The 56,033-nt window shown below is 69.7% G+C and carries 52 protein-coding genes and 1 pseudogene (1 of these 53 running past the window's edge); 28 read left to right on the top strand and 25 right to left on the bottom strand.

The features are described from left to right. Positions 1–603, bottom strand: the 5' portion of a protein-coding gene (locus ACWCOV_RS03410) for a response regulator transcription factor (RefSeq protein WP_449827614.1). 90 nt of this gene lie to the left of the window's left edge; only the first 603 of its 693 coding nucleotides appear in the window; it begins with the start codon at positions 601–603; its stop codon lies beyond the left edge, outside the window. Between the two features lie 126 nt (positions 604–729). On the opposite strand from ACWCOV_RS03410, the gene ACWCOV_RS03405 reads away from it, so the two are divergent. The 5 genes from ACWCOV_RS03405 to ACWCOV_RS03385 all read left to right on the top strand — a co-directional run bounded on the left by ACWCOV_RS03405 (position 730) and on the right by ACWCOV_RS03385 (position 4,992). Further along, positions 730–1,017 carry a hypothetical protein gene (locus tag ACWCOV_RS03405; RefSeq protein ID WP_449827613.1) on the top strand — a complete coding sequence of 96 codons (288 nt, stop codon included), beginning with the start codon at positions 730–732 and terminating at the stop codon, positions 1,015–1,017. A 137-nt stretch (positions 1,018–1,154) separates the two neighbouring features. Next, a complete protein-coding gene (locus ACWCOV_RS03400) occupies positions 1,155–2,165 on the top strand; it encodes an AAA family ATPase (protein ID WP_449827612.1) in 1,011 nt (336 codons plus the stop codon). Then, positions 2,162–3,106, top strand: coding sequence for a DUF58 domain-containing protein (locus ACWCOV_RS03395; protein ID WP_449827611.1), 945 nt, complete (start codon positions 2,162–2,164; stop codon positions 3,104–3,106). The genes ACWCOV_RS03400 and ACWCOV_RS03395 overlap by 4 nt, the downstream gene beginning before the upstream one ends. Beyond that, positions 3,103–4,041, top strand: a complete 939-nt coding sequence (locus tag ACWCOV_RS03390; RefSeq protein ID WP_449827610.1) for a VWA domain-containing protein — start codon at positions 3,103–3,105, stop codon at positions 4,039–4,041. Before ACWCOV_RS03395 ends, ACWCOV_RS03390 begins: the two co-directional genes overlap by 4 nt. An 18-nt stretch (positions 4,042–4,059) precedes the next feature. Then, positions 4,060–4,992, top strand: coding sequence for a S1C family serine protease (locus ACWCOV_RS03385; protein ID WP_449827609.1), 933 nt, complete (start codon positions 4,060–4,062; stop codon positions 4,990–4,992). Here ACWCOV_RS03385 and ACWCOV_RS03380 read toward each other — a convergent pair. Continuing rightward, positions 4,985–6,022 carry a DUF5937 family protein gene (locus tag ACWCOV_RS03380; protein ID WP_449827608.1) on the bottom strand — a complete coding sequence of 346 codons (1,038 nt, stop codon included), beginning with the start codon at positions 6,020–6,022 and terminating at the stop codon, positions 4,985–4,987. The genes ACWCOV_RS03385 and ACWCOV_RS03380 overlap by 8 nt on opposite strands. 55 nt (positions 6,023–6,077) lie before the next feature. Between ACWCOV_RS03380 and ACWCOV_RS03375 the strand changes: the two genes are divergently transcribed. From ACWCOV_RS03375 to ACWCOV_RS03350, 6 genes and pseudogenes are all read left to right on the top strand, one after another. Further along, positions 6,078–6,902, top strand: coding sequence for an aldo/keto reductase (locus ACWCOV_RS03375; RefSeq protein WP_449827607.1), 825 nt, complete (start codon positions 6,078–6,080; stop codon positions 6,900–6,902). Positions 6,903–6,938: 36 nt separating this feature from the next. Beyond that, the gene (locus tag ACWCOV_RS03370; protein ID WP_449827606.1) at positions 6,939–7,406 is read left to right on the top strand and encodes a YkvA family protein; all 468 of its coding nucleotides are present in this window, start codon (positions 6,939–6,941) and stop codon (positions 7,404–7,406) included. Between the two features lie 424 nt (positions 7,407–7,830). Then, the gene (locus ACWCOV_RS03365) at positions 7,831–8,706 is read left to right on the top strand and encodes a LysR family transcriptional regulator (protein WP_449827605.1); all 876 of its coding nucleotides are present in this window, start codon (positions 7,831–7,833) and stop codon (positions 8,704–8,706) included. Positions 8,707–8,715: 9 nt separating this feature from the next. Continuing rightward, on the top strand, positions 8,716–9,198 hold the full coding sequence (locus ACWCOV_RS03360; protein WP_449827604.1) for a hypothetical protein: 483 nt from the start codon (positions 8,716–8,718) through the stop codon (positions 9,196–9,198). 9 nt (positions 9,199–9,207) lie between these two features. Continuing rightward, a complete protein-coding gene (gene pepN, locus ACWCOV_RS03355) occupies positions 9,208–11,643 on the top strand; it encodes an aminopeptidase N (RefSeq protein ID WP_449827603.1) in 2,436 nt (811 codons plus the stop codon). A 43-nt stretch (positions 11,644–11,686) separates the two neighbouring features. Continuing rightward, positions 11,687–12,970, top strand: a pseudogene (locus ACWCOV_RS03350) (S28 family serine protease); the annotation flags it as partial. A 9-nt stretch (positions 12,971–12,979) separates the two neighbouring features. Here the strand turns inward: ACWCOV_RS03350 and ACWCOV_RS03345 are convergent. Then, entirely contained in the window at positions 12,980–13,519 is a 540-nt protein-coding gene (locus ACWCOV_RS03345; protein ID WP_449827602.1) for an RNA polymerase sigma factor, read from the bottom strand. A gap of 55 nt (positions 13,520–13,574) precedes the next feature. On the opposite strand from ACWCOV_RS03345, the gene ACWCOV_RS03340 reads away from it, so the two are divergent. From ACWCOV_RS03340 to ACWCOV_RS03330, 3 genes are read left to right on the top strand one after another with little or no spacing between them, the layout of a single operon-like run. After that, a complete protein-coding gene (locus ACWCOV_RS03340) occupies positions 13,575–14,597 on the top strand; it encodes a serine/threonine-protein kinase (protein WP_449827601.1) in 1,023 nt (340 codons plus the stop codon). A gap of 44 nt (positions 14,598–14,641) precedes the next feature. Further along, positions 14,642–15,262: a hypothetical protein gene (locus ACWCOV_RS03335; RefSeq protein ID WP_449827600.1), complete on the top strand. Its 621-nt coding sequence runs from the start codon at positions 14,642–14,644 to the stop codon at positions 15,260–15,262. A gap of 54 nt (positions 15,263–15,316) precedes the next feature. Further along, on the top strand, positions 15,317–16,222 hold the full coding sequence (locus ACWCOV_RS03330; RefSeq protein WP_449827599.1) for a hypothetical protein: 906 nt from the start codon (positions 15,317–15,319) through the stop codon (positions 16,220–16,222). Here ACWCOV_RS03330 and ACWCOV_RS03325 read toward each other — a convergent pair. Genes ACWCOV_RS03325 through deoC form a run of 4 tightly spaced genes read right to left on the bottom strand, consistent with a single transcriptional unit; the run spans position 16,219 to position 20,491 of the window. Continuing rightward, positions 16,219–17,229, bottom strand: coding sequence for a S66 family peptidase (locus ACWCOV_RS03325; RefSeq protein WP_449827598.1), 1,011 nt, complete (start codon positions 17,227–17,229; stop codon positions 16,219–16,221). The genes ACWCOV_RS03330 and ACWCOV_RS03325 overlap by 4 nt on opposite strands. Next, positions 17,230–18,105, bottom strand: a complete 876-nt coding sequence (locus tag ACWCOV_RS03320) for an aldehyde dehydrogenase family protein (RefSeq protein WP_449827597.1) — start codon at positions 18,103–18,105, stop codon at positions 17,230–17,232. It abuts the gene before it with no gap. Further along, complete coding sequence (locus ACWCOV_RS03315; protein ID WP_449827596.1) at positions 18,095–19,531, bottom strand: aldehyde dehydrogenase family protein; 1,437 nt, start codon at positions 19,529–19,531, stop codon at positions 18,095–18,097. The genes ACWCOV_RS03320 and ACWCOV_RS03315 overlap by 11 nt, the downstream gene beginning before the upstream one ends. A gap of 3 nt (positions 19,532–19,534) precedes the next feature. Next, positions 19,535–20,491 carry a deoxyribose-phosphate aldolase gene (gene deoC / locus ACWCOV_RS03310; RefSeq protein WP_449827595.1) on the bottom strand — a complete coding sequence of 319 codons (957 nt, stop codon included), beginning with the start codon at positions 20,489–20,491 and terminating at the stop codon, positions 19,535–19,537. Positions 20,492–20,570: 79 nt separating this feature from the next. On the opposite strand from deoC, the gene ACWCOV_RS03305 reads away from it, so the two are divergent. The 4 genes from ACWCOV_RS03305 to ACWCOV_RS03290 all read left to right on the top strand — a co-directional run bounded on the left by ACWCOV_RS03305 (position 20,571) and on the right by ACWCOV_RS03290 (position 23,715). After that, positions 20,571–21,131: a PH domain-containing protein gene (locus ACWCOV_RS03305; protein ID WP_449827594.1), complete on the top strand. Its 561-nt coding sequence runs from the start codon at positions 20,571–20,573 to the stop codon at positions 21,129–21,131. A gap of 17 nt (positions 21,132–21,148) precedes the next feature. Then, a complete protein-coding gene (locus tag ACWCOV_RS03300; protein WP_449827593.1) occupies positions 21,149–22,051 on the top strand; it encodes an alpha/beta hydrolase in 903 nt (300 codons plus the stop codon). Positions 22,052–22,161: 110 nt separating this feature from the next. Next, positions 22,162–23,097 carry a neutral zinc metallopeptidase gene (locus tag ACWCOV_RS03295; protein WP_449827592.1) on the top strand — a complete coding sequence of 312 codons (936 nt, stop codon included), beginning with the start codon at positions 22,162–22,164 and terminating at the stop codon, positions 23,095–23,097. Between the two features lie 168 nt (positions 23,098–23,265). Then, positions 23,266–23,715: a hypothetical protein gene (locus ACWCOV_RS03290; RefSeq protein ID WP_449827591.1), complete on the top strand. Its 450-nt coding sequence runs from the start codon at positions 23,266–23,268 to the stop codon at positions 23,713–23,715. 94 nt (positions 23,716–23,809) lie between these two features. On the opposite strand, the gene ACWCOV_RS03285 is transcribed toward ACWCOV_RS03290, so the two are convergent. Both ACWCOV_RS03285 and ACWCOV_RS03280 read right to left on the bottom strand, forming a co-directional pair. Next, positions 23,810–25,384, bottom strand: a complete 1,575-nt coding sequence (locus tag ACWCOV_RS03285) for a phospho-sugar mutase (RefSeq protein ID WP_449827785.1) — start codon at positions 25,382–25,384, stop codon at positions 23,810–23,812. Positions 25,385–25,477: 93 nt separating this feature from the next. Then, positions 25,478–25,939: a gamma-glutamylcyclotransferase gene (locus tag ACWCOV_RS03280; protein ID WP_396356301.1), complete on the bottom strand. Its 462-nt coding sequence runs from the start codon at positions 25,937–25,939 to the stop codon at positions 25,478–25,480. Positions 25,940–25,970: 31 nt separating this feature from the next. On the opposite strand from ACWCOV_RS03280, the gene ACWCOV_RS03275 reads away from it, so the two are divergent. Continuing rightward, positions 25,971–27,350: an NAD(P)H-quinone dehydrogenase gene (locus tag ACWCOV_RS03275; RefSeq protein WP_449827590.1), complete on the top strand. Its 1,380-nt coding sequence runs from the start codon at positions 25,971–25,973 to the stop codon at positions 27,348–27,350. Positions 27,351–27,392: 42 nt separating this feature from the next. Here the strand turns inward: ACWCOV_RS03275 and ACWCOV_RS03270 are convergent, their stop codons facing one another. From ACWCOV_RS03270 to ACWCOV_RS03260, 3 genes are read right to left on the bottom strand one after another with little or no spacing between them, the layout of a single operon-like run. Next, positions 27,393–28,295, bottom strand: coding sequence for a hypothetical protein (locus ACWCOV_RS03270; protein WP_449827589.1), 903 nt, complete (start codon positions 28,293–28,295; stop codon positions 27,393–27,395). Between the two features lie 10 nt (positions 28,296–28,305). After that, positions 28,306–29,178: a hypothetical protein gene (locus ACWCOV_RS03265; RefSeq protein ID WP_449827588.1), complete on the bottom strand. Its 873-nt coding sequence runs from the start codon at positions 29,176–29,178 to the stop codon at positions 28,306–28,308. 11 nt (positions 29,179–29,189) lie between these two features. Continuing rightward, a complete protein-coding gene (locus ACWCOV_RS03260) occupies positions 29,190–30,089 on the bottom strand; it encodes a hypothetical protein (protein ID WP_449827587.1) in 900 nt (299 codons plus the stop codon). 288 nt (positions 30,090–30,377) lie between these two features. Between ACWCOV_RS03260 and ACWCOV_RS03255 the strand changes: the two genes are divergently transcribed. After that, positions 30,378–34,481 (top strand): S8 family serine peptidase, encoded by a 4,104-nt coding sequence (locus ACWCOV_RS03255; RefSeq protein WP_449827586.1) that lies wholly within the window; start codon positions 30,378–30,380, stop codon positions 34,479–34,481. 57 nt (positions 34,482–34,538) lie between these two features. Next, positions 34,539–35,465, top strand: coding sequence for a hypothetical protein (locus ACWCOV_RS03250; RefSeq protein WP_449827585.1), 927 nt, complete (start codon positions 34,539–34,541; stop codon positions 35,463–35,465). A 58-nt stretch (positions 35,466–35,523) separates the two neighbouring features. Here the strand turns inward: ACWCOV_RS03250 and ACWCOV_RS03245 are convergent, their stop codons facing one another. Next, positions 35,524–36,363 (bottom strand): hypothetical protein, encoded by an 840-nt coding sequence (locus ACWCOV_RS03245; RefSeq protein WP_449827584.1) that lies wholly within the window; start codon positions 36,361–36,363, stop codon positions 35,524–35,526. Positions 36,364–36,538: 175 nt separating this feature from the next. On the opposite strand from ACWCOV_RS03245, the gene ACWCOV_RS03240 reads away from it, so the two are divergent. From ACWCOV_RS03240 to ACWCOV_RS03230, 3 genes are all read left to right on the top strand, one after another. After that, entirely contained in the window at positions 36,539–38,116 is a 1,578-nt protein-coding gene (locus tag ACWCOV_RS03240; protein WP_449827583.1) for an N-acetylmuramoyl-L-alanine amidase, read from the top strand. Beyond that, positions 38,113–39,333 carry a SpoIID/LytB domain-containing protein gene (locus ACWCOV_RS03235; protein ID WP_449827582.1) on the top strand — a complete coding sequence of 407 codons (1,221 nt, stop codon included), beginning with the start codon at positions 38,113–38,115 and terminating at the stop codon, positions 39,331–39,333. Before ACWCOV_RS03240 ends, ACWCOV_RS03235 begins: the two co-directional genes overlap by 4 nt. Positions 39,334–39,410: 77 nt before the next feature. After that, the gene (locus ACWCOV_RS03230; RefSeq protein ID WP_449827581.1) at positions 39,411–40,562 is read left to right on the top strand and encodes a glycoside hydrolase family 76 protein; all 1,152 of its coding nucleotides are present in this window, start codon (positions 39,411–39,413) and stop codon (positions 40,560–40,562) included. Positions 40,563–40,760: 198 nt separating this feature from the next. Here ACWCOV_RS03230 and ACWCOV_RS03225 read toward each other — a convergent pair whose 3' ends face one another. Together ACWCOV_RS03225 and ACWCOV_RS03220 are read right to left on the bottom strand one after the other, a co-directional pair. Continuing rightward, a complete protein-coding gene (locus tag ACWCOV_RS03225) occupies positions 40,761–41,606 on the bottom strand; it encodes a peptidylprolyl isomerase (protein ID WP_449827580.1) in 846 nt (281 codons plus the stop codon). Between the two features lie 404 nt (positions 41,607–42,010). Further along, positions 42,011–42,664: an SMI1/KNR4 family protein gene (locus ACWCOV_RS03220; protein ID WP_449827579.1), complete on the bottom strand. Its 654-nt coding sequence runs from the start codon at positions 42,662–42,664 to the stop codon at positions 42,011–42,013. Between the two features lie 122 nt (positions 42,665–42,786). Between ACWCOV_RS03220 and ACWCOV_RS03215 the strand changes: the two genes are divergently transcribed. After that, the gene (locus ACWCOV_RS03215) at positions 42,787–43,707 is read left to right on the top strand and encodes an alpha/beta fold hydrolase (protein ID WP_449827578.1); all 921 of its coding nucleotides are present in this window, start codon (positions 42,787–42,789) and stop codon (positions 43,705–43,707) included. A 195-nt stretch (positions 43,708–43,902) separates the two neighbouring features. Here the strand turns inward: ACWCOV_RS03215 and ACWCOV_RS03210 are convergent, their stop codons facing one another. The 4 genes from ACWCOV_RS03210 to ACWCOV_RS03195 all read right to left on the bottom strand — a co-directional run bounded on the left by ACWCOV_RS03210 (position 43,903) and on the right by ACWCOV_RS03195 (position 48,383). Further along, positions 43,903–44,130 (bottom strand): hypothetical protein, encoded by a 228-nt coding sequence (locus ACWCOV_RS03210; RefSeq protein WP_449827577.1) that lies wholly within the window; start codon positions 44,128–44,130, stop codon positions 43,903–43,905. A gap of 2 nt (positions 44,131–44,132) precedes the next feature. Further along, entirely contained in the window at positions 44,133–44,879 is a 747-nt protein-coding gene (locus ACWCOV_RS03205) for a DUF2306 domain-containing protein (RefSeq protein WP_449827576.1), read from the bottom strand. Next, positions 44,876–45,544, bottom strand: a complete 669-nt coding sequence (locus ACWCOV_RS03200; protein ID WP_449827575.1) for a hypothetical protein — start codon at positions 45,542–45,544, stop codon at positions 44,876–44,878. Before ACWCOV_RS03200 ends, ACWCOV_RS03205 begins: the two co-directional genes overlap by 4 nt. A 100-nt stretch (positions 45,545–45,644) precedes the next feature. Further along, positions 45,645–48,383 (bottom strand): LuxR C-terminal-related transcriptional regulator, encoded by a 2,739-nt coding sequence (locus ACWCOV_RS03195; protein ID WP_449827574.1) that lies wholly within the window; start codon positions 48,381–48,383, stop codon positions 45,645–45,647. A gap of 53 nt (positions 48,384–48,436) precedes the next feature. Here ACWCOV_RS03195 and ACWCOV_RS03190 point away from each other — a divergent pair, with 53 nt between their 5' ends. Both ACWCOV_RS03190 and ACWCOV_RS03185 read left to right on the top strand, forming a co-directional pair. Continuing rightward, complete coding sequence (locus tag ACWCOV_RS03190; RefSeq protein ID WP_449827573.1) at positions 48,437–49,108, top strand: TetR/AcrR family transcriptional regulator C-terminal domain-containing protein; 672 nt, start codon at positions 48,437–48,439, stop codon at positions 49,106–49,108. Positions 49,109–49,141: 33 nt separating this feature from the next. Further along, complete coding sequence (locus ACWCOV_RS03185) at positions 49,142–49,909, top strand: META domain-containing protein (RefSeq protein ID WP_449827572.1); 768 nt, start codon at positions 49,142–49,144, stop codon at positions 49,907–49,909. Positions 49,910–49,918: 9 nt separating this feature from the next. Here ACWCOV_RS03185 and ACWCOV_RS03180 read toward each other — a convergent pair whose 3' ends face one another. The 3 genes from ACWCOV_RS03180 to ACWCOV_RS03170 all read right to left on the bottom strand — a co-directional run bounded on the left by ACWCOV_RS03180 (position 49,919) and on the right by ACWCOV_RS03170 (position 51,474). Next, positions 49,919–50,464 carry a hypothetical protein gene (locus tag ACWCOV_RS03180; RefSeq protein ID WP_449827571.1) on the bottom strand — a complete coding sequence of 182 codons (546 nt, stop codon included), beginning with the start codon at positions 50,462–50,464 and terminating at the stop codon, positions 49,919–49,921. A 68-nt stretch (positions 50,465–50,532) separates the two neighbouring features. Then, entirely contained in the window at positions 50,533–51,009 is a 477-nt protein-coding gene (locus tag ACWCOV_RS03175; protein ID WP_449827784.1) for a DUF488 family protein, N3 subclade, read from the bottom strand. 69 nt (positions 51,010–51,078) lie between these two features. Further along, the gene (locus tag ACWCOV_RS03170) at positions 51,079–51,474 is read right to left on the bottom strand and encodes a RidA family protein (RefSeq protein WP_449827783.1); all 396 of its coding nucleotides are present in this window, start codon (positions 51,472–51,474) and stop codon (positions 51,079–51,081) included. Positions 51,475–51,574: 100 nt separating this feature from the next. On the opposite strand from ACWCOV_RS03170, the gene ACWCOV_RS03165 reads away from it, so the two are divergent. After that, positions 51,575–52,543, top strand: coding sequence for a helix-turn-helix transcriptional regulator (locus tag ACWCOV_RS03165; RefSeq protein WP_449827570.1), 969 nt, complete (start codon positions 51,575–51,577; stop codon positions 52,541–52,543). Here the strand turns inward: ACWCOV_RS03165 and ACWCOV_RS03160 are convergent. The 3 genes from ACWCOV_RS03160 to ACWCOV_RS03150 form a co-directional block, all read right to left on the bottom strand. Beyond that, a complete protein-coding gene (locus ACWCOV_RS03160; protein ID WP_449827569.1) occupies positions 52,531–53,688 on the bottom strand; it encodes a hypothetical protein in 1,158 nt (385 codons plus the stop codon). The two genes, ACWCOV_RS03165 and ACWCOV_RS03160, sit on opposite strands and share 13 nt — an antisense overlap. Before the next feature lie 21 nt (positions 53,689–53,709). After that, positions 53,710–54,084 (bottom strand): hypothetical protein, encoded by a 375-nt coding sequence (locus tag ACWCOV_RS03155; RefSeq protein WP_449827568.1) that lies wholly within the window; start codon positions 54,082–54,084, stop codon positions 53,710–53,712. Positions 54,085–54,424: 340 nt separating this feature from the next. Beyond that, positions 54,425–56,033: ATP-binding protein (locus tag ACWCOV_RS03150; protein WP_449827567.1), on the bottom strand; the 1,609-nt coding region annotated here is incomplete at its 5' end.

The following is a 56,033-nucleotide window of genomic DNA, read 5'->3' as shown; positions in this document are numbered from 1 at the left end:
GCCGACGGTGACGCGGACACTCTGGGTGAACGGGTCCGCGTTCTCGTCCCAGACGTGCTCGAGGAGCTCCTCGGCCGAGACGACGTGACCGGGGCGCGACATCAGGTACCGCAGGACGCCGAACTCCTTCAGGGTCAGCGGGAGCTCGCGGCCGGACCGGGTGGCGAGATGGCGGGACGAGTCGAGCACCAGGTCGCCGACGTGCAGCTGGGTGGTCCCGTTGGTGACGTCGCGGCGCAGCAGGGCGCGGATCCGGGCGAGCAGCTCGACCAGCGCGAACGGCTTGGTCAGGTAGTCGTCCGCGCCCTCGTCGAGCCCGCGGACCCGGTCGGCCAGCGAGGCGCGCGCGGTCAGCATCAGCACCCGCAGCTCGCGGCCGGACGCCACCTCGATCTCACCCCGGCGTACGGCGCGGCACAGGTCCAGGCCGCTGGTGTCCGGCAGGGTGATGTCCAGGATCGCCAGGTCGTACGCCGTGGTCGCGAGCTTCTCCATCGCCTCGGCGCCGGTCGTCGCCGTGTCCACGGCGTAGCCGGCCCGGCCGAGTCCGGAGCGCAGCGCGCTGACCAGGCCTTCCTCGTCCTCCACCACCAGTAGTCGCACGAGACCAAGGTAGCCGGACCGGCCGGGTCGTCCAGCCTGCGCTTTCGGTGGACTTTCGCTCCGCTTTCCGGTCGTTTTCGCGCTCCTTTGATGTGGTGGGGGCCAATCGACCGAAGGAGTTTCTTGATGAACGTCCCAGGTAAGCGGCTCATCCTCGGTACGGCGGTCGCCGCGGCGGCCCTCGGGGTCGGCGGGATCGCGTACGCGACCACCGGCGACCCGGCGCCCGAGCAGGGCTACGTGACCATCGAGGACGGCGCCACCACCCCGTCGCCGAGCACCCCGAACGACGGCACGGCCGGCCGCAACGGCACCGACTGCCCGGAGAAGAACGGCCAGGGCCAGGGGCAGCAGGGCGAGGCGCAGCCGTCGCAGCCCGAGCAGACCCAGCCGGACGCTGCCGAGAACGCATGACAGTGAACCCGGACGGTCCGGGTTCCGGACGGCGCCCGGACCGGGGAGTGGTGGAGCAGACGCCGGCGAGGTGGCCGGACGGCCACAGCCGGCCGGGCCGGCTGGAGGCCGGCGGAAGAGATCACGTGGAGGTAGGTGTGGAGAGGCGTACTGAGGGTGGTGTCCCGGCGGCTTTGCTCGAGCATGCGTTGTTCGAGGTGAAGCGGGTTGTGGTGGGGCAGGACCAGTTGGTGGAGCGGATGCTGGTCGGGCTGCTGGCTCGCGGGCACTGCTTGCTGGAGGGTGTGCCGGGTGTCGCGAAGACGCTGGCGGTGCGGACGCTGGCCGAGGTCATCGGCGGGCAGTTCTCCCGGCTGCAGTTCACCCCGGACCTGGTGCCGGGCGACATCATGGGCACCCGGATCTGGCGCCCGTCGGCGGAGGGTTTCGACACCGAGCTCGGCCCGGTGTTCGCCAACCTCGTGCTGGCCGACGAGATCAACCGCGCGCCCGCCAAGGTGCAGTCGGCGTTGCTCGAGGCAATGGCCGAGAACCAGGTCAGCATCGGCGGCCGGAGCTACAAGTTGCCGGAGCCGTTCCTGGTGCTGGCGACCCAGAACCCGATCGAGTCCGACGGCGTGTACGCGCTGCCCGAGGCGCAGCGGGACCGGTTCCTGCTGAAGATCACGGTGGACTACCCGACCCCGCTCGAGGAGCTCACCATCCTGCAGCGGATGAGCGCGCACCGGCCGCACGCGAACGCCGTGCTCACGCCGGAGCAGGTCGCTCAGTTGCAGGAGGCAACGGACGACGTGTTCGTCCACAACGCGGTGGCGGAGTACGTCGTACGCCTCGTGCATGCGACCCGGGTGCCACAGCAGTACGGGGTCAACGACCTGCAAGGCGTGCTGGAGTTCGGGGTGAGCCCGCGGGCCACGCTCGGCCTGGTCGCCGCCGGGCGGGCGCTGGCGTTGCTGCGCGGCCGGGACTACGTCCTGCCGGCCGATGTGTACGACGTCGCCCTCGACGTCATGGCGCATCGTCTGGTCCTCACCTTCGACGCTCTCGCCGACGGTGTCGACCCGCGGGCCGTGATCTCCCGCATCCTGCACGCCGTCGAGCAACCACACGTCGTCCCCGCGGACGGCGCCCAGGGGTCTGCAGCATGAATGAACCGGGCCCGGACCTGCTCAAGGGCCGGGAGCGGGCGTTGCGGACGCTGGAGCTCTCGGTCAAGCGGAAGCTGGAAGGGTTCCTGCACGGCGAGATCACCGGGCTGCGGAGCGGGCCGGGCAGCGAGCCGAACGAGGCGCGGCCGTACCAGGCCGGCCAGGACGACGTCCGCCGGATGGACTGGAACGTCACGGCTCGCTCGCTCGAACCGCACGTCCGGTCGCCGCTGGCCGAGCGGGAGCTGGAGACCTGGGCGTTGCTCGACGCATCGGCCAGCATGGACTTCGGCACCGCGCTCAGCGAGAAGCGCGATCTCGCCATCGCCGTGGTCGGGGCGGTCGGCCTGCTCGCCGACCGGCCCGGCAACCGGCTGGGTGTCCGCGTCGCCGTCGGTGACCACCTGTCCCGGATCCCCGACGTCGGCGGCGCGGCAGCACTGCGCCGTACCCTGCGCACGCTGTTGTCGTTGCCTAGGGCAACGCCCGGTGAACATCCCGCGGTCGACCTGGGCGCGGCGATCACCCGGTTCAACCGCGAGCATCCCCGGCCCGGGCTGCGGGTGGTCGTCTCGGACTTCCACGACGACACCTGGGCGGACCCACTGCGCCGGCTGGCCGCGCGGCACGAGGTGATCGCCGTCGAGGTGCTCGACCCGCGCGAGCTCGAGCTCCCCGAGGTCGGCCTGCTCACGCTGGTCGACCCGGAGACCGGCCGCCGCCGTGAGGTGCAGACCGCCAGCAAGAGACTGCGGCGCAAGTACGCCGACGTGATGACAGCCAAACGTGAACAGACCGCTCGCGACCTCCGGGCCGCCGGTGCCGCGCACCTCGTGCTGCGCACCGACACCGACTGGGTCCGCGACGTGGCGGCGTTCGCCACCGCCCGCCGCCGGGCGAGCGTCCGCCGGAACCCGATGGGAAGGACCGGAATCCGATGAGATTCGAGCAACCGCTGTGGCTTCTGCTGCTCGGCCTGGTGGTGGCGCTGGTCGCTGCCTACCTGGTCGCCCAGCGGCGCCGCAGCAAGTACGCCGTCCGGTTCGCGACCCTGCCGATGCTGGAGAAGGTCGCGCCGACGCGGCCCGGCTGGCGGCGGCACGCGCCGGCCGTGGCGTTCCTGGCCGCGCTGACCGTGCTGACGATCGCGATCGCCCGGCCGGTCGCCGACATCCGGGTGCCGCGGGAACGCGCCACCGTGCTGGTCGCGATGGACGTCTCCAACTCGATGGCCGCGACCGACGTCGCGCCGAACCGGTTCGAGGTGGCCAAGCAGGCCGCGGTCCAGTTCGTCGAGGAACTGCCGGAGAAGTTCAACGTCGGCCTGGTCTCGTTCGCCCGGACCGCGACCGTGGTCGCGCCGCCGAGCACCAACCACCAGGCGACCGTGGACGCGATCAACAGCCTGACGCTGACCGACAGCACCGCGATCGGTGAGGCCGTGCTGACCAGCCTGCAAGCGGTCCGCACGATCGACCCGGACGACCCGCCGCCGAGCCGGATCGTGCTGCTGTCCGACGGCGGCAACACCTCCGGACGCCCGATCGACGAAGCCGCCGAGGCGGCGGTCCAGGCCGGTGTGCCGGTGTCGACGATCGCGTACGGAACCCCCGAAGGCACCGTGAACCTCGAAGGCCGGAACATCCCGGTCCCCGCCGACAGCGAGGCGTTGCAAGGCCTCGCCGAGGCGACCAGCGGCGACTTCTACGAGGCCGAGAGCGACGAGCAACTGCGCGACGTCTACTCCGACCTGCAGTCGTCGATCGGCTGGACCACCGAACCACGCGAGATCACCAACCTGGTGGCGGGAATCGCCCTCGTCGCGGCGCTGCTTGCCGCGCTGGCCTCGCTGCTCTGGTTCTCCCGCCTGCCCTGAGCAGTGAAGGAGCCATCGATGAGCCCTCATCTCGGTCAACCGTTCCGCGGCCCGCACTACGCGCCCGGTCCACCCCCTGCGGAGCCGCTGCCTGCGGCGGAGCCGCCGTACCCCTTCTCCGTCACCCCGGCTTCCGCTGGGTCGGCTCCCCCCTCTCCGGCCGCGGCACCTCAGGCCGGGGTGACGGTCCAACCCCCTCGTACGGCGGCCCGCCGCGGACGGGTCGTGGTCGCCAGCCTCGCGCTGTCGATCGTGGCCGGCGGGCTGGCCGGCGCGGTGACGGGATCACGTGATCCCGAGACCGCGGCGGTCGAACTGCCCCAGGCGGCCGCGCCTCCCGCGGCCGCGCAGGGCTCGATCACCGCGGCAGCCGCGAGCGTGCTGCCGGGTGTGGTGTCGGTGCGGGCCGGCCGGGCGACCGGGTCCGGGTTTGCGATCGACCAGCAGGGTCACGTGGTGACCAACGCACACGTGGTGGAAGGAGCGAGCGATGTCTCGCTGGTGCTGTCGAACGGGCGCCGGGTCGACGCCGAGATCATCGGGTCGGACGAGGGCAACGACCTCGCCGTACTCCAGGTCTCGACCGCCGACGCCGAGGGACTGCGCGCGCTCACGCTCGGCCGGTCCGCACAGCTGCGGGTCGGCGACCCGGTGCTGGCCGTCGGCTCACCGCTCGGGCTGGAAGGGACGGTGACCGCGGGGATCGTCAGCGCGGTCGACCGGCAGGCGCGGTTCGGCGACAACAACACCCGCCAGTCGGCGATCCAGACCGACGCCGCGATCAACCCGGGCAACTCCGGCGGCCCCCTGGTCAACGCGGCCGGCCAGGTCGTCGGCGTCAACACCGCCATCGCCACCCTCGGCACGTCATCCCGCTCCGGCAACATCGGCATCGGCTTCGCGATCCCGGTGGACCGGATGAAGACCATCGTCGAAGGGCTGATCAACTGACCTGGAGAAGGGCCTCGGCAAGTGCTGTTCGGGCGTAGAGAACGAGGCGTCCCGAGCGGTGCGAGGTGACCAGCCCGGCCGCGCGTAAGGCGCTCAGGTGCTGGGAGGCGCCGCCGGGCGTCAGGCCGGTCCGCGCGGCCAATTCTGTCGTCGATCTCGGGCTGCCGAGCTGGTTCAGCAGCTCGGCCCGGGATCGGCCCAGGACGCCGGCCACGCCGGCCGGCGTCGGGCGCATCGAGTCGTCCCAGAGCGTGGCGACTCCACGAGCCGGGTAGGTGAGCGTCGGCTGCCACGGCGGGATCGTGCTCGAGTACACCGTCGGCCAGACAAACGCCGACGGCGTCAGCAACAATCCTTCACCGGCAAGCCGCCGTACGCCCTGGAAGCGCCGGTGCTTGATGTGCAGCGAGTCGCCGCGCCACCGGACCGACTCGGCGAGGTCGTCGAACAGACCGGCCGGGCCGGCCAGCCCGAACTGCCGGCCGCGATAGCGCAGATCGTCTTCCAGCAGAGCCCGGATCCGCCCCCAGTGGGGCGCGATCGCGAGCTCCCAGTACGTCTGCACCTGCTCGGCGAGCAACGTGGTCCCGGCCGGCGGATCGTCGTACAGACCGGCGACCGCCGTGGACGGGAACTCGTCGGCAGCCGGTAGCCGCCGGGGGAGTTGGGCCTCCGCGAGCGAGCCGAGCGGATGGCTACGCGCATACGCGAGTACGTCGAGATCGGCACGGACCCGTCCGGCCGGGACGCGCCGCAGGGCGCCGAGATCCGCGTCGAGGTCGGAGAACGGGCTCTGCGGCGCCGGGGTGAGGAAGTCCGGGATGTACCAGACGTCCGGATCGACGAGCTCGAACAGCAGCCCGAGGTCGGCGCCCGCGATCCGCTCCCGCGCCGTGCGCGCCCAGCGGTCGTGGAAACGGTCCGGCCGCCGGGTCCTGAGCAGCCGGATGCTCGCGGCCACCTCCCACAGCGGCGACACCGCGATCCGGGTCCGGGCCAGGTCGGCCACGGTGAAGGTGATCGTCAGCATTCAGCTCAGCCTAAATCAATTCAGTTGGCGGGCCGGCGGTCCGAGGGTTGGCGACATGACGATGCGACTCAAGATCGGCGACCTGGACATTCATCGACTCGGCTTCGGCGCGATGCGGCTGACCGGCTACCGGCCGGTGGCCGACCGGGCGGACGCGATCCGCGTCGCCCGGCGGGCAGTGGACCTGGGCGTCGACTTCATCGACACCGCGGACGCGTACGGGATCGGGGCGAACGAGGAGCTGCTCGCCGAAGCCCTGCACCCGTACGGCGACGTGGTGATCGCGACCAAGATCGGGCACACCCGCCCGTCGCCGCGGGAATGGATCCCGTTGGGGCGGCCGGAGTACCTCAGGCAAGCGGCCGAGCTCAGCCTCCGCCGCCTGCGGGTCGAGCGGATCGACCTGCTGCAACTGCACCGCGTCGACCCGGCGGTCCCGTTCGCCGACCAGCTCGGTGCGCTGGCGCAGCTCGTCGACGAGGGCAAGGCGCGGTACGTCGGCCTGTCCGAGGTGACCGTGGACCAGCTACGGGAAGCGCGGCGGCATGTCGAGGTCGTCAGCGTCCAGAACCGCTACAACCTGACGGATCGCGAGCACGAGCCCGTGCTGGAGTACTGCACCGCCGAGGGAATCGCCTTCATCCCTTGGGTCCCGATCGCGCTCGGCGAGCATGCCGCATCGCGGGCACTGGCGCAGATCGCGGCCGAGACCGGCGCCACCGCCGCGCAGCTGTCGCTGGCATGGCTCCTGCACAGGTCGCCGGTCGTGGTGCCGATCCCGGGCACGAGCTCCGAAACCCACCTGGCCGAGAACGTCGCGGCGGCGGGCCTGCGCCTGACTGCCGGCCAACTGGCCCGGCTGGACGGCTTCAGCGGCTGAACGGCGTGTAACGGGTGACGGCTCTACAGTTGGTGAATGGTGTTCTTCGGTGGACTGCTGGGCCTGATCGGGCTGGCGACCCTGGTGTTTCGCGATGGCGAGATCGGCGGGTTGCCGGCGGTCGGGGTCGGCGTGGGCCTGCTGGTCGTCGGGGCCGCGGTGGCCGGGCTGGGCGTCGTACGGCGCCGGCGGCTGAAGCGCCGGCGGGCGGAGCGGGGTGAGCCGGAGCCGGTCGGGGACGTGTTCGAGCGGGCTCGTGCGCTGCCGCGGCTGCTGCGTGCCGCGCGGCGCGGCGACTATCCCGGGTTGCCCACCAGCCGGATGGCGCTGTGGGGCCTGGCTGTGGTCTACCTGATCTCGCCGATCGACGTGCTCCCGGAGTTGCTGCCGCTGCTCGGGATCGCGGACGACGCGGGCGTCGCGGTGTGGCTGCTCACGAGCGTGTCGACCGCGACGGGCCTCTACCTTCGTCATGAGCGCGATCACCAGCGAGCCAATCCGTGATGTCGGCCGCGGCCTCTTCGGGATGCTCGTAGGCGAAGAGCTGCAACGGATCAGCGGGCGGCGCCGACTCGGTGAGCCGCGCGGCCGCGGCGAGAAGCTGCCGGGCGGACGCCAGCACGAGCTCCGCCTGCGCGACCGCCTCTCCCGGGTCGTCCAACGTCACCGCCGCCCGCGCAAGATCGGCGACTTCACACGCCTGGTAAGCCATCGCAAGCTGAGCCCGGTTCATCCGAACCCCCGCAACCACGGCACCGCGGCCTCGAATGATGCTGACGGCAACAGCAGCAGGCCGGCGCCGGGCGCGTTGCCGGGCAGCAGGGCGACGGTCGTGGGCATCAGCACCCTTCGAGGATCACGGGTTGGTTGGTGCTCCACAATGCGTGATACCCGTAGTCAGCCTAAGGCTGAGGCGTAGGCTGGGGTCGTGCGGTACGACTTGGATGACCTCCGGCTGTTCTCGCATGTGGCGGCAGAGGGGTCGATTACTGCTGGTGCGCGGGTGATGCACCTGAGTCTGCCTTCGGCTAGCGCGCGGGTCAGGGCGCTCGAGGCGCAGGCCGGCGTACCGCTGCTGATCCGCGAGCGCCGCGGCGTCCGGCTCACCCCGGCGGGCGCCACCCTGGCCCGGCACGCCCGCGAGGTGCTCGCCCAGACCACCCGCCTCGACAGCGCGGTCGCGTCGTACGCCGTCTCCCGGACCGCGCCGATCCGCCTGGTCGCCGGCGGGTCCGCGATGCACCAGCTCGTGCCCGCCGCGCTCGCCACGTTCCTGCGCGACCATCCCGAGTACGACGTGAACGTGAGCGAACGCCGGACGATCCGCAGCGTCCGCCTGCTCGCCTCCGGGGAGGCCGACCTCGGCGTGATCCTGGACGACGAGCCCACCAGCCTCCGCACCGAACCGCTCGCCGACGACTCCCTGGTCGTGATCGGCCAGGCCGGCGGGGTCCTGTCCGGCCGCACCTCGATCGCGTACGCCGAGGTCGCCGAACATCCCCTGGTCGGCCTCGACCGCGGCTCACCCCTGACCCAGTGGATGGACGACCGCCTCGGCCCACACGCCCCGGCCCCGCGCTACCGGACCCTCGTCCCCACCCTGCACACCCTGATCACCCTCGCCACCGCGGGCGCCGGCCTGGCGATCGTCCCGCGCCGGGCCGTCGACGCCAACACCGCCGTGGAGATCTGCCCGCTGCAGGACTCGTGGTCGACCCGGGCCCACCTGCTCTGCTACGCGGCGAACGCCCCCGAGTCCGCCCACCTGCTGGCGGCCCACCTGCACGCCGCGGCAACCCGCTAGCGTGCAGACATGACCGACGAGGCCATTCCCCTGCAGGCGTTCAGTGCGTTGCTCCACAGCGAGAACGTCGCGACCGTCTGCAGAGCTTTGAACATGTACCAGGTGGCCGCGTCGTACACGCGGTTGTCGGGAGGGAATCCGCTGGAGCCGCTCGGTGGTGAAGTGCGGCTGGTTGCCCGGGAGGTGTTGTCACGTCCGCCGGTGGCGGGTGACGCGGAGATGCGGGCGGCGTTCGATCACCTCAGTGCGCTCAATGTCCTCACGAGTCTCGCTGAGGCCGACGACGCGGAGTTGATCGCGGACGTGCTCGAAGGCACCGCGGACGCGGATGTCCGGGCGACGGCTCTGCTGGCGGCGGCCGCCGTACCGGCTGATCCGGGGGCGCGGCTGACCGGGGTGCTCGATGCGATGACACAGGACGAGGCGCTCGACGAGCGGGACCGGGCTCGGGCGCAGGCCGTGCGGGCCAAGCTGGCTGGTGGGCTTGGGTAGCGTGCAGACATGCGCGCGCTGACCGTTGAAGAGGCCCGGCAACGGGCGGCAGACCTGGTAGTCCGGTCGTACCACGTCGACTTCGACCTGACCGGGACCGGCGACACGTTCGTCACCACGAGCCGGATCCGGTTCGGTGCGGCGAGCGACTCGACCTGGGTGGACGTGAAGCCCGAGCGGCTGCTCGCGGTCGAGCTGAACGGCGACGCGCTCGACGTCGGCCTGCTCGCGGAGGGCCGATTTCCGCTGACCGGTCTGCAGGCCGAGAACGACCTCGTGGTGACTGCGGAGCTGAAGTACTCCGTGGACGGCGAGGGCCTCGTGCGGTCGGTCGACGCGGCCGATGGCCGGGTCTACACCTACGGGATGTCGTCGCTGGAGTCGGCGCCGCGGTACTACCCGTGCTTCGACCAGCCTGACCTCAAGGCGCCGTACACGGTGACGGTGAAGACGCCGGCGGACTGGGTTGTGCTGGGCAACGGCGCGGCGACGCAGGTCGCTCCAGGGGAGTGGGAGCTCGCCGAGACCGAGCCGCTGTCGTCGTACTTCGTCACGATCGTGGCCGGGCCGTACCACCTGATCCGGAGCGAGTACGACGGGATCCCGCTCGGACTCGCCTGCCGGCAGTCGCTGAAGGAGCACCTGGAACGGGACGCGGAGGACCTGTTCCGGACCACCCGGCAGGCGTTCGACGAGTACCACCGGATGTTCCGGCGGCGGTACCCGTTCGGCGAGTACTGGCAGGTGTTCGTGCCGGACTTCAACCTCGGCGCGATGGAGAACCCGGGCTGCGTGACGTTCGCGGACTACCTGGTCTTCCGCAGCAAGGTGACCGACGCCGAGCGCAGCACCCGGGCCCGGATCGTCGTGCACGAGATGGCGCACATGTGGTTCGGCGACCTGGTCACGATGAAGTGGTGGAACGACATGTGGCTGAACGAGTCGTTCGCCGAGTACATGGCGCACCGGGTGTCCGAGCAGGCCACCGACCACCGGGGCAACTGGACCGACTTCGGCTTCGTCCGCAAGTGGTGGGGGATGCAGACCGACCAGTCCAGCTCGACCCACCCGGTGGCGCCGGACAGCCTGAAGGACGCGCGGCAGTCGCTGGACGACTTCGACGGCATCTCGTACGCCAAGGGCGCCGCCGTGCTCAAGCAGCTCGCGAAGTACCTCGGTGACGACGTGTTCCTCAAGGGCGTCAACGCCCACCTGGAGGCGCACGAGTACGGCAACGCCGACCTGCACGAGTTCATCGCCAAACTGACCGAGGCCGGTGCCCGCGACCTGGACAGCTGGTCCGAGCAGTGGTTGCGGACCTCCGGCCTGGACACCATCACGGTCGAGCGCACGCCGGCCGGCGTCGTCCTGCACCGCACCAGCCCGGAGGGATCCCGCCGTCCGCACAAGCTGAGTGTCCGCGGGTACGACGAGAACGGCGCGTCCGGCGCCGTCGACGTCATGCTGGCCGGCGACACCGTGGATGTTGCCCTCAACAATCAGGTGGTCGTGCCGGACTCCGACGACGACACCTGGGCGAAGATCCGCCTCGACGCGACCAGCCTGGCCAACCTGCCGGCTGTCCTGCCGGCGATCGCCGACGGCGCCACCCGCGCGGTGATCTGGAACTCGGTCCGCGACGCCACCGCCAACGCCGAGCTGGATCCGCGGCAGGCCCTCGAGCTCTTCGCGACCGCGATCCAGCACGAGGACAGCGACATCGCGGTCGGCTCGCTCGTGCGCTGGCTGCAGGATCGGGTGCTCGGCGGCTACCTGCCGTACGACGAGTCCCGCGCCGTCGTCGCCGATGCCCTGGGCAACAAACTTGCCACGACCGAGCCGGGCAGCAGCCTGCAGCTCGCGACCGTGCGCGGCTTCATCGCGACCAGCGACAATGCCGAGCTGCTGCAGGCGTGGCTCGACGGCAAGCAGGTCCAGCCCGGCCTGGACATCGACGCCGATCTGCGCTGGGCCCTGGTCCTGCGGCTCGTGCGGCTGAACGCCTTCGGTAGCGCCGAGATCGACGCCGAGCTGGCCCGTGACACCTCGACCGAAGGGGTCAACCACGCTGCCCGCTGCCGGTCGGCGCTGGCGGACGGCAAGGAGGCCGCCTGGACGCGGATCATGACCGATCCGGCGATCGGCGTGAAGGAGCTGCTGGCCGCGGCCGAGGGCTTCTGGCACCCCGGTCAGGCCGCGGTCACCGCGCCGTACGTGGACCGGTTCTTCGCCGACATCCACCGAACCGCCGAGATCCGGTCCGGCATGGTGGTGGCGCTCGCGGCGCAGCGGATCATGCCGGAGTTCGTGATCGAGCCGGAGTTGCTGGCCCGGGCCGAGGCGCTGGCCGCGGACGAGACGGTTGCCCCCGGCATCCGGCGGCAGACGGCCGACTTCGCCGACAACCTCCGGAAGGCGGTCGCGGTCCGCCGTACCTTCGGCTAGCCTGATTACGCAGAGTGTCGCCCCGAGCCCGAGGAGTCACCGGATGCGCTGGATCAGGATTTTTGCGGTGCTCGGGCTCACGATCAGCACGACCGCGGCCGCCGTACCAGAGGATCCGGTGGCCGCGGTGCGGGCGCGGCTGGAGACTGTCGCCGGGCTGCGGGTCGAGAGCGGGAAGCTGATCAACGGCAAGCCGTTCTTCGTGCTGTGGTTCAAGCAGCCGATGGACCAGCACCAGCCCGGCGGCGCGCAGTTCGAGCAGCGGATCACCTTGTGGCACAAGGGATTCGACCGGCCGGCGGTGCTGCACACGACCGGGTACGGCGGTGTGGCCGGAGTCTTCACCGCCGAGCCGACCCGGCTGGTCGACGGCAACCAGCTCAACGTCGAGCAGCGCTTCTTCGGCAAGTCGACGCCGGCGAACAAGGACTGGACCAAGCTCGACATCTGGCAGGCCGCGACCGACCACCACCGGATCGTGCAGGCCTTCAAGGCGTTGTACGGCGGCAAGTGGGCGTCGACCGGGGCCAGCAAGGGCGGGATGACATCGGTCTACCACCGGCGCTTCTACCCAGCTGACGTGGACGCGACCGTCGCCTATGTGGCGCCGCAGGACGTGGTGAACGACCGAGACTCCTACGTCGCCTTCGTCCAGCAGGCCGGGTCCGACCAGAAGTGCAACGAGGCCCTGCGCAGCGTGCAGTGGAACGCGCTGCACCGACGGGCTTCGATGGTCGCCAAACTGATCAAGCTCGGCCTGCACTACGAGCAGACGTTCGGATCGGCCGACCGGGCCTTCGAGGCGGCGGTGCTGGACACGCCGTTCGCGTTCTGGCAGTACCACGCCCAGGCGAGTTGCCTGCTCGTTCCGGGGCGAAGCGCCACCGACCAGCAGTTGTTCGACTTCATCGACCAGATCGCCGACTGGTCCTTCTACTCCGACGAGGGAACGGCGAACGTCACGCCGTACTTCTATCAAGCGACTGCCCAACTCAACTGGCCGGACGTGGCGACCGGGACGACCTGGCTGAAGGGGCTGCTGCGCTACCGGGAAGCGGGTGCCGCTCCGGCCGCCGTACCGGACGCCATCGAGCCCGAGCACGACGCCAACGCGATGGCGGATGTCGACCAGTGGCTGAAGTCGTCAGGCGAGCGTTTGATCTTCGTGTACGGCGAGAACGATCCGTGGAGCGCGGAGAGGTTCGAACCGGGGCCGGGGACGACGGATGCGCACTGGTTCACCGTTCCGGCCGGCAACCACAACGCCGCGATCGCGGGGCTGCCGACAGCGCAGCGCACCCAGGCGACGAAGGTCCTGCAGGCCTGGATGGGTGTGTCAGTGCACGGTGAGCCGCTCGGCGACGGCCTTCCGGGCCTGGTGGATCCGGGCCTTGACTGTGCCCAGCGGGACGTCGAGCTCGTCGGCGATCTCGGCGTACGAGAGCGCGCCGAGATCGCGCAGCACCAGCGGCTGGACGAGTTGCGGGTGGCTGGACTCCAGGTGTTCCAAGGCCTCCAGCAGGTCCAGCCGTGAACCTGCGATGACCGAGGTCGTGCGCGGGTCGACGGCCTCCGGCAGCACCTCGGCGGACTGCTCCACCGCCCGCCGCTTGAGGGAGCGGTAGGTCTGCCGGGCCTGGTTGGTGGCCACGATCGTCACCCAGCCCGCGAAACTGCCGGTGCCCTTGAAGGTGTGGATCTTGTTCGCCACCTGGAGCAGGGTGTCCTGGACCGCCTCCTCGGCGTCCTCGTGGTACGGCAGGAACTTGGCCACCCGCCGCTGCACCTGCGGCCGGATCGCCTGCAGCAGTTCCGGCACCACTGATTGGTCGCCCTTCGCGGCGCGTGCCGCGAGATGCTCCAACTCCTCGTTCATGCTCCCCCAGAGTGGTGTTCGCCTGACGGCCCGGCTGTGATCGACAATAGCCCGGATGGATGTCATCGGGAGGTACCGGCTGCAGGACAAGATCGGCGCGGGCGCGTTCGCGACCGTCTGGCGTGGGTACGACGACGACCTCGACGTGGACGTGGCCGTCAAGGTCCTTGCCGACAACTGGGCGTCGCGCGCCGACGTGCGGGAGCGATTCCTGTCCGAGGCGCGGTTGATGCGCCGGATCGCCAGCGACCGGGTGGTCCGGGTGTTCGACCTCGGCAAGCTCGACGACGGCCGCCCGTACTTCGTGATGGACTACATCGGCGGTGGCACGCTGGCCGACGTACTGCGGTTCGGGCCGCTGGAGCCGGCCGAGGCGTTGTGGTGGGGCGCCGACCTGGCTCGCGCGGTCGCGGCGCTGCACGGCGAGGGCGTCGTACACCGCGATGTCACCCCGGCGAACCTGCTGCTCCGGCCCAACCAGGGTGATGAGTCCGGTGGTGGTACTCACCGGATCGTGCTGGCCGACCTCGGCCTGGCCAAGCGGGCCGCGGAGGCTTCCGGACTGACCCAGGCCGTCGGGACGCCGTCGTACATGGCGCCTGAGCAGGGCCGGGGTGACGGTGGGTTCGACGAGCGGGCGGACATCTACGCCGTCGGCGCGGTGACGTACGCGTTGCTCACCGGGCATCCGCCGTACTCGGCCGGCTCGATCAGCGACGTGCTCAACCGCGACCCCGACCTACCGCCACCGAGCCTGCGGTCGACGCTGCACGACGCGGTCGGGCCGCTGGACGACCTCATGTCCCGGGCGCTCGCGTACCACGTCACCGACCGCTGGGAGCGCGCCGACACCCTCGCCGAGCGGCTGGAGGCGGAGGCCTACCGCCTCGAGCAGGAGGCGCCGCTGCGCGCGATGGAGCGCACCCACATCAGCGACGACGACGATCTCCCGACCACAGTCGCCACTGACGCCCCGCCAGTACGGCGAGGCCGCCGCGGCCGAGCCCTGTTCCTGCTGACCCTGCCGATCGTGTTCGTCCTCGCCGGGGTCGGCGGCTGGTACCTGTTCGGACGGTGAGACGAGGGGATCCCGGCTGCTGTTTGACTGCTTAGAGTAGTCATATGACTACTCGCCGCAGTGTCATGGTTCTTGGGGTTGCCGTGCTTTCGTTGGTCGTCGGGACTGGTGCTGTGGCGGCTCCGCCGGCTGCCAGCTACTCGTGCCGCGCGGACACCAAGTTCGGCCGGCATCTGCTGTCGTTGCGGCAGGGGGTCGACGCGAAGGCGCCGGCGACGGTGCCGCCGAACACCCGGTTCACGATCGCGGTCGATCTCAAGCCGGGGTCACTGCCCGGTGAGGTGAAGGGGTTCAAGCTGAAGGAGGTCCGCGACCTGTCGTTGCAGGTGCCGATCCCGGCCAACTCGTCGTACGTGAGCGCCAAGCTCACCGGCGGCTCCGGGCTCAACTCGAAGCCGACCCTGCACCTCGAACGCGGTGTGGCCGTCATCAAGGTCGCCGGGCCGATCCCAGGCGGCGCCGGCTACCAGTTGCCGTCGCTGTCCGTACGGCTCAAATCCGGTCGCCGCGGCGCGGTCATCGAGACCAAGCTCAAGGGCACCAGCCACGACGATCCAGGCCTCACCCTGCAAGCCAAGATCAAGTGGAAGTTCGTCACAACCACCGCCCCGGTCGCGTGTTTCCCAGACCCCAATCCGGCCCTGACCCGAACCGTCGTCCGCTGACCCTGGCCCGCCGCTAGCCTGCGTCCGGGCCAACGACAGAGGGGCGGAACGCAGATGCGGACGAGTGGGCTGGTGGGTGTGGTCATCGGGTCGCTGCTGCTGGTCGGCTGTGGGTCGAGCGGGCAGCGAGTGGCGACGTCGGGCAGCAGCCCAGGTACGACGAGCACGAGTACGACGCCGTCCGCGTCGACGGCTCCGGTGTCGCCGAAAGTGGAGTACCAGAAGAAGCTGACGCAGATGGACCTGCGGCTGTCGATCGCGTACCAGGCCCTGTTCGCAGCCAGGGACGACAGCACGCTCGAAGACGCCTACCACAGCCTCCGGAGGGTGGTGAAGGCCGAGGCTCAGACCGCTCTCGTCCTCCAGCCGCCCCGGGAAGCAGCCGCCGCACATACCGTGCTCCGGAGGGCGCTCGACGCCCAGAACGCGGCGATGGCCGGCGGCGTCGATGCCAGGTGCGTCGGGCTCGCGGGCACGGTGCAAGACATCCAGCGGACCTTCGAGACCACGCTGCGGCCGGCCGTGAACCAGCTCGCGAAACTGGGGCTGCGCGCAGGCACCTTCCTGCCCAAGAAGTTGCCTCCGGCACCTGTCCTGAAGCGGCCGGCGAACGGGACCACGATCGTCCGGAACGGCGCCCGCGGCGCCGGCCGGCTGCGGGTCGACAACGGCGGCAGCGCCGACGTCGCGGTGTCGATCGTCAGCGGCGGCAAGCCCAGCTCGCCGCAGGTGATGACGTACGTCCAGGCCGGCCGGCAGGCCACCATCAACGGGATCCGCGGCGGCTACCAGGTGTACTTCAAGTCCGGGTCCGGCTGGAACGGCGCGACCCGCCGGTTCACCAAGGCATGCAGCTTCCAGAAGTTCGACCAGCCGTTCGGCGCCAACCAGAGCTGGCAGATCGGCCTGAAGCCGTCCATCGGCGGCAACGCGTCGACCAGCGAGACCGAGGGGTACTAGTACGTCACGGTGATGCGTTGTGCGGCTGGATCGATGCTGATCCGGCCGCCGTACGGGAGGATTTGTTGGGGGTCGGTGTGGCCGATGTCCAGGCCCTTCACCACGACGGCGGACGGGTTGTACTCGGCGAGCGCGCGGTCGACCGCGAGATACTGCCCGGTGACGTAGCCGACGGCCTCCGCCGGGGTCGTCTGCTGGTCGAGCGCCCAGGACTTCGGGCGTGCCCAGAGGACGGCGTCGAACCGCTCCAGCAGGCCGCGTTCACCGAAGTTGCGGAGCATCCGGTAGACCTGATCCGCCGTCGGCATCTCCTCGCTGGTCTCCAGGAACAGCACGCCGTCGTAGGACTCCACCGGTCGCATCCACCGGTTCGCGGCCAGTTGCCAGTCGAGGATCTCCACGCAGCCGCCCCACAACCGCCCACTGACCGCCGCTGAGCCGCTCCAGGTCCACCCGGTGCCGTCGAACAGCTCCGGCTCGGTCTCCAGCAACGACGGGTCCGCCCAGTCACGGTCGTGGTCGGTCCAGCCGGTCGCCGGGGTCAGGTCGAAGTCGCCCGGCGTGAACAGCGCGGACCGCAGCGAGCGTTCGGAGTCCGGGTGCATCGCGCCGCCGCGGCCGAACTGCACCATCACGCTGCCGCCGTGGTAGGCGGGCAACCCGTGGAAGTACAGGAAGTTGAGCAGGTTCGTGTTGTCGCTGTACCCGAAGAACGGCTTCGGGTCCGCGCGGAACACCTCGGGGTCGAGATGCTTCAGCACGGTCAGCTGGTCGTTGCCGCCGATCGTCGCGATCACCGCGCGGATCGACGGATCCGACCAGGCCGCGTGCAGGTCGGCCGCCCGCTCCTGCGGTGTCGTGCCGAGCTTGCGGGTGGTCGGGTACTCGACCGGCTCGAGGTCCCAGGACCGCAACCGCTCCAGCCCGAGCTCGTACGGCGCCGGGAAGATCTCCGGCAACCCGCCGGACGGCGAGACGATCGCGACCCGGTCACCTGGCTGGACCATTCAGACTCCGATCGGGTGCCAGACGGTCTTCAGCTCCAGGTACTGCGTGAGGCGGGACAGCCCGGGAGACTCCGACCAGTCCTCCTCGGCGGGACGCCGTACCCGCTTGAGGTTCTCCGCCGCGGCGGCCTCCAGGTCCCGGGCCTCGTCGGGGTCCTCGATCCCGCACAGGTCGATCGCGTTGACGTCCAGGTGCGACGCGAGCCACGGGCCGATCTCCGACGCGGACCCGGTCAGCAGGTTGACCACGCCGCCCGGCAGGTCGGACGTCGCCATCACCTCGCCGAGCGTGACAGCCGGCAACGGACGCTCGTACGACGAGACCGCGACGACCGTGTTGCCGGAGACGATCGCGGGCGCGATCACGCTGGTCAGCCCGAGCAGGCTGGAGTCCTGCGGGGCCAGCACCGCGACCACACCGGTTGCCTCAGGCAACGAGAAGTCGAAGTACGGGCCGGCCACCGGGTTGCTGGAGCCGACCACCTGGGCCAGCTTGTCGGCCCAGCCGGCGTACCAGACCCAGCGGTCGATCGAGGCGTCCACCACCGCGCGCGCCTTCGCCGCCGACAGGCCCTCGGACGCCGCGACCTCGGAGCTGAACTGGTCGTGCCGGCCTTCCATCACCTCGGCGATCCGGTACAGCACCTGGCCGCGGTTGTACGCCGTCCGGGCGGACCAGCCGCCGAACGCCTTGCGGGCCGCGACGACCGCGTCCCGGGCGTCCTTGCGGGAGGCCTGGGACGCGTTCGCGAGGAACCGGCCTTTGGCGTCGTTGACGACGTACGACCGGCCGGACTCGCTGCGCGGGAACGCACCGCCGATGTACAGCTTGTAGGTCTTGCGCACTGCCAGCCTCTGGTTGTCCTTAGTGGGCAAGGTAGGCCTCCAGACCGTGGCGACCGCCCTCGCGGCCGTAGCCCGACTCCTTGTAGCCGCCGAACGGCGAGGTCGGGTCGAAGCGGTTGAACGTGTTCGCCCAGACCACGCCGGCGCGCAGCTGGTTCGCCATCCAGAGGATCCGGGAGCCCTTGTCGGTCCAGATCCCGGCGGACAGCCCGAACGGGGTGTTGTTCGCCTTCTCCACCGCCTCGGCCGGGGTCCGGAAGGTCAGGACCGACAGCACCGGGCCGAAGATCTCCTCGCGGGCGATCCGGTGCGCCTGCGAGACCCCGGTGAAGACGGTGGGCGGGAACCAGTAGCCCTCGGCCGGCAGCTCGCACTCCGGCGACCAGCGCTCGGCACCCTCGTCCTCGCCGATCTGGGACAGCTCGCGGATCTTGGCCAGCTGGGCCGAGGAGTTGATCGCGCCGATGTCGGTGTTCTTGTCCAGCGGGTCGCCGACCCGCAGCGTGCTCATCCGGCGCTTCAGTCGGGCCAGCACCTCGTCGTACACGCTCTCCTGGACCAACAGCCGCGAACCCGCGCAGCAGACGTGGCCCTGGTTGAAGAAGATGCCGTTGACGATGCCCTCGATGGTCTGGTCGATCGGCGCGTCCTCGAAGACGATGTTCGCCGCCTTGCCGCCGAGCTCCAGCGTGACCTTCTTGTCGGATCCGGCCACCGCCTTGGCGATCGAGCGGCCGACCTCGGTCGACCCGGTGAACGCGACCTTGTCGACGTCCGGGTGCTCGACCAGCGCCTGGCCGGTGCGGCCGGCGCCGGTGACGATGTTCACCACACCCGGCGGCAGGTCGGCCTGCTGGCAGATCTCCGCGAACGCCAGCGCGGTCAGCGGAGTCGTCTCAGCAGGCTTCAGCACAACGGTGTTGCCGGCCGCCAGCGCGGGCGCGATCTTCCAGGCCAGCATCAGCATCGGGAAGTTCCACGGGATCACCTGGCCGGCGACCCCCAGCGGCTGCGGGTCCTCGCCGGCGCCGGCGTACTCGAGCTTGTCGGCCCAGCCCGCGTAGTAGAAGAAGTGCGCGGCCACCAGCGGGATGTCGACGTCGCGGGACTCCCGGATCGGCTTGCCGTTGTCGAGCGACTCCAGCACAGCCAGCTCACGGGAGCGCTCCTGGATCAGCCGGGCGATCCGGAACAGGTACTTCGCCCGGTCCCGGCCGGCCATCGGCCCCCAGACCTTCTCGAACGCCTTGCGGGCCGCCTTCACCGCCTTGTCGACGTCGGCCGGCCCGGCCTCGCTGACCTCGGCGAGCACCTCCTCCGACGCCGGGCTGACGGTCTTGAACGGCTTCCCGTCCGTCGCCTCGACGAACTGGCCGTTGACGAAGAGCCCGTACGACGACTTGATGTCGACGATGGCCCGTGACTCGGGAGCCGGTGCGTACTCGAATCTGCTCATGCCTCAGTCCAGCGTGAAGTAGTCGGGGCCGGGGTAGTGCCCGGTGGCCAGCTTGGTGCGTTGCATCAGCAGGTCGTTCAGCAGGCTGGACGCGCCGAAGCGGAACAGCTCCGGGTCCAGCCAGTCCGGTCCGGCCGTCTCGTTGACCGTGACCAGGTACTTGATCGCGTCCTTCGCGGTCCGGATCCCGCCGGCCGGCTTGACGCCGATGTGCAGGCCGGTGGCCTCGTGGTAGTCGCGGACCGCCTCGAGCATCACCAGCGTCACCGGCAGCGTGGCCGCCGGCGACACCTTCCCGGTTGACGTCTTGATGAAGTCCGCGCCGGCCAGCATCGCCAGCCAGGACGCCCGCCGGACGTTGTCGTAGGTGACCAGCTCACCGGTCTCCAGGATCACCTTCAGGTGCGCGTCGCCGGCCGCCTCGCGGATCGCGGTGATCTCGTCGAAGACCATCGCGTACCGCCCGGAGAGGAAGGCGCCGCGGTCGATCACCATGTCGACCTCGTCGGCGCCCGCGGCCACCGCGTCCTTGGTGTCCTGGACCTTGATCGCCAGGCTGGAACGCCCGCTGGGGAAGGCGGTTGCGACACTCGCCACGTTGATCCCCGAGCCCTGCAGCTCCCGCTTCGCCGTCGCCACCAGGTCCGGGTAGACGCAGACCGCGGCGACCTGCGGGGTGCTCGGGTCGGCCGGGTCGGGCCGGCGCGCCTTCGCGCACAGCGCCCGGACCTTGCCGGGGGTGTCCTGGCCCTCCAGCGTGGTCAGGTCGATCATCCGGATCGCCAGGTCCAGCGCGTACGCCTTGGCGGTGGTCTTGATCGACCGGGTGCTCAGCGTGGCGGCCCTGGCCTCGGCGCCGACCTGGTCGACGCCCGGCAGGCCGAGCAGGAACCGGCGCAGCCGGTCCTCGGACGAGGTCACGTCGGCCAACGAGTCGACGCCGCTGTCGAGTGTGGTCACCTCGGCAGTCTAGGCCCTGCAGGTCACGATCCGTGCCTCGCTGTGGGGTGGGTGACCGGTCGTTGGTTACGTTGTGCGGGTGAAGCAGAAGCCGTCGGAACGCGAGCAGTACCTGTCCACGTCGAACCGGATCACCGGGGTGATCGTGATGGTGATCGGCGCGGCCGGGCTGCTCGACATCATGGTGGAGTGGCGGACCGTCACCGGCCTGCTGGTGGCCGCCGTGATCGGCCTGCTGATGATGCTCGCGTACGTCGGCCTGGTCCGGCCGTCGGTCACCCTCAGCCCCGAGAACGTCCTGCTGCGTAACCACCTGCGCGACCACACGATCCCGTGGAACAAGGTCACCGGCGTCGACGTCACCGACATCCTGCGCGTGCACACCGGGGACGTCCGCTTCCGCGCGCCCGGCGTCCAGCTCGTCATGCGCGACCTCCGCAAGCAGCGCGTCGGCGGCCGGAAGCTGTCCGACGACAGCTCGATCTCCCGGGCCGACTTCGTGGTGGAGCGGATCGAGACCCACATGGAGCAGTACGGCAAGAAGGCCGAGGGCGAGATCGTCACCTCCTGGGCCCGTCCCGAACTGGCCATCGTGGCTGTGCTGGCGGTCGTCGCCGTACTGGCCGCCCTGCTCCGCTGACCGAAGCGGGGCTGCCGATGCCGTCGCTGTCCCGTCGCACCCTGATCCGCACCGGCGTGGCCGCCACGATCACCGGAGTCGCCGCCGTCGCCGCGGTGGAGACCGGTGTCGTCCCCGGTCGCGCTCGCGTGCACGACGTCCTCGGGCTGACCGGGCCGGACGGCGTCGTACCCGATGTCCCCGGCGGGCCGGTCGAGTCGGGCACCTTCGAGTCGTTCGGCCGCCGTACGACGGTCGGCTACAGCGTCATCTACCCCGACGGCTACGGACCGTCCGCAGCGCTTCCCGTCGTACTCGTGCTGCACGGGCGGGGCGGCGACCACACGTCGGCGGTCAACGACCTCGGCATCGACCGCTACCTGACGGCCGCCGTCCAGGCCGGTACGCCGCCGTTCGCGCTGGCGACCGTGGACGGCGGGCGGGACACCTACTGGCATCGCCGGGCCGGAGGTGAGGATCCCGGGTTCATGCTGGACCAGGAATTCCTGCCCCTGCTGGCGAAACTCGGCCTGGACACGTCGCGCTACGGCCTGCTCGGCTGGTCGATGGGCGGGTACGGCGCGCTGCTGTGGGTCGCGCTGCACTACTGGCAGCGCCGGGTCCGGCCGGCCACCCGGGCGGTCGCGGTGGGTGCCCTCAGCCCGGCGCTCTGGCGTCGCTACGAGGACACCACGCCTGGTGCGTTCGACGACCCGGCCGACTTCGAGTCCAGCCAGGTGTTCGGCCGCAAGAGCGGGTTCCGGGATGTTGCCGTGCGCATCGACTGTGGCCGGGACGACCCGTTCGCCGAGGCCGCGGAGGACCTGCGGACCGAGCTCGGGGCAACCGGTGGCGTCCAGCTGGGCGCGCACACCGCGGGCTACTGGCGTCGCATGCTCCCCGACCAGCTGCGGTTCCTCGGCACCCGAGTCGCCGATTAGCGGGAACTCCGGGTGGATTCGCGGCGTCAGAGCCCGTGTTCAGCCTGGGATGGCCCCCTGCGCACCCCAGGATGTGCACGACAGGTCCCTAAATCTCGAGAGTGGAGATCATGCTCAACCTCTCCCGTAACACCCTGCGTGGTCTGACCGGCGTCGCCGCCGTCACCGCCCTCGCAGCCTTCGCACTCCCGAACGCGCAGGCCGTCCCGGCCGCGAACCCGCCCTACCCGGTCCTGCCGCAGCCGGCCGAGACCCCGAACCAGGTGGTCGGCACCCCGCCGGCGGGCGAAGGCCTGACGACCATGGCGTCGTCGCCGACGAACATCGTCCGCTACAACCGGCTCTACAGCACTCCGGCGATCACGCCGTCGAAGTGCCGGGAGGTCAACGTCTCGCTGCGCACCCAGGCGGGCGTGGCGTCCTACGCCACCCAGCTCTGGACGTGCATGTACGCGGCCTGGGCCGTCCCGCTGAAGGCCGCCGGCGCGGCGTACAAGGTGAAGCCGAAGCTGTCCGTCCACAGCGGCACCAAGATCGCCACCGACTGCGGGACCGTCAACAACACCACCGGCTACTACTGCAGCGGGCGTGGTGGTGTCATCTACATCCCGGCCGCCTACATCATGAAGACCTGGGGCCAGAACCCGACCTACGCGCGGGCGTGGCTGACCCAGATGATGTCGCACGAGTACGGTCACCACGTCCAGTTCCTGACCGGCATCCTGAACGCGTCCTGGACGCGTCAGCGGGCGTTCACCACCAACGCCGCACGGCTCGAGGAGAGCCGTCGCCGTGAGCTGCAGGCGTCCTGCCTGGGCGCGGCCTACGTCGGCGCGAACAAGCGGTACTACCCGATGGCCGGTGGCCTGCTGACGCAGTACAACTACCTGATCAGCCACATGGGCGACCAGCCGGGCGGCGTCCGCGACCACGGCTCGCCGAAGAACCACGCGTTCTGGTCGACCGCCGGCTTCAACGCGAAGCACACCTACACCGTCGCGGGCAACTGCAACACCTTCAACGCGTCGTCGACGTACGTCGCCTGACCCGCTGGACGTTCTAACGTAACTCGGCCGCCTGGTACGCGTTGGCGTACCGGGCGGCCGTTGCGTTTTGCCGACACGTGCACGATCTGCGATCGTGTGGTTACTTGTTTCGGGCCCGCACGCCTTACAGTTCTGAGTCGAGCAGTCTCACGGCAGGAGTCAAGGACAGTGAACTACGACGAGTTCAACACCGAGTACGCCAAGGTGCTGGACAAGATCAAGAGCGGCAGGTGCAGCTGGTCCGAGCTGTCCGGTCACGTGACCCGGCTGCGTCAGGCGACCGCGGGGATCACCGTGCCGGTGGAGCGGACCCAGGTCGACCACGACCTCGCGGCGCTGAGCCAGATGGTCGACATGTCGCGGCGGACGAACGACAAGGAAGACGTCTGGACGGTCACGTCCGAGGCGATCCGCCGGGCCAGCAGCCAGGAGGGCTCGGTCGCGGACCGGATCGCCCGGATCGACGCGAGCATCGCCGAGATCTCCAGCCTGGCGAACCGGAACCCGGACGAGCGCGACGCGCTGATGCAGTCGACCAGCACGCTGCGCATCCTGCACTCGTCGCTGCAGGCGTCGCTCCGCGCCGAAGAGGCCGAAGCCGCGGCCGCCGCTCGCTGATCTCCGTCCCGGGGAGCCACCCGCCAGGTGCTCCCGGTACGTCGAACGTCAGCCGCTGACCCTGGATGGTCGAGCGGCTGACGTTTCGCGCGTTCTACAGGCCCAGCGCTGTCGACAAGGACTGCTTGACCCCGGCCAGGTCCGCTGCGGCTTGCTCGCGGGCCGCTGCCACGTCCGAGGTGACCGGGATGACGACCTCCAGGTAGCACTTGAGCTTCGGCTCGGTGCCGGACGGGCGAACCACCACCCGGGCGCCCTCGGAGAGCGTGTAGCGCAGGCCGTCGGTCGGCGGCAGGGTTTCGGAGCCCGTGCTGAGGTCGTCCACCCGCTCGACCGTGTGACTGCCCAGCGACGTCGGGGGAGTGGCCCGCAACCGCTCCATCGCGGTCGTGATCAGCGACAGGTCCTCCACCCGCACTGACAGCTGGTCGGTGGCGTGCAGGCCGTGCTTCACCGCCAGGTCGTCGAGGAGATCCAGCAGCGTGCGTCCCTCGGATTTCGCCCGGGCCGCCAGTTGCAGCACCCGGACCAGCGTCGACACGCCGTCCTTGTCCTTCACCGCCACCGGGTCGACGCAGTACCCGAGCGCCTCCTCGTAGCCGAAGACCAGCCCCGGCACCCGACCGATCCACTTGAAGCCGGTGAGCGTCTCGACGTACTCGACGCCGTGCGAGGCCGCGATCTTGCCGAGCAGCGAGGACGACACGATCGAGCACGCCGCCACGCCGTCGGGCCGGGACGACAGCAGGAACTCGCCGAGCAGCCCGCCCAGCTCGTCCCCGCGCAGCATCCGCCAGCCACCCGCGGCCCCGGCGTCCGGTACGGCGACCGCGCACCGGTCCGCGTCCGGGTCGTTCGCGACCGCGATGTCCGCGTCCATCGACCGGGCCAGCTCCAGCGCCGCGTCGATCGCGCCCGGCTCCTCCGGGTTCGGGAAGGACACGGTCGGGAAGTCCGGATCCGGATCCGCCTGCGACGCCACCACCGACGGTACGGCGAACCCGGCCCGGACCACAGCGTCCTCGACCAGCGAGCGGCCGACGCCGTGCAGCGGCGTGTAGGCCACGTCCAGCTCGCGTGGCGCGTCCGCCGGCACCAGCTCGGCGATCCGGTCCAGGTAGGCGTTGATCAGCTTGTCGCCGGTGGTCTGCCAGTCGTCGCCGCGCGGCACCGAGTCCAGCGGGCCGACCGCGGCGATGGCGGCTGCGATCTCCGCGTCCGCGGGCGGCACGATCTGCGACCCGTCACCCAGGTAGACCTTGTAGCCGTTGTCCTGCGGCGGATTGTGCGACGCGGTGACGACCACCCCGGCCACGGCGTTCAGGTGCCGGATCCCGAAGGCGACCACGGGCGTCGGGGCCGGCCGGTCCAGCAGCACGGCGTCCAGGCCGGCGCCGCGGACCACGGCGGCGGTGTCCTGCGCGAAAACGTCGGACTTGTGCCGGGCGTCGTACCCGATCAGGACCGGGCCGCCGGTCAGGCCCTTGGCCTTCAGGTAGGCGCAGAGGCCGGCGGCGGCGCGGATGACCACGACCCGGTTCATCCGGTTCGGCCCGGCGGCGACGGCTCCGCGGAGTCCCGCCGTGCCGAACTCGAGGGTGCCGGCGAAGCGGTCGGCCAGCTCGGCTTCGTCGCCGGCGTCGAGCAGGGCCCGGAGCTCGGCGCGCATGTCGGGGTCGGGGTCTTCGCTCAGCCAGGCTTCGGCGGCTCGCTGGAGGTCATCGTTGACGGTCACCTCCGCACGATAACCGGCGTACCGCTGCTAGTGCCCGGATGACTGGCAGGGCCGGGCGCGGAGGTCCGCCACGTAGTCGTCGGGCGCGCCGGCCGCCTCGGCGGCCTCGGCGAGGATGCCGAGGTAACGGGCCGAGGGCAGACCGCCCTCGTAGGCGTTCAGGACGTACATCCAGGCCAGTTGCTCGCCGTCCAGGGTCTGCACCCGGACCTGGATCTTGCGGTAGACGCCCTGGTCGATCCACTCCCACTCGTCCAGCCGCTCGACGTCCTTGGGGTGGATGTCGTAGAGCGCGACGAAGACCTGGTTGGCCGGGTCGGCGGGGTCCTCGACCACGGTGGCCATGGCGCCCTCCCAGCCGAGCTCCTCACCGCCGAAGGTGAGCCGCCAGCCGGTGATCCACCCGGTCCCGCGCAGGGGCGAGTACGGGCACCGCTCGGCCATCAGGTTCGGGTCCAGATTCGACGCAAACGCGGCGTACAGGGTCACGACGACACAGGATACGGAAGAATGGCCTCCCGTGGCGCGAGTTGTGATCATCGGAGGCGGTCCCGGCGGGTACGAAGCGGCGAGTGCGGCCGCCCAGCTAGGGGCGGAGGTGACGGTCGTCGATTCCGACGGAATCGGCGGGTCCGCGGTGCTCACCGACTGCGTTCCGAGCAAGACGCTGATAGCGACGGCCGAGGTGATGACCGAGGTCGAGGAGGCCGGCCGGCTCGGCGTCCGGCTCGAGGACGGCGACGACGATCCCGCGAACGCCGTGCGTGTCGAGCTCTCCGTCGTCAACGAACGGGTCAAGCGGCTGGCTGCCGCGCAGTCCGACGGCATCACCCGGCGGCTCGACCGGGACAAGGTGAGGATCATTCAGGGTCGCGGCCGGCTGGACGGGCCGGAGACCGTGGTCGCCGGCGACGAGCGGCTGGACGCCGACGTCGTGCTGATCGCCACCGGGGCGCGGCCGCGGATCCTCAAGGGCTCGGAGCCGGACGGCGAGCGGATCCTGACCTGGGAGCAGGTCTACGAGCTCGACGAGCTGCCCGAGCGGCTGATCGTGGTCGGGTCCGGTGTCACCGGCGCCGAGTTCGCCAGCGCGTACGACGCCCTGGGCAGCGACGTCGTCCTGGTGTCGTCGCGGGACCGGGTGCTGCCCGGCGAGGACGCGGACGCGGCCGCCGTACTGGAGGACGTGTTCAAGCGGCGTGGGCTGACCGTGCTGGGCAAGTCCCGCGCCGAGTCCGTCAAGCGGCAGGGCGACGGGGTCGTGGTGACGCTGACCGACGGCCGCACGGTCGAGGGATCGCACGCGCTGCTCGCGGTCGGATCACTGCCGAACACCGATGACATGGGATTGGTCGAGTCGGGCGTGTCGCTGGGCGACGGCGGCTTCGTCACGGTCGACCGGGTCTCCCGGACCACGGCCCGCGGCGTCTACGCGGCCGGCGACTGCACCGGCGTCCTGATGCTCGCCTCGGTCGCCGCCATGCAGGGCCGGATCGCGATGGCGCACGCGCTCGGCGACGCGGTCAGCCCGCTGGACCAGTCGACCGTCTCCGCCAACGTATTCACCGCCCCGGAGATCGCCACCGTCGGCGTGTCCCAGGCGGCCGTCGACGCCGGCGGCAGTACGGCGACCGTCGTGAAGGTCCCGCTGGCCGACAACGCCCGGGCCAAGATGCAGGGCGTCCGGGACGGTTTCGTGAAGCTCTTCTGCCTCCCGAACACCGGCATCATCGTCGGCGGCGTCGTCGTCGCCCCCCGCGCCAGCGAGCTCATCCACCCCATCTCCCTGGCCGTCGCCGCCCGCCTGACCGTCGACCAGGTCGCCGCCTCCTTCACCGTCTACCCCTCGGTCTCCGGCTCCGTCGCCGAAGCCGCCCGCCAACTCCACCTCCGCGGCTGACCCCGGCAACCAGGCGCGTTGCCGGGGCCGCGTAGGTGTGGGTTACTCGCCGAAGAGGGGGTCTGCGGAGTCGGGGGCGAGGCGGTGGTTGACCGGGTCGTTGAAGGTGCCGGGGAGTTTGCCGAGGCCCTGGATGACGGTGGCGGTGCCGTTGGCGTGGCCGACGGCGTACAGGTAGGCGGCGCCGCCGTCGGTGTCGATCGCGGTCAGCAGCGTGCCCTGCGTGCCGCACTTCTCGGCGACCAGGGACTCGAACGCGCCCCACGTCGACCGCCGGACCACCTTGACGACCGGGGTCGACGAGTTCGTGGTCGGGATGCGGATCGTGTAGAGGGCGCCGCCGCGGGTGGTCGCCAGGAACGTGTCGTAGGTCTTCGTCTCGCTGATCACGGTGAGCGTCTTCACTGCGGAGAAGCCGGGGAACGACCCGATCGGGTGCCAGCCGCCGTTGTCGCCGGCCCGCCAGCGGAAGATGACGCCGTCGTTCCGCAGTCCGTAGAGGTAGCGGTGGCCGACCGGGCCGCCCAGGTACGGCGTGTAGAAGGTGTTCGCGACGGCCGTGAAGCTGCCCCAGCCACCGGCGACCCGAGCGGTCTGCTGGAACGGCTTCCCGTCCCGGTCCACGCCGTAGCTCGCGCTGTACAGGCCCGAGCCCGCGATGACGGTGCCGGAGTACGTGATCCCCTGTGGTGCGTTCAGCGACCAGAACCAGCTGGTGCTCGCCCGAGCCAGCCCGGGTGAGAACAGCTGCGACGGCTCGCTCGGTCCGGTCGCCGTCGGCGGTGTGCCGGCCTGCACGCTCCGGCTCACCGCGGCACCGGCGCTGGTGATCGATCCCACCTTCTGCTGACACGCTGCGGTGGGCGCCGCGACCGCCGCACCCGCAGGAACTGTCGCCGCACTCCCCAGCAGCACGGCTGATGCGGCCAAAGCCTTTATGCGCATATCGAACTCCTCACTCGCCGAACAGCGGCGCGTTGCCTTCGGCGGTGTCGAGGTTGTACACGGGGTCGTTGTAGGCGCCGGGCACCTTGCCCAGACCCTTGATCACGGTCGAGGTGCCGCTGGCGTGGCCAACGGCGTACAGGTAGGCCGATCCGGTGTCCTTGTCGATCGCGGTGAGCAGCGTGCTTTGCGCGCCGCACTTCTCCGCGACCAGGTGCTCGAACCCCTGCCAGGTCGACGAGCGCACCTGCTTGACGACCGGCTTCGCCGCTCCGACGGGGATCCGGATCGTGTAGAGGGCGCCGCCGCGAGTGGTCGCCAGGAAGGTGTCGTACGTCGCGGTCTCGCTGATCAGCGCCATTGTCTTCACCGCGCTGAAGCCGCCGTACGAGCTGACCTTCTTGAAGCCGTCGGTCCAGCGGAACAGCACGCCGTCGTTCCGCAGGCCGTACTTGGCGAACCGGATCGCCGGTCCCCAGGAGAACGACTCCTCGACGGCGATGAAGTTGCCCCAGCCGCCGCCGACCCGGGTCACCGTGTTGATCGGCTTGCCGTCGGTGTTCACGCCGTAGGTCGCCTGATACAGCGACGAGCCCAGGACGACGTACGCCGAGTCGTAGTACCCGACCGGATTCAGGAGCGTGTGGGTCCAGGTCGTGCTCAGCCGGGCAGCACCCGGGGCGAACAGGTGTTGGCCTGTGCGCTGCTCGGCCGTCGGCGGCGTCGACGCCGTGACCGTCGCGCGCGCACGGTCGCCGTTGGCGTTGATGGATCCGACCTGCATCGCACACGCGGCGGTGGTCGCCGCCTCCGCCGGTCCTGTTGCCATGGCTGCCAGGAGTACGGCGGACGCCGCCGCCGAGGCTGCTCGTTTCAAGCTCACGTGGTTGTGCCTCACTCGCCGAAGAGGGGTGGGGTGGTCGTGGAGGTGCGGAGGTAGTAGACGGGGTCCTTGTAGGTGCCGGGGATCTTGCCGAGGCCGTTGATGACGGTGGCGGCGCCGTTGGCGTGGCTGACCGCGTACAGGTAGGCGGAGCCGGTGTCCTTGTCGATGGCGGTGAGCAGCGTGCTCTGCGCGCCGCACTTCTCCGCGACGAGCGCGTCGAAGGCGCCCCACGTCGACGTGCGGACCTTCTTCACGACCGGCTTCAGAGCGGCGTCGCGCGGGATGCGGATGGTGTAGAGCGCGCCGCCGTGGGTGTTGGCCAGGAAGGTGTCGTACGTCGCGGTCTCGCTGATCAGCGCCATCGTCTTCACCGCCGAGAAGCCGGTGTAGCGACTGACGACGGACCCGTTGTGCGGGTCCCCGGGGATGTACGCCCAGCGGTACAGCACGCCGTCGCCACGCAGCCGGTAGTCCGCGACCCGGGCGCCGGACGTCCAGTACGACGTGTGCTCCATCGCGATGTACGTGCCGAAGCCCGTACCCCTCCGGCTGATGCCGACCGGCCCATCCGGATCGGGCCCGTACCACGCGCTGTAGATCGTGTCGTTGAGCAGGACCTCGCCGGCGGTCATCGGCCCGTCCGGCTCACCGACGTTGCGGGTCCAGGTCGAGCTCATCTTCGCGATGCCCGGCGTGAAGATGTGCACGCCGGTCCCTTGCCGGGCGGTCACCGGCGCCGAGGCCGTGACGTCCGAGTACCCGATATCGCCGCCACTCGTGATCGAGCCGACCGTCATAGTGCAGGCCGCGGCCGGCGCCGCGACGGCCGCCGTACCCGCGGAGCCGGTGGCCAAGCTGCCCAGCAGCACGGCGCATGCCGCGGCTGCGAGAGTTCGTGTGAGGGTCATATCCGACTTGATACGGGCGGCTCCGGAAAAGTTGCGGAAGACACGGGAAAACCTGCACCTGCGTAGATCGGGGCGTGAACACGGCGTGTGACCAGGTTCCTGGGCGTCGTTCCGGGGAGAAATCGGGCCGGCGATTTATATTGGTGACTAATAGTTATCGTTGCTCGCGGCAAACAAATGCCGGGGTCCGAAAACGGTCGGCGAAGTCGCTACCACCGGGCGTCGCGGCGACTTACTCTCCGTCTGTTCAACGCGGTCGCGGGGGGCCGCCCACTCCGGAGGGGAAGCATGAGACGACGCCTGTCGCACGGAGCTGCGTTCGTTGCCCTGACCACCTTGATCGTCGCGACGCTGAGGCCGGCGCCGGTCCAGGCCGCGAGCGGTGAGGACCCGCCGCCGACGCCCGGCAGCACGCAGGTGACGACCGCGGTCGACGCGGTGCTCGGCAAGCTCGACCCCAAGCTGGAGACCAAGGTCAAGAAGGGTGAGACCGCGCCGGTCGCGGTGTTCGCGACCGTCCAGGGCGACACCACGCAAGCGCGTGAGGTGCTCGGCAACGCGCGCGTCGCGAAGTCCGGGGACACCGGCATCGTGCTGGGCTCGATCCCGGTCCAGGCGCTGCCGAAGCTGGCCGCCGTACCGGGGGTCGTGTCGATCCAGCCGGTCGAGCTTGGCAAGACCGGTCAGCCGCTGAACGACCCGGACCCCGACCTGCACCAGGCGCCGACGAAGGCCGAGCAGCAGGCCGCGGTCGCGAAGATCAAGTCCGACGAGGTGCCGTACGACCAGGCCCCGCCGCTGCGGAAGTCGAACTTCGACAAGCTGAAGCACCAGAACATGCTGGACGCCAAGTCGCACAACTTCACCGGCGCCTGGAACGCCGGCTTCACCGGCCAGGGCGTGACCGTCGGCGTCCTCGACGGCGGCACCGACTTCGGCCACCCGGACCTGCTGAACACCTGGCAGACGTGGACCGGCCAGACCGGCGCGAAGTCCGGCTGGAACGGCTGGCCGAAGGCCTTCGACCCGTACGGCACCCTCCAGTGGCTGGCCGCGCCGGCCCAGATCGACCAGGGCCTGTCCTGGTACACCAAGACCACCGCGGCGACCTGCACGACGAGCGGGACCACCTGCAGCGTCGACTTCGCCACCAAGACCGGTCCGTCGCGCAACTTCAGCGCCCCGGACGGCACCAACCAGCACACCTACGGCTTCCCGTCGACGTGGAGCAAGTCCGGCAAGGTGCTGCTCGGCAGCCACCCGGACGACCACCTGCTCCAGCTGTACGGCGAGCGGCCCGCGTTCCTGGTCACCGACCCGCACACGGCCGGCGTCTACGACACCGTGTACGTCGACCTCGACGACGACCACTCGTTCGCCGACGAGAAGCCGGTCACCAAGACCTCCCCGGCGTCGTACCGGGACATGAACGGCGACGGCTACACGGACCTGTCCGGCGGCCTGCTCTACTACATCTCCGACGGCAAGACCCCGATCCCCGGTGGTCTGGACGCGTTCGGCGTCGACGACACGTCGTACGGCTCGGGTCAGCTGCTGGCCTGGACGGGTGACTTCGACCCGTCGATCGAGGGTCACGGCACGCTGACCGCGTCGAACATCGTCGGCCAGGCCGTCATCAACGGGAAGGCCCCGACGTTCAAGGACATCCCGGGTGGCAAGTACGCGGGCGCCGTACTGGGTGGTGCCCCGCATGCCAAGCTGGCGCCGTTCGGCGACATCTACCTCGGCTTCGACTTCTCCACCCAGTTCGGGTACCTGCTGTCCACCCGGCAGGGCGTCGACGTCACGTCGAACTCCTACGGGCAGTCCACCGTCGACAACGACGGCTGGGACGCGGCCAGCCAGGAAGCCGACGTGATCCACGACGGCTACAAGACGACCCCGTTGTTCTCCACCGGCAACGGCGCACCAGGTTTCGGTACGACGGGCTCCGCGGCGCCGACCGCGGGTATCGAGGTCGGCGCGTCGACCCAGTTCGGCGGGACCGGCTGGGACTCGATCGTGCGGACCAGCCAGATCACCGACAACGACGTGATGGTGTGGTCGAACCGTGGCTTCGGCGCGAACGCCACGAACGGCGTCGACGTCGTTGCCGACGGCGCCTACGCACCCGGTGACGCGACCCTCAACACCGTCCTCGACGGCCGGAACGCGTGGGTCACCTGGGGCGGCACCAGCCGGTCCACCCCGGTCGCGGCCGGTGCGACCGCACTGGTCTACCAGGCCTACGAGAAGGCCAACGGCGGCAGGGTTCCGGCCGGTTTCTACTCGACCGCGAAGGACATCCTGAAGTCGTCCGCCAAGGACCTCGGGTACGACGCCAACGTCCAGGGCTCGGGCTCGATCGACGTCGGCAAGGCGGTGGCGAGCGCGGGCGGCAAGCGTGCTGTCGTCACGCCGTCGCAATGGCGGGTCGGCGACTACCGCGGGACCGAGTACCCGGTGTTCGCGAACGTCATCTCGCCGGGCGCCTCGGACACGCAGAAGTTCACCGTCCAGGGTCCTGGTGTCTGGCAGGTCAGCGACCGGCAGCTGGTCCGGACCGCGAGCGACACGTTCTCTTTCAGCAGCAAGGACCTGAGCAAGGAGAGCACGTCCAACTTCAACGCGCCCGACTACCTGATCGACCTGACCAAGAAGGTCAAGCAGCATCAGGACGCGGACCTGATGGTGGTCAAGCTCGAGTACCCGCGGTCGCAGTTCGACGGTGACGACAACCTCACCGAGGACCAGGGCTGGCGGCTGCTCACCTACAACTGGACCGACGTGAACCACGACGGCAAGCTGTGGACCGACAAGGACCACAACGGGGTCGTCAACCACACCGACAAGACGACCAGCTCGAACATCGACGGTTTCCTCGACCTCGACTTCGCCAAGTCGGAGATGCAGCAGGGCGAGTACAGCCGGTTCATGTACCACCGGGCCGGGGCGAACGCGCTGCAGTCGTACGTCGCCGACCCGGCGAAGCGGATGGCGAACGGCCTGTTCCTCGGCCTGCAGCACTCCGCCAGGAACACCTCGATCCCGGTCACCGGCTTCAAGATCTCGATCGACTGGTACCAGAACAGCGACTGGAAGTGGGTCAGCACCCCGAAGGTCGCGAAGGGCTCGTTCACCGCGTCGATCAAGGTGCCCGGCAAGACGCCGTACGGGATGTACTCCGGCGCCGTCGTGCTCACCCGCGGCTCGGACTCGATGGTGGTGCCGGTTTCGGTGGCGGTCGCGGCCAAGGCGGCGCAGGACGCGAGCGGCAAGATCACCGGCGCGATCACCTTCGGCGGCGACGATGTCGCAAAGGCGCAGCAGAACTACACCTACAACAACGGGTCGGTGTTCGGTGCGAACGACTGGACGTGGCGGGCCGAGTCCGGTGACTGGCGGTTCTTCTACCTCGACGTGCCGAAGACACCGGCCGAAGGCACCAAGTTCCTGGCCAACACGAGTTGGCAGGACTCCGGTCCTTACACCGACCTCGACACGTTGATCATGGGCCGGTCGGTGAACCACTTCCAGCTCGAGCCCGACTCGGTGTTCGGTGCGCCGTACACCCTCGACACGGTCGGGAAGAGCCCGAACACCAACGTGCGGGCGGGTGTCTGGCGGTTCGACACGGCGACCGGTGGTCCGGCCGACGTGGTGACCGCGCCGGCGCAGGAAGGCCTGCAGGCGGTCGCGTTGCACCAGGTCAGCTGGCAGGGAGACAAGTTCAGCACGCCGTTCAAGGTGCAGTTGGGCAGTGCGTCCGTCAGCCCGTCGTCCGTCGTCCAGACGGCGACCGGGAACACCGGTGGGTTCGACGTGAAGTTCGAGTCGAGCGTCCCGCTGGACGGGCTGAAGGCGGCCGCGTTCGGTCTCAGCCAGCCGAGTACGACGACCGAGGTGGCGCACCAGGACGACCCGAACGACCCGGCGACGGCGAGCGTGAAGCGGAACCTCACGCTGTCGCACGCGTCCCGGCTCAGCGTGAGTACGGCGCTCGACGGCAACGACCTGGACCTGTACGTGGTCCGGGACGCCAACAACGACGGCGTCTTCTCCTCGTCCGAGATCGTCGCCTCGTCGGCCGGCGGCACCGCGAACGAGGCGGTCGACCTGGTCAACCCGCCGGACGGCAACTACCAGATCTGGGTGCACGGCTTCGCGGTCGCCGGCACGCCGTCCTTCACGCTGAACGTCAACGCGATCCAGGGCAACGACCTGACGGTGAGCGGCCTGCCCACCGGTCCGGTCCCGGCCGGGACCCAGGTCACCCTGCACGTCGACTACGACAAGGCGATGACACCGGGCCAGACCTACAACGGTGAGCTCCTGCTCGGGCCGGCCACGGCGCCGTCGGCGCTGTCGGTCCCGATCAAGATCACCAGGTAGCTCGCAACTTTTACGGCGGGGACCGTATCAAGCTCAGCAAGAGAGGGGAGAGAACCGATGAGCTTGAAACGAGTCTCCGCCGTGATCGCGGCCGCGCTGCTGGCCGGCGCGGCCGCCGTCCCGGCGAGCGCGACCCCGCCGAAGCCGGGGCCCGAACTGAAAGCAGGGCCCCCGAAGGTGGCGGCCGGTACGGCGGCCAACCCGTGCGGCATGTACGTCGGGGCGTTCGACGCGGTCGGGAACACCGGCGGGGCGGACGTGGTCGCGACCCGGCCACCGACCGCGGCGCCGTTCGAGGACCCCGTCAGGCTGTTCCCGGTCAAGGAGAGTTCGACCTGGTACTACAGCGCGGTCACCGCGGAGTCGTGGTGGTACGGCAAGGTGATCAGCGGCACCGGCCTGTACGGCGCGGAGGTGCGCTGGGACGGTGTCGAGCCGGAGCCGGTGGTCAGCTCGAAGCGGATCGGCGGCGGCTGGGACCGGTTCACCCAGATCGAGGAGTCCGACGCCTGGTGGGTGAGCAAGCCGCACAACTACTTCTACGGCCTGCGCGACGACGGTGTGCTGTTCCGCTGGAACGCGAACGGCTTCAAGGCGCTCGGCTCGTACCCGGGCTTCGCCGCGGTCAAGACGATGGCGCTGATCAGCGAGACCGGCACCTATGACACCCTGCTGGCCACCACCCGCGGCGGCGCGCTCTACACGATCCGGATTCCGCTGACGTCCCCGATGAAGCCGATCGTGAAGCCGGTCCGGACCCGGACCTGGCAGGGGTTCGAGTCGATCGTCGCCGCCAAGTGCGGCCGGCAGGGCACACTGCTGACCGCCGTCGATCACGACACCGACAGCGCCTACCTGTACGCCGTCGGCCACGCCAACGGCACCGCCACGGTGATCGAAAGCCTCGGCAAGGTCCCCACCCCCTTCCCTGGCGTCACCCACTACGCGATGACGGGCGAGGGCGAAGACCTGTTCGGCGAGTAGCCCACGAACAGAACGAGCCCCGGCGACCGTGGTGGTCGCCGGGGCTCGGTCGTTCGGGTCAGAAGTCGCCGCCGAAGTCGCCGCCGCCGAAGTCCCAGCCGCCGGAGTCGCCGCCGCCGAAGTCGCCCCCGAAGTCGCCGCCGCCGTCACCCCCGCCGTCGCCGCCACCACCGTCGCCGCCCTCGCCGCCGCCCTCGTAACCGCCGGCGTAGTCGCCGTACGCGCCGCCGGCGAACATGCCGCCGAGCATGGTGCCGAGGAACATGCCGGTCATCACACCGCCGAGGGCGCCGAACATGCCCTGCGCGTACGGCGAGTAGGCCGGGCCGGCCTCCCAGTACGGAACCCGCTGCGGGCCGACCATGACCTTGCGGACGTCCGGCTCCGCGCCGGCCCGGACCCGCTCGGCGTCGGCCGCACAGGCCGGCACCTCACGCGGCGCTCCGCCCGGCGGCGCCCAGGTCACGTCCTCGACGGACGGGCCGTGCTGCGGGTTGAAGAAGCAGGAGGGGCGGCGCTGCGGCAGCGGCTCGCCGTTCACCCGGGCGCGCACGCACGCCGCCGCGTAGCGGCCGTCCTCGAGGATCTCGATCACGTGCTTGATCTCGTCGGCCTGGGTGACCTTGCCGACCGCTTCCTTGGCCGACTCGTAGGCGTCCAAGGCGCGCTGGTAGTCCTGCCGGGCCCCGTCGCCGAGGTCCTTGCCGACCATGTCGAGGTCCAGGTCCTGCAGTTCCTCACCGAACCTGGTGATGTCCTCGTCGGCGGTGCGCTTGACCGATTCGAGCTCGGCGGCGGTGATCTCGTGCTGCTGGCGGTTCTGCAGCTGGGTCCGCCGGTACGACCGGTATGCCAGAACGGCGATCACCACGAGCGCGATGATCAGGATGAGTTCCATGACGGGCCTCTTCTGCCTCTAGGGCTGTCTCGCAGGGCTTTACCCAGAGCCTACCGAAGCCCTCAACATCCGGACGCCACGCAGGGTGACGCAATCCCGGGAATGCGGTCACCGAGCGCGCATAATCGATTACCGCCGCCCAGCGACCGTTGTACCTCCGCCGGAAGGCAGTGCGATGAGCAAGACCTCCCGACTCGTGACGCTCGCGGTGACCGGGCTCGCCCTCGCCGCCCCGCAGGTCCTGCCGGATCTGCAGTCCGTCCCTCCCACGACCCCGCCGGCGCCGGCGCCGGCCGAGGCGTCGTACCAGGAACTGGCGATCGACGGGCCGAGGATCGCGGCCGAGACGAAGCCGTTCGCGATGGTAGGAGTCACCTGGCCGAGCGGCGTCCAGGCAGTGCAGGCTCGCGTGCGTGTGCTGCGGGCCGGCCAGTGGGGCGAGTGGCAGCGGCTGACCGTCGAGGACGAGCACGGCCCCGATCCGGCGTCGGCGGAAGGCACCCGAGCGGGCACTGAGGCGCTGTGGGTCGGCGATGCGACCGGTGTGCAGGCCAGTGCGGTGACAGGCAGTGGTGCGACGATCGCCGACGCGAAGGTGGTGCTGATCCAGCCCGGCGTACTCGCGACCGACGCCGACGAGCCGGCCCTGCAAAGCCTGGAGCCCGAGGCGACCAGAGCGCCGTACCCGATGCCGGCGATGGTGAGCCGGAAGGCGTGGGGTGCGGACGAGCGGCTGCGCAGCCACAATGGCAAGGCTTGTGCGCGTCCGAAGTACACGACCACCGTGCAGGCTGCGTTCGTCCACCACACCGCTGACCGGAACGACTACACCCGGACGCAGGTCCCGGCGATGGTGCGTGCGATGTACGCGTACCACGTGAAGAGTCGCGGCTGGTGCGACCTCGGCTACAACTTCCTGGTCGACCGCTTCGGCCGTGCGTTCGAGGGCCGGTACGGCGGTGCGCAGCTGCCGGTGCTCGGCGCGCACACCGGCTCGTTCAACGCGAACTCGTTCGGGGTGGCGTTGATCGGCAACTACGAGAAGACGGCGCCGAGCCAGGCGATGCTGGAGAAGACCGCCCGGGTGATCGCCTGGAAGCTGGACGCGAACTACCGCTCGCCGCTGGCGACGATCGTGCTGGCCGGCAGCCGGCTGCACACGGTGTCCGGTCATCGCGACACCAAGGCGACGGCCTGCCCGGGCAACCAGCTGTACGGCAAGCTCGGCTGGCTGAAGCAACGGGTCAACGTGTTGATCGGCGGCAGCGTCTCGACGCCGATCTACCGTTTCGCCAAACGCATCGGTTTCCGGCACACCGGCCAGCCGTTCTGGGGCGAGCACCGGACGAAGACCGGCTGGGCGACGTACTTCGCCACCCGGGACGTCTTCAATTCCGTTGCCACCGGCACCCATTCGACCGTCGGGGTGTTCCGGGCCCGGTACCGCCGGCTCGGTCCCGACACGGTGCTCGGGCTGCCGACGACCGAGTTCCGGAACAGCGTGAACGGCACGAAGGTGCAGTACTTCCGCAACGGCGCGCTCTACTGGTCGAAGGCGATCGGGACCCGCCCGGTGGGTGGACTGATCTACGCGCGGTACGCCGCTCTCGGCGCGGAGCGGTCGCGGCTCGGGCTGCCCATCACCGACATGTACAAGGTGAAGGGCGGCCTGCGGCAGAAGTACCAGCACGGCTGGCTCACCTACAACCAGCACCGCGGGAAGGTCTACGTCCAGTACCGGAGCGTCCGATGAACAAGCGCGCGATCGCGGCCGTCGTCCTCAGCTTCACGTTGATCAGCGCGACCGCCGAGGCGCGGGTGATCGGGCCGGACGCGGCCGCGGACACCACGATCAGCGGCCGCGGATTCGGCCACGGGCGCGGGATGTCGCAGTACGGCGCCCAGGGCGCGGCGATCGCGGGGAGGTCGGCGCAGCAGATCCTCGACTTCTACTACCCGGGCACGACGACCGGGAAGGCGACCGGGAGCATCCGGGTCCGGATCAGCGCGGACACCACCGATGGGGTCCGGGTCGGCACCGTCAACCACCTGAAGGTCCGGGACCTGAAGACCGGCAAGGTCTACACGTTGCCCAAGGCATCGACCCGGAACCAGTGGTCGATCGACCCGTACGGCGACCACGGCACCAAGGTCAGCTCGTACGACGCGAAGACCCGGAAGTGGACGCTGTGGATGACGTTTCGCGGCATGACGCAGTTCGAGGGCGCGTCGGTGACCGGGCTGGTGCTGCCGAGTGGCGCCGTACGGCGGTATCGCGGCGCGTTGCGGGCCATCGACGTACCGGGGGCGCACCTCGACACGGTGAATGTGTTGTCGCTCGAGCACTACCTGCGGGGCGTCGTACCGCGAGAGGCCTTGTCCAGTTGGCGTCCGGCGGCGCTGCAGGCGCAATCCGTTGCCGCACGCACCTATTCGGCCTTCCATCGTGGCCGGGCGACCAAGCGGGCGTACGACCTGTGCGACACGATCTCCTGCCAGGTGTACGGCGGCTACGACTCGGAGAAGGCGTCGACCAACTCCGCGATTGCCGCGACCGCGGGACAGGTCCGGTTCTACAAGGGCAAGCCGATCATCGCCGAGTTCTCCTCGTCGAACGGCGGTGCTACGGCGACCGGGCCGATCCCGTACCAGGTGATGAAGCTGGACGGCTGGGACGCGTACCCGGGCAACGGGAACCCGAACGTGACCTGGACGGTCACCCGGACGGCGGCCGAGATGCAGGCCGCGTTCGACGTGGGGTCGATCCGGAGCGTGCGGGTGCTCAAGCGGACCGGCGTCGGACCGGGCGGGGGCCGGGTGCTCACGCTGGAAGCGGTCGGGTCGAAGGGACGGCGGGTGCTGACCGGCGATCAGCTCCGCGGGCGGCTGCACCTGCGCTCGTCCTGGTTCGCGGTCGTGCCCAGTCCTCTTGATATACCAACTGAGCCGGATGAAGCTGCCGGGCGCTGAGCCATTGACGCGATTCCCCTGCTCCGGTTAGAACTTGACATCGATGTCAACCGCCACCGCCCAGGAGGAGCAGGTCGATGCGCAGGAAATTTGGTATATCAACCAGGATTGCGGCCGGGGTGCTGGCAGTCGCCGTACTCGGGTCGCTGCACGTGACCGGAGCTGATGCCGTGACCAGCAACGCGGCGCGCGCCAAGGCGTCGTACGAGGCCCTGAACAAGTACTTCGACGCCGGGCAGAACCTCCTGCTCGAGGAGTACCCGAACACCCACCCGAACCCGTACGCCTACGTCTGGCCGTACTCGCAGGCGGCGATCGCGGCCGAGAACCTGGCCGGCATCCCCGGCGCCGGCATCCAGGCGTCGAAGGAGGCCGACCGCCGGATCGCGGCGTACGAGCCGTACTGGAACGCTGAGACGACGCCGAAGGGGTACGACTCGTACGTGCGTCCGCCGCTGGGCCAGGGCGGTGACAAGTTCTACGACGACAACGAGTGGATCGGGCTGCACCTCGTGCAGCACTACAAGCGGACCGGTGACAAGGCGTCGCTCTCCCGGGCCCGGGAGATCTTCGCGCTCGTCGTGCACGGCTGGGACACGGACCCGACGCACCCGTGCGCGGGCGGCGTCTTCTGGACCCAGGCGCCGTGGAGCCAGGACCGCAACACGGTGTCGAACGGTCCGGGCGCCGAGCTCGGCGCGCACCTGTACCTGCTGACGCGGGACCGCTCGTACCTGAACTGGGCGAAGCGGATGTACGACTGGACGCAGGACTGCATGCTGGCGCCCAACGGGTTGTACTGGGACCACATCGACCTGGCCGGCACCATCGAGAAGACGCAGTGGAGCTACAACCAGGGCGTGATGCTCGGGGCCGGCGTACTGTTGTACAAGGCAACGGGTGACCGGAAGTACCTGAACGACGCCAAGTCGGTGGCGAACGCGTCCCTCGCCTTCTACGCCGAGGACGACCGGCTCTGGAAGCAGCCGACCCGGTTCAACTCGATCTGGTTCAAGAACCTGCTGATCCTCGACTCGGTCGCGCCGGACAGTCGCTACAAGCAGACCATGCAGGCCTACGCCGACCGCGCCTACACCGAAGCCCGCGACCCGGCCACCGGCCTCTACCACTTCGTCGACGGCCCGGTGCAGCTGCTCGAACAATCCGGCATCGCCCAGATCTACGCGTTGCTCGCCTGGCCCCGCTCGAAGTACAACCTCCTCGCGTAGTCCGGGGAGATCCCAGCAGGCCGTCAGCGTCTCCACTGCTCACGTGGAGCTGCTGGCGCCCGCCGACAACCGGGAGCTGCGCGGTGGCAGCGCTCCGCCCGCGCTGTAACGCCAGCCACCGGACAGGCACCCGGCTCAACCAACAACACGCCCGGTCGCTCCCGCTGGGGAGCGACCGGGCGTGCTCTTTGTTCTTCCTCAGGCAGCGGCGGAAGCTGTCTTGATGTCCACCGGGGTGACCGGGGCACCATCAGTCGGCCCGTTCTGCGGCACCACGCCGGCCTCGGCCACCTTGTCGATCAGCTTCAGGCTCGGCTCGTCGATCGTCCCGAACGCGGTGTAATCCGGCGACAGCCCGCTCCCGTCGCCGTACACGATGAAGAACTGGCTCCCGTTCGTGTTCGGCCCCGAGTTCGCCATCGCCAGCGTGCCCCGCCCGTACTTCAGCGTCGGGAACACCTCGTCCGCGAAGCTGTACCCCGGCCCGCCGCTCCCGGTCCCGCTCGGGTCGCCGCACTGCAGCACCTGCAGCCCCTCGCCGACCGTCATCCGGTGACACTTCGTGTTGTCGAAGTACTTCTGCCCGACCAGGCTGAGGAAGTTCTTCACCGTGCACGGCGCGAGCGCGCTGTCCAGCGTCACCTGCAGGTCGCCGATCGACGTGTCGAGGCTGACCTTCGACGTACCCGACGCCTTCACCTTGCCGTCGGCCGGCGGGTTCACCTTCTTGCTCGCTGCCTCGCTGCCCTTCTTGTACGTGCAGCTCACCTCCGCCGGCAGCGGCGTCGCCCGCTTCGGCGCCGCCGCGAGCGCGGTCGGGATGCTCTTCGGCATGTTCTCCGTCCTCGCGCTCGACGCGGCGGGCGTGTCCTCATCGCCGTTGCCGACCACGATGAAGACCCCCACCACGACCGCCACCACCGCGACCACAGCGGTGACGGTGACCGTCACGTTCCGCCGCTGCCGCCGCCGCTCGGCCTCCCGTTCAGCCTGCCGCTTGGCCTTCCGCGCCGCCAGCTGCTGCTGATGGGTCTTCTTGGACATGCAGAACCCTCCTCACGAGATGTCTGGAGGGAACCTACAGCGTCAACCTGAGAACTGTCTGTCAATCCGCGAGAACAACCTGACCCGCCCCAAAGGACACCGCTCCGCGGCGGCTGTTCTGTTGGCCGCCTTCGGCGGGTGGCGCGGAGTGTTGTCGGGTGGGGTGTGGCTGGCGCTGGGGGAGTGTGGTGGCGGCGGAGAAGGTCACCGCTGCGCGGTGGCTGTTGTGTTGGCCGCCTCCGGCGGGTGTGCGGGGCCTGCTGCCCGGTGGCCTGTGGTCGGCGCCGGGGAATGTGGTGGTGGCTGCAAGGTCACCGCTGCGCGGGCTGTTGTAGGGCGGGGTGTGGTTGGCGCCGGGTGAGTGTGGTGGCGGCGGTGACAGACGAGGACCGGGGCGGGGAGAGCTACTCAGGGGCTGGGGCGAGGTCGACCAGGTTCCAGCGGAGGCGGCCGTCGTCGATGTACGGGTGCCAGGCGCGGGGTGGTGCCCAGGGCATGGCGGCGTACCTTCTGCGGCCCAGGTCCTGCAGGGCCGGCTGGTCGAGGGTCAGTGCGTCGGCGGTGTCCGCGAGCATCTCGGCGACGCTGAACCAATGCGGCATGTCGAAATCGCCGTCGGCGTCGAACTGCCCGACACAGCCATGGAGGTCACCGTCGCGGAGGTCGACGAAGAGCTCGACGTCGGTGAAGGAGTCGCCGATCGGGAGAAATCCGTCCAGCCACTCGGCGGTGCGGGTGCCGGCCGGCTGGGTTTCACCGGGCCGGTCCGACTCGGCGTACACACCTCGCCACATGTCACGCCGTCCCAGCATCTCCTCGCACGGCAGCGGCGTGTGGAGAACCGGAATGATGTTGCCGAACCCGCCGCGGACCTTGACGCCGTTGTTGATGTTGAGCCAGGCAATCAAGTCGCTCGGCAGCCGACGCCCCATGCCGGCGCGTACGGCGGAGATGCTGCTCCACGACGCGGGCGGCTGGAGCTTCGCGTAGGCATCGGGGAGATGCTGCTGAAGCCAGTCGGTGATGGTTGCCCAGGACTCCGGTACCGGTCGTTCCACGGGCACATCCTGGACCTCACGTGCGGCGGGTGCACTTGGAGGGGCAGTGAATTGACCTGGCTGCATTCGGGGGCGGCGTACGGCGTGGAGTGCTGGACCGGGGATCGTGTAGACCAGGTTGCATGGTTCTTCCTGCTGAAGTCGTTGCGCCGGTGCGGGTGGAAGTGGGGCAAGGGCACCAGTTGGCGGTGCGGCGGCGTGGGGACGGTGGCGTGCCGTTGCTGCTCGTGCATGGGTTCCCGTGTACGAGCCGTATCTGGTCGCACAATCTCGTGCCGCTGGCCGAGGCGGGGTTCGATGTCGTGGCGCCGGATCTGCGCGGGTACGGCGACTCCGACTTTGCGCCCGACGACTTCTACGACTTCAACGCGTTCAACACCGACCTGATCGGTCTGTTCGACAGGCTCGGCTGGGACCGCGCGGTCGTCGCCGGACATGACCTCGGCGCGATGATCGCCATCGACATGGCCAATCGCCACCCCGACCGTGTCGACCGGCTCGTGATCCTGGACGACTCGATGCCCGACCTGGGTGAGGCGTTCGCGGCCGCGGGCATCCCACCGATCGATCCCAAACCCGCCGTCTACGACTACCAGCGCCGCCAAGGTCGCGACGCCGACGCCCTGATCGCCGAGCTTGCGACACCCGAGCAGCGGCGGCGTTATGTGGCCGAGTTCTACGGGCACCGCATGTGGTGTCCGCCTGATGCCTTTGACGACGACGACTTGGCCTTCCTGACCGAGCCGTACGGCGACGCGGCCCGGCTGCGCGCCTCCTTCGCCGACTACGAGGTCGTCATGGGCACCCGCCCCCTGTCGGCCCCGGAGATGATCGACCGACCGGTCCATCAGCCGGCCCTGCTGCTGATCGGCACCGACCAAGTGACCATCCGCAACCACATCGAACAACGATGCGCACTCGCCTTCCCCGAAGCCCTCGGCCCGTTCTGGGTCAAAGGCGCCGGCCACTTCATGCCCTGGGAACGCCCCCAAACAGTCAACCGAGCCATCCGCACCTTCTGCGGCGACCTCCTGGCCACGTGAACCACCGCGGTCTACAACTGAAGGCAGCGAACTGAACGCCACCGCGCACCTGTGACCTCGCCGGCGGAGTTGGTGCGCGGCGGACAAGTCAGCCGCCGGCACAGTCTCCCGGTGCCAACCACATCCCACCCGGCAACAGTCCGCGCCTTGCGCCGAAGGCGGCCGACAGAACAGCCGCCGCGCAGCGGTGTCCTTTCAGGTGCTGGAGCCACAGGGGGTGGGGGTGACTGAGATGAGGGTGGCGCCCAGGTTGTGGATCTGGGTCAGGAGGCCGTGTAGGTGGGCCTGGTCTGTCAGGCGGGTGTGCAGGGTGGTGGTGCCGTCGGGTTCGTGGGTGAGGGTCAGGCCGTCGAACCAGGTTGACCAGTGGTGGTCCAGGTGGCCGTCGATGCGGAGTTCGTAGCTTCTGGGAGGGGATGGCATGGTCAGGACTCCTCGGCTGCGGCTGGCGCCTGCCGTGGTCGGCGGACGCTCGAGCGGCTTGATCTGAGAACTCGCGCGCGGCGGATCCGGGGGCGACGGATGATCCACTCGGCTGCGGCGGCGTTGATCAGCCAGCCGGAGCTGACGGAGAGGGCTGTGCTCAGGTCGGTGGTTCCGAAGAGGCCCTCCCCGAGGCCTTGGGTGAAGACCTGGGTGCCGGCCGCGACCGAGAGGGCGTACGCGCGGATCATCCAGGCTCGGTGGGCTGCGAAGTCACGGCGTCGTACGGCGGTGAACCCGAGGACGAGGCTGGTTGCGATCGCGGAGCCGGCGACGAGGCGGACGGTCCACAGGAGGTCGCCGCCGGGAGCGCCGGGGTAGAAGAGCGTCATCCACAGTCCGGAGCCCGCGACGAGCAGGCCGGCGAGGACGAGTAGGCGGCCGGCTCGACGGTGCCAAATGCGGTGCCGGCGACGGATCCGTGCTGGGAACTGGAACGCGCCGGCGACCGCGTAGACCGCGGCGGAGACAACGTGGACGACGACTGGAGCAGGCGAGGCGTCGACCCGCGGGTTGGTAGGCAGCACCTGCGGTCCACCGGCCAACTCGAGAAGTCGGAGCGATCCCGCGACGAGCGGAAAGATCGTGAGCGCAAGCAGCGCGGTAGGAACCCGCCAGCTCGAGCCCTCCCGGCCGCGCCGCGTGCGATGCGGCGCGGGCCGGATGTGAGAGGCGGCGTACTGGGTCATTTTGCACCTGCGGTGACAGTGGCGGGTTGGGGTGTGGTGGTGCGGGTGGTGCGCCAGAGGGAGTAGCCGAGGGCGAGCATGGCGATGCCGTTGGGGAAGGCGAGGAGGCGGTAGAAGGCGTCTGGCATGAAGGAGAGGGCGATGGTGACCACGCCGCCGGCCGCCAGGAGCAGCGTGGCCCAGCGGGTGAGGACGCGGGCGCGGAAGAGGGCGATGCCGAAGATCAGGCCGCCGGCCAGGTAGCCGATGTCTTGGACGCGTACGACGGTCGAGAACAGGCCGACGTCGCCGGTCGGAGTGTCGCCCTTGGAGACGGCGATGATGTCGTTCACGAAGCCGGGGTTGGTGTCGGCGATGGCCGGCAGCAGGTAGCCCGCGGTCAGCGTCGTACACATGATGGCGAGGTAGCCGACGCTGAGCACCACGTAGCCGACGAGCCCCAGCAGGCCGTTCCGCCGTACCTGGCTCAAGTACATGCCGGTGATGCCGGCCAGCGCCAGCACCGCCATCACGACCTTGAGGGTGTTCCGTACGACGACCTCGGTCGTGGCGACGGAGGTGGCGTCCAGGTGCGGGTGGCCGATCTGGACGCCGATGAAGATCAGTCCGGCAGTGGCGGCCGCGGCCCCGGCGGCCCGGGTGAGGGTGACTGGCGTGATGGTCATGATCGGCTCCTTGGTTCCGGTGGTGCTTGGCTATGTCCGGAACGTAGGCCGCGAGGTGGGGACCAGGCGTCACCACATCTGGTGACTGACGATGTGACAGTTACAGCAGGCCGAGTTCGCGGCCGCGGCGTACTGCGGCGGAGCGGGTGTTGACGTCGAGCTTGGTGAAGATGCGCTTGGTGTGGGTGCGCAGGGTGTTCAGCGAGACGAACAGGTGGCGGGCGATCTCGGGACCGGTGAGCTCGCTGGCCAGCAGCCGCAGTACGTCGAGCTCCCGCTCGCTGAGCGTGGTCGCCGGCGGCGCCGCTGCGTGGGATGCGGGCGCCCCGCTCGCCTGGATCACCGGTACGCGGTCGTCGACGCTGTCGAGGAGGCGTCGGGCGTGCCGCTGCAGTACGTCGTACTCGCTGGAGACCGCGTCGCGCAGCAGGGCGAGCATCGGTGCGCCTTCGTCGAGGAACAAGCGCACGTACGCGTCCGGCTCCGGGGCGGCGGTGAGCGCTCGGTTCAGCTCGGCCAGTGTTTCCGCCTGTTGACCGCGCGCGTGCAGGGTTAGTGCCTGCAGCATGCCGATCTCGAGCAGGCTGCCGGCGCGAGTCGGCTTCGCATCGTCGAGTCCGCGGCCGTGTGCCTCAGCTGCGGCGTGCAGGCGGTGCAGGAGAGTGAGCCCATCGTCCAGTGCTGCCGACGAGTCCCGGTGGTGGCGCGCCAGCAGGAGCCGGACGAGGGTGAGGTGCTCGTACTCGTGCAGGTACGACGCTTCGTCGGCAGTGGTGACGTGGAGCTCCGCCCACTCCGCGGCTGCATCGAGGTCGCCCTCAGCGATGGACAAGCGGGCTCGCATCGCGGCGATCGGCCGCAGGTCGGGGTAGGAGCCCGGCCGGTAGAGGTCAGCGGCCTGGTCGAGTAGTTGCTTGGCCGACGCATAGTCGCCCCTGACCGCGTGCACCTGCGCCATGGCGACGTACCAGCGGTGCCGGTTCTCAGTGATCGAGCCGTGCTCGCCGAGGACCCGTGCGGTCTCCAGGTGCTCCTCCGCGGCGGCCAGGTCGTTCAGCTCACGGTCCAGCTCGGCAAGCCCCACGTGCAGGTCGGCGGCGGCTCGCGGGTACGGCGGTCCGGAGCCAGCCGCGAGTCCCTCCTCGTACAGCCGCCGCGCCCAATGCGGACGCCCGGCGCTGATCCACATGTCGCCGAGCACCACCGTGCTGTCCAGCTCGTCGACCAGGTTCCCTGCCGCGTGCAGACTGCGCACTGCCTCCGAGAACGTGGACAAGGCCTCCGGCACATCACCAGTCGCCCACGCAGCAAGCCCAAGGAACCCAGCCGACGCACCGCGCACGAAGTGGTCCTCAGCGCCGGCTAGCTCGAGTGCGTGCCGCGCATGGCGCACAGTGGCCGGTACGTCGCCTCTCGCTTGCGCCAGCGCGGCACGGTAGACCCACAGCGTCGCCGGTGCGGTGCGCAGATCCTCGGTGTCAGCCCACGTCGCGGCAAGCGCCTTGTCGCGAGCACCGGCCGCGAGCGCCGCCTCGACGTCATCGAGCCGGCGCTCCATGCCGTCCAGGTCGCCGGCCAGCATCTGCGACCAGCCGGACACGATGCTGAGGACAGGGCTTCGCCGTACGACGGACTCCGGCAGCGACCGTATCCACTCCAGCAGCAGGCTGTCCTGACGGGCGCGTCGTACCTGCGGCAGCGCCTCCTCGATCAGGTAGGCGGCACGGTCGTGGTCACCGGCGGCCAGAGCATGTCGTACGGCGTCCGCGGCGAGGTCATGTGCGGCGTACCAGGCGCTTGCTGCCCGGTGCAGTGTGGGGACCTCGTCGGGGGCCTCCGCCAGCAGACGGGCATGGAGGACGTCGCGGAAGAGGTGGTGGTACCGGTACCAGGAGCGCTCGGCGTCCAGCGGGACCAGGAAGACGTTGCCGCGGTCCAGATCTGCCAGTGTCTTGCCGCCGTCCGTCCTGCTGGTCAGTGCGTCGCAGAGCGGACCGGTCAGCCGGTCGAGGACTGCGGTCCGCAGCAGGAAGTCACGTACGTCGGCGCTCTGGCGGGCGAGAACCTCGTCGACCAGGTAGTCGATGACGAAGCGGTTGCTGCCGGTGAAGGCCGAGATGAATTCGGCGACGTCTGCGCGGTCCGCCGTACCGCGGAGTGAGAGTGCGGCGAGTTGGAGGCCGGCGATCCAGCCTTCGGTGCGCTCGTCCAGCCTTTGTACGTCGTCCTCGCCGAGCTGCAGGCCCATCGCATCGTTGAGGAACTCAGCGGCCTCGGTCGGCGCGAAGCGGAGGTCTGCGGCGCGTACCTCGGTCAGCTGGCCGCGACTGCGCAGTCGCGGCAGCGGGAACGGCGGATCGGTGCGTGTCGCCACCAGGAGATGGAGATGGTCCGGCGCGTGGTCGAGGAGGAAGGTCATGGCCTCGTGCACCTCGGGTGCATCGATCACGTGGTAGTCGTCGAGCACCAGCAGCGCGTGGTCGGGCCGTTCCATGAGTTCGTTGACTATGGCAACCAGCGCGGCCGGGGTGGATGCGGCGGTCAGTGCGTCAGGATCCAGGTCGAGGCCGAGGCGGGAGAGGGCTGCCGAGAGGTGTGCCATGAAGCGTGCGGGGTCGTTGTCGCCTTCGTCGAGCGACAGCCAGCCCATGTGCTCCTGAGACCTCGCCCATTCACTGAGCAGCGTGGTCTTGCCGAAGCCCGGCGGTGCGGAGACCAGGGTGAGTCGGTGCCCGGGGTGCAGCGTGCGGTCCAACCGGTCGGCCAGCCGGGGGCGGGCGACCACCTCGGGCCGCTTGGCGGGTGGGAACAGCTTCGTGGCGAGCACCGGTGTCGACACCCTACGGATGATAAGTCGCCGTCGCTGAACTTAGTGCAACTAAGCTGCCCGGTATGCCGAGGAACACGCTGACCGTGGAGCAGATCGTTGCGGCCGCGATCGGGCTGCTGGACGAGGTAGGCCTGGACGGGCTGAACATGCGCGCCCTGGGGGAGCGGCTCGGTACGGCGGCCACCGCCGTCTACTGGCACGTGAAGACCAAGGACGAGCTTGTCCGCCTCGCCGGAGATGCGATCTGGACGGAGATCGAACTCCCCGACCTCGACGGCGACTGGCGCGAGGCCGCCGCCGCACTGGCTACCGGCCTCCACGAGATGCTGATGCGCCACCCCTGGTACGGCCAGGCCTTGGGCAGCTACCTCCTCTACGGCCCCGGCAAAGCCCGCTACGACGACGCCACCCTGGCCCTCTACGAGAACGCCGGCTTCACTCCCACCGACGCCGACCGCGCCGCCGCCACCGTCTTCATCTACGTAGCCGGCAGCGCCCTCGGCTCAGCCGCCCAGGTCTCCCTGACCCGCCGCCTCTCCCGAGCCGGTCAAGACCCCGCCCAGGCCCTAGAACAAACCATGACCCAGGCCAAGGAGATCGCCCTGGCCTACCCAACCCTCCGCAAACGCCTCAACACCCCCGCCGCCACCGACTACACCGCCGCCCCCGACGCCACCTTCACCTTCGGCCTGCAAGCAATCCTCACCGGCCTCGAATCCCACCTCACCCACTGAGCTGGTCACCATGGACCTGGAGAGGAGCCGAGGATGGGCGGATCGAGTGGTTCACCGATGGGCAAGACCTATCTGTCCACCGCGGTGACGGAGCACGGCAATCCCAAGCAGCTGGTCTCGAACACGCGCGTGCGGCTGGAGTTCGCCGAAGTACCCAACCTGAACGATGAGGGACCACGCGTGTACGACGTCCTCCGGGCGTTCGCCGGCTGCAACAGACTCGGCGCGGCCGTCCCATCCGGCGAGTTGCTGACCGGCGGCAGGCTGTGGATCGACGGATTCGGCGGCACCCAGAAGGGCTGCAAGCCGCCGCTCCGGGCCCAGGACGCGTGGCTGTGCGAGTTCCTGATGAGTAGACCCAGCTGGCACCTGAACGGCGACCAACTCACCCTCACCTCGGCCGGTACGACGATCACGCTGCTGGACAGACGGATCGCTGAGCCCGACTTCCCGCTCGACGGGGTCCGATGGAAGCTCGTCAGCACCATCACGAACGGCGACCTGTTCCAGTACCACCATCACGCCGAGGAGGCATGGCTCACCTTCGAGGGCGAGCGCCTGACCGGCTCCACCGGGTGCAACGAGCTCTCCGGCACCGTCACCCGCACCGGCACAGAGCTGACCTGCACCGTCGTCCCCACCGACCGCGCATGCACAGGGGAAACCGCGGAGGTGGAGACCGCGATCCTGACCACCCTCGCGGCCAAGATCACCTACGCCATCGACTACAACCGCCTGACCCTCCTGACCCCGACCGGCATAGGCCTCGCCCTCACCGCCGGCCCCCAGCACCAGTACTGAGACGGTCAACTACGCACGCGGCTTCTCCACCGTGACCCAGGTCGGAGTTGGTGCGTCCGGGACTCGGTCTCTGGGCGACCAACCGTGCGCAACGGACAGCGGAACAGGATTCTCCGGGTCGGGCAGGACGTAACTGAGACCGTTGCCGCGGGCTTCGAGTTCGGCGGCGTAGCCGGGGTCGACGCGGTCGAGCGTGATCATGACGAGCCCCGACACATGATGCGGTCCCGTCGAGGTGACCTTGGTCCGCAGCCGGAGATCCTCCTGCCGGCGCATGAGGCCAAGCACCCATTGCAGCGTCCACTCGGTCTCCTGCTCGGACGGTTGCCAGCGCCTGAAGCGCAACAACTCAGGGAACTGCACGAGCGGAACGATCTCGGTTCGCGCCCGCACCATCTCGTCGTGATCCGGGACGCTGATCACCAGGACCACCCGATCGCCGCCGTGCTCGACGGTCTCCGTGAGCCTGGCGTGCGCGCCCGGATTGCGCTCGACCCACTGCCGAACAACCGGCAGATCTGGCGACGCCGTCGATGGAATCTCCCGAAACCGCACACCAACCACCTCCACCCTTCTCAGATAAGCACGCCAACGCGTTCGAGTGCTACGACAGGTCGCGTCCGTCACCGTGGGCGCAGGTGTTCGACTGTGGCGTCGTACTGCTCGGTCAGGCGTTGGGCTAGCAGGGAGCGGTGGCAGGCTTCTGGGTCGCGTTCGACGCAGAGGAGGGCTGCGACTTCGCCGGTCGACAGGGACGACACGAGTGGGGTGAGGTCGGCGTGGTCGAGGATTTCGGTGGTGTAGCGGTGGATGTAGGCGGGGGCGAGTTTGCGGCGTGAGCGTTTGCCGACTCCTTGGCGGTCGTCTTCGGCGTACTGGAGTTGGCGTAGCTCGGTGGTTGGCGCGAGCTCGGGGTGGTGCTCGTAGGCGATTTGGGCTTGGGCCAGGGCAGCCTGCAGCCGGAGTGAGTTCGCCCAGGCGTACTCGGGCCCGCGGACACCGCGGCGCTGGCGTACGTCGAGCAGCAGCCGGACGTCAGCGTCCAGCAGCCGTTGCAGGAAGGACTCGGCGTCGAAGTCGTAGACGCCGATTGTCACCATTCTGAGCACTGGGAATCACCTGTCTCCCAGCTTCTCGTGCCGGTTCAACCGGCACGAGAAGCTGAGCCATCACGCGACGGCGGTTCCCTCGAGCTCAACGAGCTGGCCGGGGATCGCGAGCCGGGTCACCCCGAGCATCGTGGTGGTCGGCGCCACCCCGGCGGCGCCGAGCCGCGACGCGAGTACGCCGTACTGCTGGAAGAGCAGATCGACATCGGTGGTGTAGACGTTGAGGCGGACGAGGTCAGCGAGGGACATGCCGGCCTCGACGAGTACGGCCTCCAGGTTGTCGAGGCTCAGCGCCAGTTGGCCCGCCATGTCGCCGTCGTGCTGGGGCTTGCCGTCGCCGTCCATCGCGGTCTGACCGGAGCAGTACAGGGTCCGGGTGTGGCCGGAGACGATCTCGCCCTGGTTGAAACCCAGCTCCACCGACCACTTCACCGGGTTGACCGCCGTTCGTTGCAGTGCCACATCAGCTCCATTCGATCCGTTGGTGGTGCGTACGTCGAGGAGCTTTCCAACCAATCACGACACCCTGTGTCGTGTATTCCGGTAGAGTTTTCGCATGCGCGCCGACCGGTTGGTCTCGCTGGTGCTGCTGCTGCGCCAGCGCGGTCGGCTGACTGCGGACACGCTCGCCCGTGAGCTCGAGGTGTCCACCCGCACCGTGCTGCGTGACATCGAGGCGCTGTCCGCGGCCGGCGTCCCGGTGTACGCCGAACGCGGCCGGCACGGCGGGTTCGCATTGCTGCCAGGCTTCCGGACCGAGCTCACCGGGCTGAACCACGACGAGGCCCTTGCGTTGCTGACCGCTGGAACGAAACGCGGCGAGCAGGTGTTCGGCCTCGGCTCGGCGCTCGCCTCAGCCATGCGCAAGGTGGTCGACGCCCTGCCCGAAAGCCACCGGGCCACCGCGAGCGACGCCGCCCAGCGATTCCTCGTCGACCCGGAGACCGACCTGCTCTCCCGCCGGCTGACTGCTGACGAGGTGCCCGACACCACAATGATCGAGGTACGGCGCGCTGTCGCCGCCGGCCACAAGCTGCGCATCCACTACGCGGCGGTGAACCGCGCCCCGAAATGGCGCACGGTCGACCCGATCGGCCTGGTCACCGTACGAGACAAGGGCTACCTGCTGGCAACCACGTCCGGCGCGGACCGCACCTACCGGCTGTCCCGAATCCTGGCCGCCGAGGAACTCACAGAACCGGCACAACGACCGGACACCGTCGACCTCGACCAGATCTGGCAGGAACGCAGCACCCGCTTCCGCGCCGGCGGCGACCAAATCACCGTGCTACTCCGCATGAGGCCGACCCGACGAGAGGAACTGGCGAACACCGCCCTCGCCGTCCTCACCGAAACCCCCGACCCAGACGGCTGGCTACGCCTGGAAGCCACCTTCCAAGACACCCGCCACGCCGAATGGGCCCTCTGGCAACTCAACACAGACGCAGAAGCCCTCTCTCCCCCTTCACTGCGCACCGCCCTACACAACCGAGCCACGGCACTAGCCACCCACTACGAATCCTGAGAATCGGCCGCCTGCCGGTTCAAGACACGCCACCACGGCCGGCGAGCCGCGGCTGGTGCCGATGCCGAGGTCGGCGCCGGTACGGACCTCTGCGCCTTGATCGTGTCAGCGAACTCCGGGAGTCCAGCGGCCACAGCGATCGTGAGACGTTGGTTGCGGTTGAGAGATGCCGTGGCGAGCAGGTCCGCGATGCGCTGTCGCTGTACGTCGGTCGGCTGGAAGTACATCGGGGGCACGAACTGCCGACCGACCGCTGCCAACGCTGGGTCCGGGTCGCGGAGGAGTTCGAGATCGGCGATGACTGCTTCCCAGCCGCCGCGGTGTCGGTGGATCCACCATGCCCGGCGACGAAGCTCGGCATCCGCTGCCGCCTTGAGCCGGGCAAGGTCGGAGAGGGTCCACAGTTGGGGACTGCGGGTCAGGACCTCGCCCGCGAGCCGTGCCACCCGAGAATGATCGCCGGCCACATAGGAGAGCAACAGCGGGACGTCGTCGGCTGTGGCACGCCCCTGGAGAAATGACAGGCCGACTTTCCGCAGTGGGAGTTCTGCGCTGTGGACGAGATCGAGGATCTCCTGGCGTTCGATCGCCGTACCGGTCTCGGCGAGCCCGGTGTAGGCGCGAGCGCGCACGATCGGCTTGGCGGCGGAACGCGCGACTGCGGCATAGGTGGCGGCTGGGGCGCGACCCATCTCCTGCCAGCGACGTCGTGCCCACAGCCGCGCGAGCACCGAGGGGTCCACCAGGAGCCGCTCGACGTCGGCAGGATCCAGGTCCGCAGCCGTCAGCTTCACCAAACCCATGGCGCGACTCTCGGCGGAACGGCTGCGAAGCATCACTCCTGCGATGACATCGGGCGTTGCCGTGTCGGCGATGACACGCATGAACCGTCGACGGACGACCGGGTCCCTCTCTGCGGGGAACAACGCGACCGCCTCCTGCAGTCCGATCAGTCCGGTTTCGAAGCTGTGACGGACGGCAACGCGCCGGACATCGCGGTCGCCGGCGATCCGCAAGCGGGCCCACACCTCCGCCTCGCCGTACTCCGCGACCAGCGCCTGCAGGTTCAACGGCAGGACGTCAGCCCCTCGGCCGCGCTGCTCGATCCGATGCAACAGCGGCACAATGTGGTCGGCCTGATCCAACGAAGTTCGCCGCAGCACCTCTCAAGCGGCCGTCTCGCGGATCACCCAGACGTGGTCGGTCACTCGGACCGCCAGCGCGCGATCGCTCAACGGATCGAGAGACGTGGCCAACGACCGAACGGCCCGCTCACGCAGATAGCCGTCAGGGTGCATGCTGGCCAGTGCCGCCACGACAGGCAGCGGACTCGCCAGAACCTGATCACTCCAGCGTTCCGACTGCCCCATCGTCGGCCCCTCGTAGCGGACCTGGCGGGCGTCAAAGTCGATCCGCAACAACTCACGCGCCGTCGACGAGGCAAGCCAAGACGCGGTCGCGTCCAACACCACCCGGTCACCCCGCAAGGCTGCCGCAGCACCTTCCCCCAGTCGGCGACGGACATCCGGTTGGTTCAACATCCACCCATCCTGCCGCCCCTACGACCAGCGGTCACCCGAATTCAAACCCGTCCGACGCACGGCGAGAGTCGGCCAGCAAGCCCCGCCCCAGCTTCGCGGCCGGCAGTTGTTGGCGCAGACCCTGGTGCGCGTGACGGCGACGCGCGCACCCGCCGGAGGCGGCAACAGACCAGCCGCCGCGCAGCGGTGTCCGCTTCCAACGCCTGCGCGGGTGGCAGTTGTCGGCGCCGTCCCGGGTTGCGTGTGAGGCGGTGTGTGCACCCCGCCGGAGGCGGCGATGGAACAGCCGCCGCGCAGCGGTGTCCTTTGGGGCGGTTCCTTCAGTTGCCGGGGCGGGTCTTCAGTCTTTGATCTCGCAGAGGATGGCGCCGGCGGTGACGGTGGCGCCTACTTCGGCGGTGAGGGCGGCGATCGTGCCGGACTTGTGCGCGTTGAGGGGTTGTTCCATCTTCATCGCCTCCAGGACGACGATGAGGTCGCCCTCGGCAACCACCGCGCCTTCCTCGACGGCGATCTTGACGATGGTGCCCTGCATCGGCGAGGTCAGCGAGTCACCGGACGCAGCAGAGCCCTTCCCCGAGCTACCCGCGCGCCGCGCCGGCTTCTTCTTCGCGCCAGCGCCGGCGCCACCGCCGGCCGCACCGCCACCGGCAACAACAGATGCCCCGAGACCGGCCGGGAGCACGACCTCCAGCCGCTTCCCGCCGACCTCGACCGTGACCTTCTCGCGTTCCGCCGGCTCGACGGTTTCCGCGACGGGTCCGTCGTACGGCGGGACCTGGTTGTCGTACTCGGTCTCGATCCACCGCGTGTGCACCTTGAACCCGTCGTCACCGACGAACGCCGGATCCGACACCACGGCAGCGTGGAACGGGATGACCGTAGGCATCCCCTCCACCACGAACTCACGCAGCGCCCGCCGCGACCGCTCCAGCGCCTGCGTCCGGTCGCGACCGGTGACGATCAGCTTCGCCACCAGCGAGTCGAACGCACCCGGCACCGTCTCGCCCTGGTCGTACCCACCGTCCAGCCGCACACCAGGCCCCGACGGCGCGTGCCACCGAGTCAGCGTTCCCGGCGCCGGCAGGAACCCACGACCGGCGTCCTCGGCGTTGATCCGGAACTCGATCGAGTGCCCTGACACGACCGGGTCGTCGTACCCGAGTTCCTCGCCCTGGGCGATCCGGAACATCTCCCGGACCAGGTCCAGGCCGGTGACCTCCTCGGAGACCGGGTGCTCGACCTGCAGCCGGGTGTTCACCTCGAGGAACGAGATCAGCCCGTCCTGCCCGACCAGGAACTCGCACGTCCCGGCCCCGACGTACCCGGCCTCGCGCAGGATCGCCTTGGACGCGGAGTACAACGTCTCGAGCTGATCGGCAGACAGGAACGGAGCCGGCGCCTCCTCGACCAGCTTCTGGTACCGGCGCTGCAGCGAGCAGTCCCGGGTGGACACGACCACGACGTTGCCGTGGGCATCGGCCAGGCACTGCGTCTCGACGTGCCGCGGCTTGTCCAGGTACCGCTCGACGAAGCACTCGCCGCGTCCGAAGGCGCTGACGGCCTCGCGTACGGCGGACTCGTAGAGCTCCGGCACTTCCTCGAGCGTCCGGGCGACCTTCATGCCGCGACCGCCACCGCCGTACGCCGCCTTGATCGCGATCGGCAGCCCGTGCTCCTGCGCGAACGCGACCACCTCGGACGCGTCGGCGACAGGGTTCGGGGTGCCGGGGACCTGCGGGGCGCCGACCTTGTCGGCGATGTGCCGGGCCTTCACCTTGTCGCCCAGCGCGTCGATGGCCGACGGCGGCGGGCCGATCCAGATCAGCCCGGCGTCGAGGACGGCCTGGGCGAAGGAGGCGTTCTCGGCCAGGAAGCCGTAACCGGGGTGTACGGCGTTCGCGCCCGAGCGGGCCGCGACGTCGAGGATCTTGGCGATGTTCAGGTAG

This window comes from Kribbella sp. NPDC002412 (genome assembly GCF_053592935.1).
This window is presented reverse-complemented; position numbering and strand designations above follow the sequence as displayed.

What these genes read in the sequence shown, in the direction of transcription:
- pepN (WP_449827603.1), top strand. Translation starts at nt 9,208, where the DNA reads ATGCGCGCGCTGACCGTTGAAGAGGCCCGGCAACGGGCGGCAGACCTG.
- ACWCOV_RS03300 (WP_449827593.1), top strand. Translation starts at nt 21,149, where the DNA reads ATGCCGTCGCTGTCCCGTCGCACCCTGATCCGCACCGGCGTGGCCGCC.
- ACWCOV_RS03325 (WP_449827598.1), bottom strand. Translation starts at nt 17,229, where the DNA reads ATGGTCCAGCCAGGTGACCGGGTCGCGATCGTCTCGCCGTCCGGCGGG.
- ACWCOV_RS03295 (WP_449827592.1), top strand. Translation starts at nt 22,162, where the DNA reads ATGCTCAACCTCTCCCGTAACACCCTGCGTGGTCTGACCGGCGTCGCC.
- ACWCOV_RS03385 (WP_449827609.1), top strand. Translation starts at nt 4,060, where the DNA reads ATGAGCCCTCATCTCGGTCAACCGTTCCGCGGCCCGCACTACGCGCCC.
- ACWCOV_RS03255 (WP_449827586.1), top strand. Translation starts at nt 30,378, where the DNA reads ATGAGACGACGCCTGTCGCACGGAGCTGCGTTCGTTGCCCTGACCACC.
- ACWCOV_RS03190 (WP_449827573.1), top strand. Translation starts at nt 48,437, where the DNA reads ATGCCGAGGAACACGCTGACCGTGGAGCAGATCGTTGCGGCCGCGATC.
- ACWCOV_RS03285 (WP_449827785.1), bottom strand. Translation starts at nt 25,384, where the DNA reads ATGCGCGCCGAGCTCCGGGCCCTGCTCGACGCCGGCGACGAAGCCGAG.
- ACWCOV_RS03395 (WP_449827611.1), top strand. Translation starts at nt 2,162, where the DNA reads ATGAATGAACCGGGCCCGGACCTGCTCAAGGGCCGGGAGCGGGCGTTG.
- ACWCOV_RS03185 (WP_449827572.1), top strand. Translation starts at nt 49,142, where the DNA reads ATGGGCGGATCGAGTGGTTCACCGATGGGCAAGACCTATCTGTCCACC.
- ACWCOV_RS03360 (WP_449827604.1), top strand. Translation starts at nt 8,716, where the DNA reads ATGACCGACGAGGCCATTCCCCTGCAGGCGTTCAGTGCGTTGCTCCAC.
- ACWCOV_RS03165 (WP_449827570.1), top strand. Translation starts at nt 51,575, where the DNA reads ATGCGCGCCGACCGGTTGGTCTCGCTGGTGCTGCTGCTGCGCCAGCGC.
- ACWCOV_RS03405 (WP_449827613.1), top strand. Translation starts at nt 730, where the DNA reads ATGAACGTCCCAGGTAAGCGGCTCATCCTCGGTACGGCGGTCGCCGCG.
- ACWCOV_RS03215 (WP_449827578.1), top strand. Translation starts at nt 42,787, where the DNA reads ATGGTTCTTCCTGCTGAAGTCGTTGCGCCGGTGCGGGTGGAAGTGGGG.
- ACWCOV_RS03390 (WP_449827610.1), top strand. Translation starts at nt 3,103, where the DNA reads ATGAGATTCGAGCAACCGCTGTGGCTTCTGCTGCTCGGCCTGGTGGTG.
- ACWCOV_RS03270 (WP_449827589.1), bottom strand. Translation starts at nt 28,295, where the DNA reads ATGCGCATAAAGGCTTTGGCCGCATCAGCCGTGCTGCTGGGGAGTGCG.
- ACWCOV_RS03260 (WP_449827587.1), bottom strand. Translation starts at nt 30,089, where the DNA reads ATGACCCTCACACGAACTCTCGCAGCCGCGGCATGCGCCGTGCTGCTG.
- ACWCOV_RS03230 (WP_449827581.1), top strand. Translation starts at nt 39,411, where the DNA reads ATGCGCAGGAAATTTGGTATATCAACCAGGATTGCGGCCGGGGTGCTG.
- ACWCOV_RS03370 (WP_449827606.1), top strand. Translation starts at nt 6,939, where the DNA reads ATGGTGTTCTTCGGTGGACTGCTGGGCCTGATCGGGCTGGCGACCCTG.
- ACWCOV_RS03345 (WP_449827602.1), bottom strand. Translation starts at nt 13,519, where the DNA reads ATGAACGAGGAGTTGGAGCATCTCGCGGCACGCGCCGCGAAGGGCGAC.
- ACWCOV_RS03330 (WP_449827599.1), top strand. Translation starts at nt 15,317, where the DNA reads ATGCGGACGAGTGGGCTGGTGGGTGTGGTCATCGGGTCGCTGCTGCTG.
- ACWCOV_RS03210 (WP_449827577.1), bottom strand. Translation starts at nt 44,130, where the DNA reads ATGCCATCCCCTCCCAGAAGCTACGAACTCCGCATCGACGGCCACCTG.
- ACWCOV_RS03335 (WP_449827600.1), top strand. Translation starts at nt 14,642, where the DNA reads ATGACTACTCGCCGCAGTGTCATGGTTCTTGGGGTTGCCGTGCTTTCG.
- ACWCOV_RS03315 (WP_449827596.1), bottom strand. Translation starts at nt 19,531, where the DNA reads ATGAGCAGATTCGAGTACGCACCGGCTCCCGAGTCACGGGCCATCGTC.
- ACWCOV_RS03240 (WP_449827583.1), top strand. Translation starts at nt 36,539, where the DNA reads ATGAGCAAGACCTCCCGACTCGTGACGCTCGCGGTGACCGGGCTCGCC.
- ACWCOV_RS03200 (WP_449827575.1), bottom strand. Translation starts at nt 45,544, where the DNA reads ATGACCATCACGCCAGTCACCCTCACCCGGGCCGCCGGGGCCGCGGCC.
- ACWCOV_RS03175 (WP_449827784.1), bottom strand. Translation starts at nt 51,009, where the DNA reads ATGGTGACAATCGGCGTCTACGACTTCGACGCCGAGTCCTTCCTGCAA.
- ACWCOV_RS03250 (WP_449827585.1), top strand. Translation starts at nt 34,539, where the DNA reads ATGAGCTTGAAACGAGTCTCCGCCGTGATCGCGGCCGCGCTGCTGGCC.
- ACWCOV_RS03375 (WP_449827607.1), top strand. Translation starts at nt 6,078, where the DNA reads ATGACGATGCGACTCAAGATCGGCGACCTGGACATTCATCGACTCGGC.
- ACWCOV_RS03205 (WP_449827576.1), bottom strand. Translation starts at nt 44,879, where the DNA reads ATGACCCAGTACGCCGCCTCTCACATCCGGCCCGCGCCGCATCGCACG.
- ACWCOV_RS03225 (WP_449827580.1), bottom strand. Translation starts at nt 41,606, where the DNA reads ATGTCCAAGAAGACCCATCAGCAGCAGCTGGCGGCGCGGAAGGCCAAG.
- ACWCOV_RS03380 (WP_449827608.1), bottom strand. Translation starts at nt 6,022, where the DNA reads ATGCTGACGATCACCTTCACCGTGGCCGACCTGGCCCGGACCCGGATC.
- ACWCOV_RS03245 (WP_449827584.1), bottom strand. Translation starts at nt 36,363, where the DNA reads ATGGAACTCATCCTGATCATCGCGCTCGTGGTGATCGCCGTTCTGGCA.
- ACWCOV_RS03155 (WP_449827568.1), bottom strand. Translation starts at nt 54,084, where the DNA reads ATGTTGAACCAACCGGATGTCCGTCGCCGACTGGGGGAAGGTGCTGCG.
- ACWCOV_RS03340 (WP_449827601.1), top strand. Translation starts at nt 13,575, where the DNA reads ATGGATGTCATCGGGAGGTACCGGCTGCAGGACAAGATCGGCGCGGGC.
- ACWCOV_RS03235 (WP_449827582.1), top strand. Translation starts at nt 38,113, where the DNA reads ATGAACAAGCGCGCGATCGCGGCCGTCGTCCTCAGCTTCACGTTGATC.